The sequence below is a fragment of the Dyella sp. 01N448 genome, assembly GCF_056399225.1.
Genome location: NZ_JBFTQX010000006.1, coordinates 1 through 57,671, shown reverse-complemented (window position 1 = coordinate 57,671; position 57,671 = coordinate 1). Strand labels below are relative to the sequence as shown.

Annotated in this window: 46 protein-coding genes and 1 tRNA gene (1 of these 47 running past the window's edge); 17 read left to right on the top strand and 30 right to left on the bottom strand. The window is 63.5% G+C overall.

The annotated features are described in order from the left end of the window. The 3 genes from zwf to AC1DKY_RS12355 form a co-directional block, all read right to left on the bottom strand. Positions 1-38: the 5' portion of a glucose-6-phosphate dehydrogenase gene (gene zwf, locus AC1DKY_RS12365; RefSeq protein WP_441603624.1), read on the bottom strand. Its footprint begins 1,354 nt before the window's first position; the window shows 38 of its 1,392 coding nt (coding positions 1-38); its start codon is at positions 36-38; its stop codon lies beyond the left edge, outside the window. 140 nt (positions 39-178) lie between these two features. Then, the gene (locus AC1DKY_RS12360) at positions 179-664 is read right to left on the bottom strand and encodes a RidA family protein (RefSeq protein ID WP_441603623.1); all 486 of its coding nucleotides are present in this window, start codon (positions 662-664) and stop codon (positions 179-181) included. A 66-nt stretch (positions 665-730) separates the two neighbouring features. Further along, positions 731-1,369 (bottom strand): TetR/AcrR family transcriptional regulator, encoded by a 639-nt coding sequence (locus tag AC1DKY_RS12355; RefSeq protein ID WP_441603622.1) that lies wholly within the window; start codon positions 1,367-1,369, stop codon positions 731-733. Between the two features lie 112 nt (positions 1,370-1,481). Between AC1DKY_RS12355 and AC1DKY_RS12350 the strand changes: the two genes are divergently transcribed. The 9 genes from AC1DKY_RS12350 (at position 1,482) to AC1DKY_RS12310 (ending at position 16,514) form a co-directional block, all read left to right on the top strand. Continuing rightward, entirely contained in the window at positions 1,482-2,924 is a 1,443-nt protein-coding gene (locus AC1DKY_RS12350) for an MFS transporter (protein ID WP_441603621.1), read from the top strand. Further along, positions 2,921-3,370, top strand: a complete 450-nt coding sequence (locus AC1DKY_RS12345; RefSeq protein WP_441603620.1) for a MarR family winged helix-turn-helix transcriptional regulator — start codon at positions 2,921-2,923, stop codon at positions 3,368-3,370. Before AC1DKY_RS12350 ends, AC1DKY_RS12345 begins: the two co-directional genes overlap by 4 nt. Before the next feature lie 199 nt (positions 3,371-3,569). After that, positions 3,570-4,625 carry a glucokinase gene (locus AC1DKY_RS12340; RefSeq protein WP_441603619.1) on the top strand — a complete coding sequence of 352 codons (1,056 nt, stop codon included), beginning with the start codon at positions 3,570-3,572 and terminating at the stop codon, positions 4,623-4,625. Beyond that, positions 4,622-6,958 (top strand): beta-N-acetylhexosaminidase, encoded by a 2,337-nt coding sequence (locus AC1DKY_RS12335; RefSeq protein ID WP_441603618.1) that lies wholly within the window; start codon positions 4,622-4,624, stop codon positions 6,956-6,958. Before AC1DKY_RS12340 ends, AC1DKY_RS12335 begins: the two co-directional genes overlap by 4 nt. A gap of 190 nt (positions 6,959-7,148) precedes the next feature. Continuing rightward, positions 7,149-10,352: a TonB-dependent receptor gene (locus tag AC1DKY_RS12330; RefSeq protein ID WP_441603617.1), complete on the top strand. Its 3,204-nt coding sequence runs from the start codon at positions 7,149-7,151 to the stop codon at positions 10,350-10,352. Between the two features lie 140 nt (positions 10,353-10,492). Next, the gene (locus AC1DKY_RS12325) at positions 10,493-11,881 is read left to right on the top strand and encodes an APC family permease (RefSeq protein ID WP_441603616.1); all 1,389 of its coding nucleotides are present in this window, start codon (positions 10,493-10,495) and stop codon (positions 11,879-11,881) included. A gap of 4 nt (positions 11,882-11,885) precedes the next feature. Beyond that, complete coding sequence (locus AC1DKY_RS12320; protein WP_441603615.1) at positions 11,886-14,594, top strand: glycosyl hydrolase 2 galactose-binding domain-containing protein; 2,709 nt, start codon at positions 11,886-11,888, stop codon at positions 14,592-14,594. Positions 14,595-14,610: 16 nt separating this feature from the next. Next, positions 14,611-15,618, top strand: a complete 1,008-nt coding sequence (locus AC1DKY_RS12315; RefSeq protein WP_441603614.1) for a LacI family DNA-binding transcriptional regulator — start codon at positions 14,611-14,613, stop codon at positions 15,616-15,618. A 50-nt stretch (positions 15,619-15,668) separates the two neighbouring features. Then, on the top strand, positions 15,669-16,514 hold the full coding sequence (locus AC1DKY_RS12310; RefSeq protein WP_441603613.1) for a sulfotransferase family protein: 846 nt from the start codon (positions 15,669-15,671) through the stop codon (positions 16,512-16,514). 71 nt (positions 16,515-16,585) lie between these two features. On the opposite strand, the gene AC1DKY_RS12305 is transcribed toward AC1DKY_RS12310, so the two are convergent. Beyond that, positions 16,586-17,179, bottom strand: coding sequence for a TMEM175 family protein (locus tag AC1DKY_RS12305; RefSeq protein ID WP_441603612.1), 594 nt, complete (start codon positions 17,177-17,179; stop codon positions 16,586-16,588). Between the two features lie 335 nt (positions 17,180-17,514). Between AC1DKY_RS12305 and AC1DKY_RS12300 the strand changes: the two genes are divergently transcribed. Continuing rightward, positions 17,515-18,381 carry a PP2C family protein-serine/threonine phosphatase gene (locus tag AC1DKY_RS12300; protein WP_441603611.1) on the top strand — a complete coding sequence of 289 codons (867 nt, stop codon included), beginning with the start codon at positions 17,515-17,517 and terminating at the stop codon, positions 18,379-18,381. A gap of 65 nt (positions 18,382-18,446) precedes the next feature. Beyond that, on the top strand, positions 18,447-19,331 hold the full coding sequence (locus AC1DKY_RS12295; RefSeq protein ID WP_441603610.1) for a LysM peptidoglycan-binding domain-containing protein: 885 nt from the start codon (positions 18,447-18,449) through the stop codon (positions 19,329-19,331). 24 nt (positions 19,332-19,355) lie between these two features. On the opposite strand, the gene AC1DKY_RS12290 is transcribed toward AC1DKY_RS12295, so the two are convergent. The 10 genes from AC1DKY_RS12290 to AC1DKY_RS12245 all read right to left on the bottom strand — a co-directional run bounded on the left by AC1DKY_RS12290 (position 19,356) and on the right by AC1DKY_RS12245 (position 27,754). After that, a complete protein-coding gene (locus AC1DKY_RS12290) occupies positions 19,356-21,041 on the bottom strand; it encodes a protein kinase domain-containing protein (protein ID WP_441603609.1) in 1,686 nt (561 codons plus the stop codon). A 14-nt stretch (positions 21,042-21,055) separates the two neighbouring features. After that, positions 21,056-21,610, bottom strand: a complete 555-nt coding sequence (locus tag AC1DKY_RS12285) for an FHA domain-containing protein (RefSeq protein WP_441603608.1) — start codon at positions 21,608-21,610, stop codon at positions 21,056-21,058. Positions 21,611-22,095: 485 nt separating this feature from the next. Then, positions 22,096-22,419 carry a hypothetical protein gene (locus tag AC1DKY_RS12280; RefSeq protein ID WP_441603607.1) on the bottom strand — a complete coding sequence of 108 codons (324 nt, stop codon included), beginning with the start codon at positions 22,417-22,419 and terminating at the stop codon, positions 22,096-22,098. A gap of 445 nt (positions 22,420-22,864) precedes the next feature. Beyond that, positions 22,865-23,161, bottom strand: a complete 297-nt coding sequence (locus AC1DKY_RS12275; protein ID WP_441603606.1) for a hypothetical protein — start codon at positions 23,159-23,161, stop codon at positions 22,865-22,867. Positions 23,162-23,267: 106 nt separating this feature from the next. Next, complete coding sequence (locus AC1DKY_RS12270; RefSeq protein ID WP_441603605.1) at positions 23,268-23,783, bottom strand: hypothetical protein; 516 nt, start codon at positions 23,781-23,783, stop codon at positions 23,268-23,270. Between the two features lie 293 nt (positions 23,784-24,076). Further along, a complete protein-coding gene (locus tag AC1DKY_RS12265) occupies positions 24,077-24,478 on the bottom strand; it encodes a hypothetical protein (RefSeq protein ID WP_441603604.1) in 402 nt (133 codons plus the stop codon). Between the two features lie 361 nt (positions 24,479-24,839). Further along, positions 24,840-25,154 (bottom strand): HigA family addiction module antitoxin, encoded by a 315-nt coding sequence (locus AC1DKY_RS12260; protein ID WP_441603547.1) that lies wholly within the window; start codon positions 25,152-25,154, stop codon positions 24,840-24,842. Between the two features lie 858 nt (positions 25,155-26,012). Then, entirely contained in the window at positions 26,013-26,948 is a 936-nt protein-coding gene (locus AC1DKY_RS12255; protein ID WP_441603603.1) for a PLP-dependent cysteine synthase family protein, read from the bottom strand. A 45-nt stretch (positions 26,949-26,993) separates the two neighbouring features. Beyond that, positions 26,994-27,425 carry a hypothetical protein gene (locus AC1DKY_RS12250; RefSeq protein ID WP_441603602.1) on the bottom strand — a complete coding sequence of 144 codons (432 nt, stop codon included), beginning with the start codon at positions 27,423-27,425 and terminating at the stop codon, positions 26,994-26,996. Then, positions 27,422-27,754 (bottom strand): autorepressor SdpR family transcription factor, encoded by a 333-nt coding sequence (locus AC1DKY_RS12245; protein ID WP_441603601.1) that lies wholly within the window; start codon positions 27,752-27,754, stop codon positions 27,422-27,424. The genes AC1DKY_RS12250 and AC1DKY_RS12245 overlap by 4 nt, the downstream gene beginning before the upstream one ends. 146 nt (positions 27,755-27,900) lie before the next feature. On the opposite strand from AC1DKY_RS12245, the gene AC1DKY_RS12240 reads away from it, so the two are divergent. Then, positions 27,901-28,359, top strand: coding sequence for a DUF1330 domain-containing protein (locus AC1DKY_RS12240; protein ID WP_441603600.1), 459 nt, complete (start codon positions 27,901-27,903; stop codon positions 28,357-28,359). 70 nt (positions 28,360-28,429) lie between these two features. On the opposite strand, the gene AC1DKY_RS12235 is transcribed toward AC1DKY_RS12240, so the two are convergent. The 3 genes from AC1DKY_RS12235 to AC1DKY_RS12225 form a co-directional block, all read right to left on the bottom strand. Then, on the bottom strand, positions 28,430-29,356 hold the full coding sequence (locus AC1DKY_RS12235) for a M14 family metallopeptidase (RefSeq protein ID WP_441603599.1): 927 nt from the start codon (positions 29,354-29,356) through the stop codon (positions 28,430-28,432). A 37-nt stretch (positions 29,357-29,393) separates the two neighbouring features. Then, the gene (locus AC1DKY_RS12230) at positions 29,394-29,981 is read right to left on the bottom strand and encodes a hypothetical protein (RefSeq protein ID WP_441603598.1); all 588 of its coding nucleotides are present in this window, start codon (positions 29,979-29,981) and stop codon (positions 29,394-29,396) included. Between the two features lie 102 nt (positions 29,982-30,083). Then, positions 30,084-30,464 carry a VOC family protein gene (locus AC1DKY_RS12225; protein WP_441603597.1) on the bottom strand — a complete coding sequence of 127 codons (381 nt, stop codon included), beginning with the start codon at positions 30,462-30,464 and terminating at the stop codon, positions 30,084-30,086. 370 nt (positions 30,465-30,834) lie between these two features. Between AC1DKY_RS12225 and AC1DKY_RS12220 the strand changes: the two genes are divergently transcribed. Continuing rightward, positions 30,835-31,284, top strand: coding sequence for a hypothetical protein (locus tag AC1DKY_RS12220; protein WP_441603596.1), 450 nt, complete (start codon positions 30,835-30,837; stop codon positions 31,282-31,284). A 34-nt stretch (positions 31,285-31,318) separates the two neighbouring features. On the opposite strand, the gene AC1DKY_RS12215 is transcribed toward AC1DKY_RS12220, so the two are convergent. Beyond that, positions 31,319-32,137, bottom strand: a complete 819-nt coding sequence (locus AC1DKY_RS12215; RefSeq protein WP_441603595.1) for a hypothetical protein — start codon at positions 32,135-32,137, stop codon at positions 31,319-31,321. A gap of 424 nt (positions 32,138-32,561) precedes the next feature. Between AC1DKY_RS12215 and recC the strand changes: the two genes are divergently transcribed. From recC to recD, 3 genes are read left to right on the top strand one after another with little or no spacing between them, the layout of a single operon-like run. Continuing rightward, a complete protein-coding gene (gene recC / locus AC1DKY_RS12210; protein ID WP_441603594.1) occupies positions 32,562-36,041 on the top strand; it encodes an exodeoxyribonuclease V subunit gamma in 3,480 nt (1,159 codons plus the stop codon). Then, the gene (recB, locus tag AC1DKY_RS12205) at positions 36,038-39,703 is read left to right on the top strand and encodes an exodeoxyribonuclease V subunit beta (protein ID WP_441603593.1); all 3,666 of its coding nucleotides are present in this window, start codon (positions 36,038-36,040) and stop codon (positions 39,701-39,703) included. The genes recC and recB overlap by 4 nt, the downstream gene beginning before the upstream one ends. Beyond that, positions 39,693-41,684 carry an exodeoxyribonuclease V subunit alpha gene (gene recD / locus AC1DKY_RS12200; RefSeq protein ID WP_441603592.1) on the top strand — a complete coding sequence of 664 codons (1,992 nt, stop codon included), beginning with the start codon at positions 39,693-39,695 and terminating at the stop codon, positions 41,682-41,684. The genes recB and recD overlap by 11 nt, the downstream gene beginning before the upstream one ends. A gap of 42 nt (positions 41,685-41,726) precedes the next feature. Here the strand turns inward: recD and AC1DKY_RS12195 are convergent, their stop codons facing one another. The 12 genes from AC1DKY_RS12195 to murJ form a co-directional block, all read right to left on the bottom strand. After that, positions 41,727-42,170: a type IV pilin protein gene (locus AC1DKY_RS12195; protein WP_441603591.1), complete on the bottom strand. Its 444-nt coding sequence runs from the start codon at positions 42,168-42,170 to the stop codon at positions 41,727-41,729. Between the two features lie 34 nt (positions 42,171-42,204). Then, positions 42,205-45,942, bottom strand: coding sequence for a pilus assembly protein (locus AC1DKY_RS12190; protein ID WP_441603590.1), 3,738 nt, complete (start codon positions 45,940-45,942; stop codon positions 42,205-42,207). 57 nt (positions 45,943-45,999) lie between these two features. Next, on the bottom strand, positions 46,000-46,629 hold the full coding sequence (locus AC1DKY_RS12185) for a pilus assembly PilX family protein (RefSeq protein ID WP_441611369.1): 630 nt from the start codon (positions 46,627-46,629) through the stop codon (positions 46,000-46,002). A 1-nt stretch (position 46,630) separates the two neighbouring features. Continuing rightward, positions 46,631-47,638, bottom strand: coding sequence for a PilW family protein (locus AC1DKY_RS12180; RefSeq protein ID WP_441603588.1), 1,008 nt, complete (start codon positions 47,636-47,638; stop codon positions 46,631-46,633). Next, the gene (gene pilV, locus AC1DKY_RS12175; RefSeq protein WP_441603587.1) at positions 47,635-48,144 is read right to left on the bottom strand and encodes a type IV pilus modification protein PilV; all 510 of its coding nucleotides are present in this window, start codon (positions 48,142-48,144) and stop codon (positions 47,635-47,637) included. The genes AC1DKY_RS12180 and pilV overlap by 4 nt, the downstream gene beginning before the upstream one ends. Further along, positions 48,141-48,713, bottom strand: a complete 573-nt coding sequence (locus AC1DKY_RS12170; protein ID WP_441603586.1) for a GspH/FimT family pseudopilin — start codon at positions 48,711-48,713, stop codon at positions 48,141-48,143. Before AC1DKY_RS12170 ends, pilV begins: the two co-directional genes overlap by 4 nt. A gap of 322 nt (positions 48,714-49,035) precedes the next feature. Continuing rightward, positions 49,036-49,111 (bottom strand) — tRNA-Thr (locus AC1DKY_RS12165). A gap of 52 nt (positions 49,112-49,163) precedes the next feature. Then, positions 49,164-50,123, bottom strand: a complete 960-nt coding sequence (gene ispH, locus AC1DKY_RS12160; protein ID WP_441603585.1) for a 4-hydroxy-3-methylbut-2-enyl diphosphate reductase — start codon at positions 50,121-50,123, stop codon at positions 49,164-49,166. 73 nt (positions 50,124-50,196) lie between these two features. Then, entirely contained in the window at positions 50,197-50,688 is a 492-nt protein-coding gene (gene lspA, locus AC1DKY_RS12155; protein ID WP_441603584.1) for a signal peptidase II, read from the bottom strand. A gap of 168 nt (positions 50,689-50,856) precedes the next feature. After that, the gene (gene ileS / locus AC1DKY_RS12150) at positions 50,857-53,721 is read right to left on the bottom strand and encodes an isoleucine--tRNA ligase (RefSeq protein ID WP_441603583.1); all 2,865 of its coding nucleotides are present in this window, start codon (positions 53,719-53,721) and stop codon (positions 50,857-50,859) included. A gap of 117 nt (positions 53,722-53,838) precedes the next feature. Further along, entirely contained in the window at positions 53,839-54,792 is a 954-nt protein-coding gene (locus AC1DKY_RS12145) for a bifunctional riboflavin kinase/FAD synthetase (RefSeq protein WP_441603582.1), read from the bottom strand. Positions 54,793-54,838: 46 nt separating this feature from the next. Continuing rightward, a complete protein-coding gene (murJ, locus tag AC1DKY_RS12140; RefSeq protein WP_441603581.1) occupies positions 54,839-56,446 on the bottom strand; it encodes a murein biosynthesis integral membrane protein MurJ in 1,608 nt (535 codons plus the stop codon). Between the two features lie 272 nt (positions 56,447-56,718). Between murJ and rpsT the strand changes: the two genes are divergently transcribed. After that, entirely contained in the window at positions 56,719-56,982 is a 264-nt protein-coding gene (gene rpsT / locus AC1DKY_RS12135) for a 30S ribosomal protein S20 (protein WP_008213299.1), read from the top strand. The last annotated feature ends 689 nt before the right edge of the window (positions 56,983-57,671 follow it).

Genomic DNA, 57,671 nt, shown 5'->3' with positions numbered 1-57,671 from the left:
CCAAAAAATACGAACGCATCCGAACGCGAACCACTCATGTGACTTGCCGACTCCCAAAGCCTCAGGAGCCCACGGCGGTCGGCGCCCTGGGCAGGATCCCCACCCTGACGCACGGCGCGTTAAATTCAGGCATGGACGACATGCGATTGATGTGATGTCGCCCGCGGGTTCTTGCGCCTCAAGGATGCAGCGATAGCTCACCCTCGATTTCCACCGGGATATTGAACGGAAGCTCGGCCATGCCGACGGCGCTGCGCGTATGCGCGCCACCCTCCGCTCCATACAAGGCGAGGATCAGGTCGGAGAAGCCATTGATGACCTGCGGCTGCTGGATGAATCCGGGCGCGGAGTTGACCATGCCAAGCACCCGATGCCACTGCTGGACGCGGTCCAGATCGCCGATGCTGCGTTTGAGACTGGCCAGGATGGAGAGCGCCACCAGTCGCGCCGCCTGATAGCCCTCACTCACCGAAAGCTCGCTGCCCAGCTTGCCGAATGGGCCCGTCATCTGACCATCCGCGCCTTGCGGACCGTGGCCGGAAATCAGCACGCGCGTGCCGTGCACCTGCACGAATTGGAACGGCAGGCTCAGGCCGCTCGGCACTTCAAACGGCGGCGGCAGGCTCAGGCCCAAGCTGGCCAGACGATCTTCGATCTCGCTCATGGCGTTCTCTGTGACGGTGCCGTATCAGCTGAAGCATCCGATCCTATAACGAATGCACGATCCGCCTCAGGACAACCCTCGCTGCAGCAACGACAGCACATGCTGGGTGCGCCGCGCCGTGGAAGCCGCAGGCGCGCCGGAGGTCGCCTGCCACAATGGCGCGCCTGCTGCCGGAACCAGGGTCAGGCCCAGCAGCGTCATCACCATCTCGGTGGGATCGAGCGCGGGATTGAGCTCGCCATCGCGCTGCGCGTCGACAAAACGCGTGGTGACCAGTGGTGCTGCCGCCGACAATCGGGCCACCGCCAACTCGCGCAGCGCACCGCCCTCGCAGAGGACTTCCCGCACCCAGAGCGCGGGATACCAGGGATGGGCCTCGACCAGTTCGCCGATGCCGGTCACGAAGGCGGCCGCGAATTGCTGGATATCGCCCTCTACCCCAAACAGATGCAGGAAAAACTGCGACAACACCGGGGCGATGCGCTCATCGAATACGGCCTCGACCACCTCGGCCTTGTTGCCGAAGTAGTAGCTGAGCAAGGCCGCGTTGACGCCGGCATCGGCGGCGATGGAACGCACGGACGTCGCCGTCACGCCGGAGGCGGCAAAGCTTTTCAACGCGACATCCAGCAGGTGTTCGCGCAATTCCGGGTTGTCCACCCTGGGGCGTCCCGCACCGCGCGCTGAGGCCTTCGGCTTGGCCATAAGGCACCTAATTCATCTATTGATGAATATCTTGATCACCTGATGAAGCAAACGCAAGCACCGGCAAAAACCCTGGATTGACCGTCAACCATTGTTAACTCACAATAGTTGCATGAATACAACCATCAACGACGCACGGCGTGCGCAGACCCACCCCAACCTGATCCTCGCCATCTGTTGCCTCAGCCTGCTGATGGTGGCGATGGACGCCACCATCGTAAACGTCGCCCTGCCCGCGATCCGGCGCGACTTGGGCGCGTCGGTCTCGGGTCTGCAATGGGTGATCGATGCCTACACCATGGTGGTGGCCAGTCTGCTGATGCTGGCGGGCTCGATGGCCGATCGCTTCGGTCGTCGACGCGTATTCCAGTCGGGCATGGCGCTGTTCGTGCTCGGCTCGCTGCTGTGCAGTGTTGCGCCGGATATCCACGGCCTGGTCGCGTTTCGCATCGTGCAGGCCCTGGGCGCCACGATGCTCAATCCGGTCGCCATGTCGATCATCGCCAATACCTTCCACGAACCCAAGGCGCGCGCACGCGCCATCGGCATCTGGGGTGCGGTTGCCGGCATCTCGATGGCACTGGGTCCGGTGATCGGCGGCGCGCTGACGGAAACCATTGGCTGGCGCTCGATCTTCTGGGTGAACCTGCCGGTGGGCGCCGCGGCGATGGTGCTGGCGTCGCGCTATATCCCGGAATCCAGGGCGCCTCGTCCGCGTCGCGTCGATCCGGTGGGACAGCTGCTGGTGTTCACCATCCTGGCCACGGTGACTTATGCCGTGATCGAAGGCCCGCATGAGGGTTGGGGCTCAACCACCATCGTTGGCCTGTTCGCCGCGGCCGCGTTGTCGCTGATCGCCTTGCTGGTCTACGAACCGCGACGCCACGAACCGCTGATCGACGTGCGCTTCTTTCGCAGTGCTCCTTTCAGCAGCGCCACCTTGATCGCCGTATGCAGTTTTTCCGCGTTCTCCGGCTTCCTGTTTCTCAATGCGCTGTACCTGCAGGAAGTGCGTGGACTATCGGCCTTCCATACCGGTTTGTGCACGCTGCCGCTCGCGCTGGCGACAGTACTGTGCTCTCCGCTGTCCGGCCGGCTGGTGGGCACGTATGGCACGCGTCCCTCACTGCTCGTTTCCGGCGCGGCCACCGTGATCAGTGCGCTGATGATGACCCAGCTCACCGCCACCACGCCGATAGCGGTGTTGTTGTTGACCTATGTGATCTTTGGCATCGGTTTCGGCATGGTCAATGCGCCCATCACCAACACGGCTGTGTCCGGCATGCCCAAGGCGCAATCCGGTCTCGCTGCGGCCGTGGCTTCCACCAGCAGGCAAGTGGGTGCATCGCTGGGCGTGGCACTCGCGGGTACGATCCTGGGGATGCATGTGCACCAGGGCTTCGCCGAGGCCACGCATCCCTTCTGGTGGCTGATCACGGGCGCGGGTTTCACCGTGCTGCTTCTGGCCTGGCTGTCGAACACGCGCTGGGCGCACGACACGACGCGCCACGCGGCCCACTTGCTGGAAGAAGCCCCTGCCGGAGCCGCTGCATGATCCGACCCACCAACAGCCCTACCGAAGCCGACGCCGTCTGGCAGCTGATGGTTGGCATGGTGTGGGAAACGCGCGGCGTGCGTGGCGAGTGGCGCCGCAAGGTGAGCGAGATCAGCGGACTCCCTTTCAGCCGCATCCGCATCCTGTGGCGGCTGGTGGATGCTCCGATGACCTTGCGCCAGATCGCGGATGACACCGGCATGGATGCGCCGGCCGCCACCGTGGCGGTGAACGATCTGGAAGATCGCGGCCTCGTCGAACGCCACCCTCACCCCGAGAATCGCCGGGCAAAACTGGTGTCGATCACGCGCGCCGGAAAACAGGTTGTGGAGCTGGTCAACCGCACCGTGCAGGACGATGCTCCCGCGGGATTCCAGCAACTTTCCAAGACTGACCTGGCTCATTTGCGGCGCATTCTGGAACGGCTCAATCGCAGCGAAAGCTAGCGTTTTTCAGCTAGTCCGGCTGAGCTCATCAACCCTCCGCCGCGTCCTGCCAACTCCCTGCGTGCCGCGCCAGCAACGCCGTTTCCCACCCCTCCAGCATGCCTCCAGGCATTTTTCCCACCATGCTGCGCCACCGCTTGACACCGGTGTCAATTACGTTACAGGCTGATAACAGTTCCACTGCGAGGGGCGGCTGGACGTGGCAAACGAGCATACGGATCGACTGGCGGGGATACCGGCGGTGCCGTTTCTGGCGGCCGATATCGGCGGCACGCATGCGCGTGTCGCGCTGATGCGCGCCGGTCCGGGCGGCATTCGCGGGGTGGAGACGCTCGCCTACCGCGTCTATGCCTGCGCGGACTTCCCCGTGCTGTCAGACCTGCTGCAAGCCTTTGTCGACGCCGAGGTGCATGCCCCGGTCAAGCACTGCGTGCTCGCTTGCGCGGGCCAGATCATGGGCAACGAGGTGGTCAACGACAACCTGCCCTGGCCCATCCACCTGACCCAGCTGCATCAGGCCCTGGGCCTGGACGAGGTGGCCGTACTCAACGACTTCGAAGCCCTGGCCTATGCGCTCGATGGTTCGCTCGCCGAAGGCGGCCGCCATCTGTGCGGGCCCGACGCGCACGCCAGCGGAACGACCCTGGTGATCGGACCGGGCACCGGCCTTGGCGCGGCGGTGCATGTTCCCGGCCCGGTCGGCGGCCTGGTGCTGGCGACAGAAGCCGGCCAGATGGATTTCGCGCCGAACGCGGTGCGCGAGCGCGAGGTGCTCGCGACGCTGGCGCCAGAAGGCGGCTATGTGCCGTTTGAACACATCGTGTCTGGCCCGGGCCTGCTGTCGCTCTACGTCGCCTTGTGCACCTTGGATGGCGTGGCGCCGACGCTGGCTGCACCCGAGGCCATCACCACCGCGGCGCTTGCGCACAGCGACGCACAAGCGGTGGAGGCGGTGGAGATTTTCTGTGCCTCGCTGGGCAGTTTTGCCGGCAATCTGGCGATGGCCTTCATGGCCAGCGGCGGCGTGTATCTGGCCGGCGGCTTCCTGTCGTCCATCTTCGAGCTGCTCAAGCGCAGCGCGTTCGAGGAACGATTCCTGCACGGCCGCAGTGCGCGTGCGCTGCTGTCGCAAGTACCGGTGTGGGTCACCGAGCACGGCCACCATGGCGTGCATGGCGCGGCCCAGTGGTACCTCAGGCGTGGCATGTCGGACGCCGCAGCTCCGCGGCGGGCTGCGACAGGTGGTGGCGCATGAGCCGCGTCGCGACGGCGAACATCCTCTGCTGCCTGGCCATCGCATGGATGGCGGCAATGAGCGCGGCCGTCGCCGCGCCTGTCGTTTCCAGCTGGTCATTGTTGCCGCAGCCGGCGAAGGCCAGCCCTGCAGGCTCGGGCGCGGTGGACATCGCCGATGGTGCCGTGGTGCTGGTGCGCGGTGAAGAACGGCAACAAGTGCAGTCCATCGCCGATCGCTTCCTGCAACAGGTGGCCGCAACCAACGGATTGCACCTGCGCATGGCGACGTCGGACGCAGCGCATCCCGCGATCGCATTCGATGTGAATCCGCATGCCGATGTTGCCGACGAATCCGGTTACCGCATCACCGTGGACAACGGCGGCATCGTGGTCACGTCACGAACGGCGCGCGGCGCGTTTTACGGCAGTGTCACCCTGGGTCAATTGCTGACGCCATCGGGATGGGCGCGTGGCGCCCCGGTCAAAGTGGCCAGCGGCGTGATCGACGATCACCCGCGCTTCGCCTGGCGCGCCCTGCTGCTCGACTCGGGGCGGCACTACCAGAGCGTGGCCGAGATCAAGCAGCTGATCGACTGGATGTCGCTGCACAAGTTGAACGTGTTGCTGTGGCACTTCACCGAAGACCAGGGCTGGCGCCTGGAAATCACCAAGTATCCCGAGCTCACCAAAATCGGCGCCTGCCGCAAAGCCGTGGGCCTCGACAGCGAATTGACCGGCTCCGCCGAGCAGCCCTACTGCGGCTACTACACGCAGGACCAGGCGCGCGAGATCGTGCGCTACGCCGCCGAACGCTTTGTCGATGTGGTGCCGGAAATCGACCTGCCCGGCCATTCGCAGGCTGCCGTCGCGACGTATCCGTGGCTAGGCGTCACCGGCAAGCGACCGGACGTGTGGACCGACTGGGGCGTCAGCCCGTGGCTGCTCAAGCCCGATGCAAAGACCCTGCAGTTTGTCGATGACGTGCTCGACGAGGTCATGCAGCTGTTCCCTTCGCGCTACATCTCCATCGGTGGCGACGAAGCGGACAAGCAGCAGTGGAACGCATCGCCCGAAGTGCGCGCGCAGATGCACAAGCTGGGCCTGGCGAACATGGACCAGCTGCAGGGCTGGTTTATCCAGCAGGTCGCCGCGCATCTGGTCGAGCACGGGCGCACGCCGGTCGGCTGGGATGACCAGCTGGCCACCGGCGAGAAGCTGCCGGCCTCGGAAGTGGTGATGTCATGGCATGGCGATCACAACGAACGCGTGGCGCTTACGGCCATCCGGCAAGGTCACAACGTGATCATGACGCCGCAGGAATCGCTGTACCTCGATCATGTTCAGTCCGATCTGCCTGATGAATGGCCGGGTCCGCCTCCCGCAGCAACGTTGCGGCAGGCCTATGACACGATCGTGATTCCGAAGGGCGCGAGCGCGACTGAGGCGAAGCGCATCATCGGTGTGCAGGTGAGCCTGTGGGCTGAGCAGATGCCCACCTTCGCCCACGACCAACATGCCATCTTCCCACGCATCGCCGCGTTGGCGGAACTGGGCTGGTCGCCCGCAAGCACGCACGACTGGAACAGCTTTCTGCAGCGCCTGCCGGCAGAACTGGCGCGTTATCGCGCGCTCGGCATTGCGTATGCCGACAGCGCATTTGCACCTGCTTTCCAGGTGACCGCCGCGGCCAACGGCGCATTCCGCGTCGAGCTGTCCAATCAGGTGCAGTTCGGCACGATCCGTTACACGACGGACGGCTCCGACCCGACCGCTCAATCCGCAGCCTATGCGAAACCACTCACACTGCCGGCAAACACGAACCTGCGCGCCGCAACCTTCGCGGCGGACGGCTTCGAACTTGCCGCGCCGCGCGCGCAGGCGCTGGATGCATCCACCCTGCTGAGCCGCGACGGCAGCGCGCTCGCCACCTGTTCCAGGCAGCCGGCCTCGCGCCTCGACGGCAGCAAGCCGGCGCAGGGAACAAGGCCGGTCTATTCCGTCGATATCGGCAACGCGTGCTGGCTATGGCCACAAGCGCCGCTGGCTGGCGCCAAGCAGGTCTCGCTCATCGTCGAGCGCATCAGCTGGCGTTTCGGCGATGAGGCCAAAGACGCGGTGATGCGCCAGAAGATCAGCGCCGCGGGTGAAATCGAGATCCATGCCGACACGTGCACGGGTCCGCTGTTGGCTCGCCTGCCGCTGCAGAGCGCGGCGCAGGCAACCGGACAAGTTCGTCTTGATGAAAAGCTTGCCACGCCGGCGGGGGCCGGCGTTCGCAACGTATGCGTTTTCGCCACCGGCGATCCACGCGATGGACAGTGGGCGCTGGCGCGTATCGCGTTTTCGAAGTGAGCAGTAAGCGGGGCATCCGCCCCGTGCCGTAGCACTGAGCATTGGCTTTGGCTGGGGAGCCAAAGTCGGGGACAACGAAAGATGGCATCACGACGGCGTGCGTACCCGCAGGCACCGCCGGGCTACGCGCATTTTGAAATACCACGGAGCAACCGAGGTTCGACAGGCAACACCAACGAGGTCAACGCCCATGTCCACCGTACTTCGCAAACATCCATTGTCATTTGCCATCACCGTGTCGCTGTTCGCCGTCGTGTCGACGTCAGCTGCAGCCTCGACCTTCGTCGATCTCCAGCAGGACGGCCAGGCTGCGCAGACCACGACCACGCAGACGCCGCCGCCGTCGCCTGACGCCAAGAAAACCGACGCCAGGAAAGCCGACGGCACTGACGCGCAGAAGAACGCGGTCAACCTGTCGGCCGTAAATGTGTCAGGCGTACGTGCCTCGCAGATGCGCGCGATCGACCTGAAACGCGATGCCGCGAACATTCAGGACAGCATCACCGCGGAGAACATCGGCGCCCTGCCCGACACCACCATCACCGACTCGCTGCAGCGCGTCACCGGCGTGCAGATCAACCGCGATGCGGGCGTGGGTACCTCAGTGGACGTGCGCGGCCTGCCGCAGGTCGGCACCATGTTGAACGGCGAAGTATTCATTACAGCCGACCAGATCGACTCGCAGCAGCCTGACTTCACCATGCTGCCGTCGACCTTGTTCCACGGCGTGGACGTGATCAAATCCCCGACGGCCAGCACCACCGACGGCGGCATCAGCGGCGCCATCGATCTGCATACGTACCGGCCGTGGGATCTCCCCAGCGGCTTTACTTACAGCTATTCGGCCAATGGCGAACGCGGCAGCACCACCCAACACACGGGGCCTGAAGCCAACGGCCTCATTTCGTACAACGACGATGGTCACTGGGGCCTGCTGATCTCCGGCGACTTCTCCAACACGCGCCGCATGAATGCCACCGAAGGCCTGGACCAGTACGGCGTGGTGCTCAACGGCGAGAACGCGGCCAGTGCCGGCGGCTACAACGGCTTCCTGACGCCGTGGAACGGGGCACCGATTCCGTCCAAGATCGTGCAGAACGCCGACGGCAGCGTGGACGTCAACGGCGACGGGAAGTCCAACGGCGTATTCATGGGCAGCCAGGACATCGGCCTCAACGACATCATCACCCAGCGCAAGCGCAAGTCGGGCAACGCGTCGTTCCAGTTTGACTTCGGCAGCGGCTTCACCGGCACGGCCGACTACTTCTATTCGTCGCAGCGCGAGTACGACCGCAACGTCGGCATCCAGTTCAACTCCACCAACTGGCAAGGCGCCACGTACGTTCCGCTGCAGTCGCGCAATACCGGAGCGCCCGCGCTGGGCTCGTACGGCACGCCGGAGCCGGGCTGGGAAGGTTCGCAGTACTACACCACGCAGCAGTACGAAAAGTGGCCCGGTGACGTGGAGTCTTACTCGCAGATCATCCAGAAGAGTTCCGTTGCAAGAAACCTGAACCTGCAGCTGGATTACGACAACGGCGGCCCGTTTACGGCGAGCGTGCGCGGTATCCGCGACACGGCCTCGCAGTCGTTCCAGGAATCGGACGTCAATATCTCCGACTCTGACGGCGCGCTCTGGCCCAACGTGTTGATGGACGGCGTGGATCCCGACTCCGTGCCGCCGGGCACCATGGTCTATCCCGCGCAGTTGGGCGGCAACCGCGTGTTCAACGCCAACGGGATTCCGCAAAACACCATACCGATCATCGCCAACTTCAATGGCCGCTATATCAAGATCGATGTGCCGCCGTCGCTGGCCAGCAACTTTGCCAACCCTGCCGACTGGACGATGAAGACACTGGAATCGTCGGGCGATTACGACCGAAAGGTTGCGCTCAACGCCTTGCGCTTCGACGGCAAGTACGATTTCCAGGACGGCTTCAAACTGGAATTCGGCATCCGCAACAGCATCCGCAGCGCCGACAACGAAGGCTGGACGCTGGAGGCGCCGGTCTACGCCGGCATGGGCGCCAGCGATCCCGCGGGATGCCTGGTGCGCTACGTCGGCGCCGACGTGGTGTTGAACAGCGGCTCGTGTACCGCCGGCAATGACCAGGGCTATTTCCGCGCAGGTCCGCTGTCGGCGATATCGATGCCCAACACCGCCGCGCCGCTGGCCAACAACTTCAAGCAGTACAACAACCTGCTTGGCTCGGGCATCAACTTCTGGGCGATCGACCCCAATGCGATGGTCAACCCCATCGCCTATTGGAACTCGCTCTATCCGGGCACCCAGCAGGTGGCTGAGCCCGGCACCACCTGGGCGGTGCGCTTGAAGGAGCTGTCGGGCTACCTGCAGGGCGATTTCAACGGCACGATCTGGGACATGCCATACAGCGGCAACATCGGCGTGCGCCTGATCCACACCAACCTCGATGTGACCCAGCACCTCAGCGGCGATCCGGGCGCCTACGGCGACGAACCGGAAGATGTGGGAACGGCGACGACCAAGCGCAGCTACCAGGACGTGCTGCCCTCGGCCAACTTCGCGCTGGACGTGACCGACAGCTTCAAGGTTCGACTGGCCTACTCCAAGAACATGATGCCGCTGGACCTGAGCACCTGGGGCGGTGGCCTTCAGCTCAACTACTCGCTGGCAGAAACGCCGCAAGGGCCGATCTTCCGCGTAGCCAACGGCACGTCCACCGGCAATCCCAATCTCAACCCGTGGCGCTCCACCAACTTCGGCGCTTCGGCCGAGTACTACATCAACGAAACCAGCATGCTCAGCCTGGCGCTGTTCCGCATCAACGTGGACAGCTTCATCAAGAACGGCAGCGTGACCAACTGCACGCTGCCCGACGAAGACGGCGTGGTGCGCGATCACTGCATCGTGATCACCCAGCCAGTGCAGGGTACGGGCAACTCCATCCACGGCGCCGAGTTCGACTACCGCCAGGGCTTCACGTTCCTGCCGAGCTTCCTGTCGAAGACGGGTATGGAAATCAATGCCACGTATGCGCCCAGCAACTCGGGCGAAACGGATCTGGCCGGCAAGAAGATCCCGTTCCAGGACAACTCCACCAAGTCTGGCAACTTCATCCTGTGGTATCAGGACGATCATTTCCAGGCGCGCCTTGCCTACAACTACCGTTCGCGGCGCGCGGTGATGGACAGCGTGGGCGGCATCACCGGCCTGGAAATGTACGAGGCGCCACAGAAGTACCTGGATGCATCGATCTCGTACAAGTTCAGCAAGTACGCCGAAGTGTTCCTGGACGGTACCAACCTCACCAACGAGTATCAGAAGTACTACCTGGTGTGGCCCGACCAGCCCGGCCACTCGACGTTCTCCGAGCGCAGTTTCATGCTGGGCGTGCGAGGCCAGTGGTAAGGGAAGCGGCATGACGACGATCCCACTCCTGCCCTCGCGGGAGTGGGATCGCTGCAGGGCCTCATGTCATAGCTACAGGTTCGTTCTTCCGGGTGGCTTCACCGTCGCCCCGTTCGCCACTCCGTTTCCACAAGGCAAGCATGCAGGATTCCAGCGCGCCCAAGTCCGTTCGCGACAACGCCTTCCATCGCTCCATCGGCGTGTTCTCGGGAACGGCAATCAACATGACCCAGATGTGCGGCATCGGGCCGTTCATCACCATTCCCATCATGGTCGCCACCATGGGCGGCCCGCAGGCCATCATTGGCTGGATCGTCGGCGCCATCCTGGCGATGGCCGATGGGCTGGTGTGGGCCGAACTCGGCGCCGCCATGCCCGGTTCCGGCGGCACCTATGTCTACCTGCGCGAGGCGTTCCAGTACCGCACCGGCAAACTGATGCCGTTCCTGTTTATCTGGACCATGCTGCTGGCCATTCCCTTGTTGATGTCCACCGGCATCATCGGCATGGCGGAATATCTGGGCTTCTTCTTTCCAAACCTGGGCTGGTGGCCGGTGCATCTGATCGGCGTGGCAGCCACCGCGCTGGTCACGTGGATGCTCTATCGCCGCATCGAGTCGGTGCGTGCGATCACCATCGCGCTGTGGGTGATCATGCTGGTGTCGGTGGTCGGCGTGACCGCGGCGGGCTTCTCGCACTTCCATGCGAGTTACGCGTTCGACTTCCCTGCCGATGCGTTCGGCGGCCACTTCTTCGTGGGCCTGGGCGCGGGACTGATCATCGGCATCTACGATTATCTGGGCTACAACACCACCGCCTATATCGGCGATGAGTTGCGCGATCCGGGCCGCACCATGCCCCGCTCCATCATCATCTCGGTGATCGCGATGATGGTGGTCTACCTGCTGCTCAATATCAGCGTGCTTGGCGTGGCGCCGTGGCAGGAGATCGCGCAGTCCAAGTCGGTGGCCTCGCTGGTGGTGGAACGCAGCTGGGGCCATCTGGCCGCCGCCGTGATGACCGTACTGATCATCGTGACTGCGTTTGCCTCGGTATTCACCGGCCTGCTCGGCGGCTCACGCGTGCCGTTCGAGGCGGCGCGGGACAAGGTGTTCCTGTCCGTGTTCGCACGACTGCATGCAAAACACGGCTTCCCGCACGTCGCGCTCCTGACGATGGGCGTGGTCACGGCGATCGGCACGTTCTTCGACCTCACCGAGGTCATCAATATGCTGCTGACTGCGATCATCATTGTGCAGTCCTTCGCGCAGATCGCCGCGCTGATCGTGCTGCGCAAGCGCCAGCCAAATCTCGAACGCCCGTACAAGCAATGGCTCTATCCCGTGCCCTGCATCATCGCGCTGTTCGGGTGGATCTATGTGTACCTCTCTGCCTCCACTCTTTCGCTGATCCTCTCCGGCGTGTGGATCGTCGCCGGCCTGGTGGTGTTTGCGATCTGGGCGCGACTCAATCAATCCTGGCCATTTGCGCCGGTGGAAATACGCGAAACCTATCTTGGGAAACCTTGACGCCATGCAAACTCCAGCCAGGCACACGCTGTGGATGATGGTCGCGATGGCGGCATCGGCCGCCTCGGTGGTACACGCCCAGGCGACCTACGTCCCCACCACGGTCGCCGCCGATGCGGGGTCCGTCACTTCAATCGCTCACTGGCAAATCCAGGACAGCGCGAAGGCGCAGCAAGCGGGCGCCGAGATCTCCTTGGCGGGTTACTCCACCAAGGAGTGGTACCCGGTGAGCGGCCGCGCGACCGTCATGGCCGGCTTGCTCGAGAACCACACGTTCAAGAACGATGTCTTCTACAGCGACAACATGCGCGCGGTGCAGGTGCCCGATTCCAGTGGCAACCTGTTCGTGACGCCGTGGTGGTATCGCACGCAGTTCACGCTGTCCAAGGACCTGGGTCAAAAGCACACGATGCTGCATACCAACGGCATCATCGCGAGCGCCGACCTGTGGGTGAACGGGCATCAGGTGGTCGACCACGCCGAGCTCGCCGGTGCCTATCCCGTGCACGACTTCGACGTGACGCGCTGGGTACACGCGGGCGCCAATGTGCTCGCCATGCGCGTGCATCCGGCCGATCCACGAACCAGCCTGTCGATCGGCTGGGTGGACTGGAACCCCACCCCGCCGGACAACAACATGGGCCCCTGGCGAGGCGTGGATATCGCGCTGACCGGGCCGGTCGCGTTGAGCTATCCGCACGTGCAATCGACGCTGTCGCCCGATCTCTCGCACGCCACGCTGGCCGTGAAAGTCACCGCGAAGAACCTCGACACGGCAGCGCATGACGCCACGATCAGCGGCACCGTGGCAGGCGTCCCCATCCAGCAGACCGTGCATCTCGCGCCGGGACAGACGCAGGACGTGTCCTTCTCGTCCAGCACCACGCCGGGCATGGCCTTGGATCATCCCAAGATCTGGTGGCCGGTCGGCATGGGCGACCATCCGCTTTACCAACTGGAGATGAGCGCCGCCGTCGATGGCGCAACCTCCGACCGCGCGACGGCAAGTTTCGGCATGCGCAGCGTCAGTTCCAACCTGACCAAGCAGGGTTACCGCCAGTTCTTCATCAATGGCAAACCCTTGCTGATCCGCGGCGGCGGCTGGGCCCCGGACATGTTTCTGCGCGACGACCCCGCGCGCATGGAGGCCGAGTTCAACTATGTGCTCAATCTTGGCCTCAACACCATCCGCAGCGAAGGCAAGCTGGAGAACCAGCGTTTCTACGAACTCGCCGACCAGCACGGCATCTTGATACTCGCTGGCTGGGAATGCTGCGACAAATGGGAATCGGCCGCCAAGACCGGCGGCTCGCCCTGGACGGCCGCTGATATGAAAGTGGCGGAGGACTCCATGGCCAGCGAGGCGCGCCTGCTGCGCAACCATCCCTCGGTGATCGGCTTCCTGATCGGCAGCGACAATGCGCCGCCGCCGCCCATCGCCAAGATGTACGTCGATACGCTGCGCGCGGCGGATTGGTCCTTGCCCATCATCTCGGCGGCCGTCCCGCAGGGCACCGCCGATGCTGGTCCGTCCGGCCTGAAGATGGCCGGCCCGTACGACTGGATACCGCCGTCGTATTGGTACGCCGACAAATTGGGCGGCGCGTTTGGCTTCGATTCGGAAGTCAGCGCGGGTGCCGATATCCCGCGACTGGAAGACGTGCAGCGCATGCTGTCGCCACAGGAGCAGGAGGCGCTGTGGAAATATTCGGAGCAGAGGCAATACCACGCCTCCGCGGACTGGTCGACGTTCGCCGTGCTCACGCCGTTCGACAACGCGCTGGCCAAGCGCTATGGCGCGCCCACGAGTCTCGCCGACTATGTTACCAAGGCCCAACTCGACAACTACGACAACGTGCGTGCCCAGTTCGAAGCGTTCAATGCGCACATGGATGCCGCCAATCCATCGACCGGCGTCATCTACTGGATGCTCAACAACGCGTGGCCCTCGCTGCACTGGCATCTGTACGGCTACTACATGAATCCCGCCGGCGCGTATTTCGGCGCCAAGAAGGCCAACGAGCTGGTGCATATCCAGTATTCGTACGACTCCAAGGCCATCGTGCTGGTGAATCAGACGCTGGATGATGTCCACGGACTGCAGGCGAACATCCGCTTACGCAACCTGGATGGCAGCATGCGCTTCGAGAAGCACCTGCAAGACATCGACCTGGCGGGGAATCACACGCGCCAGCTGGCGACACTGCCGGCGATCGCCAACCTGTCTCCCACCTACTTCATCGAGCTCGAACTTGCCGCTGCCGACGGCAAGCCGGTCAGCCGCAATGTCTACTGGCTGTCCACCCGGGCGGACGTACTCGACTGGGCGAAATCGAACTGGTATCTCACCCCGCTGACGCAGTATGGGGATCTGACCGCACTGCAGTCCTTGCCGGCCGCGACCAGCGAGATCCACGCCAGCACCACGCGCGACGGCAAGGACGAGGTCACCACGATCACACTGTCGGTGCCTGCATCGTCCAAGGCCGTGGCGCTGTTCCAGCACGTGTCGATCCGGCGTGGCGCGCATGGCGATCTTGCGCTGCCGATACGCTGGAATGACAATGACGTCACGCTCTGGCCCGGCGAGTCGATCGTGCTGACCGCGCGCTATGCATCGCAGGAAACTGTCGTACCGGTGGTCGAAGTGAGTGGATGGAACGTTCCCGCTCAAAGCGTTCCGGCTGCCATCACGCAGGGAGCAGTTCATTGAAGACGCAAAGGCTTTCATGTCGCGTGTGACCATCAACGACGTCGCCCGTGCCTCGGACACGTCGAAGAAGACCGTATCGCGCGTGCTGAACAACGAGCCGAATGTGCGCGACTCGGTGCGCGACCGCGTACTCGCGGCCGTGGCCGAACTCAACTACCGGCCGCTCACCTCGGCACGCAGCCTGGCGACGAATCGCTCATTCATGATCGGCCTGCTCTACGACAACTTGTCGCCGAGCTACATCATGGAAGTCCAGGCCGGCGTGCTGGAGGCCTGCGAGGCCCGGCAATACAGCATGATGGTGCAGCCGCTGGTGTCGACGGCGCCCGATTTCGTCGAGCGCGTCGAGAGCATTCTTTCGCGGCACCAACCCGATGGGCTGATCCTGACGCCGCCCATCACCGATCATGCAAAGCTGCTCGACCATCTGCGCAAGCACGACCTTCCGTTTGCCTCGATCGCGCCGCGGCAACCCAAGGGCTGCATCGGCGTGATGCTGCGCGAGCGTGAAGCGGCGGCGGCGATGGTGGATCACCTGGTGGCCCTGGGCCATCGTCGCATCGCACACATCATCGGCGATCCGAAGCACGGCGCAGGCATCTGGCGCCTCGCCGGCTTCCGCGATGGCATGAAGCGCGCAGGCCTGGAGGAGAACCCGGCGTATATGGTGCAGGGCCAGTTTTCCTTCGAGTCCGGCGTGGCTGCAGCTCGCCGACTGCTCAAGCTCAAGCATCGGCCCACCGCCATTTTCGCGGCCGACGATGACATGGCCGTCGGTGCAATCTGGGCCGCGGCGGAGGCCGGGGTGTCGGTGCCCGGCGATATCTCCATCTGCGGCTTCGACGACACCACGATCGCGACACAGGTGTGGCCGCTGCTGACCACGGTCCACCAACCCGTACGCGACATGGGCAAGCGCGCCACTGAGGAGCTGCTGCTGCGTGTACTGGGCAAGGGAGAAGCCCGCATGGTCGAAGTCGGCTACGAGATGCGCATGCGCGCGTCGACGGCGCGCGCGCCCTGAATCGGGCACTATCCAGCAGAACCAGGCCAACGATCGAGAGGATCACCCGCATGCCAGCCACGCCAGACGCCAGCAACCCGCCGCGGAAGTTCCACTTCATTTCCGGGTTGCCGCGCGCCGGCACCACCCTGCTGGCCGCCATCCTCAATCAGAACCCGCGTTTTCGCGCCGGCATGACCAGCCCGCTGGCCGACATCATGGGCGTGGTGATCGCCGAGGCCAGCAGCAAGAACGATTTCTCCTTCGATGTCTCCGACGAGCAGCGCGTTGCGGTATTGCGCGGGCTGGTCGAGAACTTCTACTCGGTTGAAGGCGGCGCCGAGGTGGTGTTCGACACCAGCCGGCTGTGGTGCAGCCGCATGCAGCTGCTCAACACGCTGTTCCCAGGCGTGAAGGTCGTCGCCTGCGTGCGCCAGCTGGCCTGGGTGCTGGACAGCATGGAGCGGCTGGTGCGCCGCCAACCGGTCAGTGTCAGCAAGGTGTTCCGGTTCGACACCAACACCACCGTGTACTCGCGCGTCGAAGCCTTGACTGATCCGCGCGGCATGGTCGGCTTCGCCTACCAGGCCACCAAGGAGGCCTTCTACGGCGAATACGCGCACGACCACCTGATGCTGCTGACCTACGAAAGCCTGGTGCGCGACCCCGCCGCCGCCGTGCGCGCGGTCTATCAATTCCTCGGCGAACCCTGGTTCGAACACGACTTCGACCACATCCAGTACAACGCCGACGAATTCGACGCCCGCGTCGGCATGCCCGGCCTGCATTCCGTCCGTCCGAAAGTGGAATCGGTGGAACGCCAGCCCATCCTGCCGCGCGAGATCTTCGGACGCTTCGCCAACGAGGCCTTCTGGATGGATCCGAAAAACAACGTCAACCAGGTGGCCATCGTGTAACTGGGCGACAGCGACCCCACGAACAAAGGCCGCTTGCGCGGCCTTTGTCGTTGCTGCGAGAGGTCAATCACTCAGGGCGCGGCGGCGTCGGCGCGCTGGAACGCATCAGGACGGCAGTACAGGATGAGGAAGGACGCCAACAAGCCGAGCCGCAACAGCGGCGGAATGATGGTTACCAGGGCGGCTATCAAAAACACGGCCAACATGATCCACGCCCTGTACCACTGCCATCGTCGCGATCGCGGATCGATGCCGTCCGGCAGGTGAGAAAAACTTTCCCGCATCAACACCATGTACGTGCCCTGCACCAGAAAGAACACCAGGGCGTAGAGCGTCAGCGGGAATGACGCCATCTCGCTTTCGGCCAGCCAGGCGGTGGTAAAGGGAATGAAGGAAATCGCAAACAGATTGGCGAAGTTCGCCAGGGCCAGGGTACCCGTCAGATACTGCGCGTAACGAAGCGTCGCATGATGATTCAACCAGACGACGGCAATGAAGGCATAGCTCACCGCGTAACTGACCAGATCGGGCCACAGGCTGATCAACGCGGGAAGATCGTGACCGGCGGGCGCCTTGAACGCCAGAACCATCACCGTGATGATGACGGCAAAAATGCCGTCGGAAAGCGCATAAAAACGCGCCAGCCGTTCTTTGCTCTTGGTCATGATGTCACCCAGCGACGGGTTGGTGTGGCCACTGCCGTTTCAGCTGCCGACCCCGCTTCGGGTTACCGGCGGGCCTTATAAGGGTGCACGCAGCGCCCACTGCTCAGCAAGCTCGCGTGGCAGGTCTGCCCGAGGTCGACGAAGCGCCCGAAACGCTCCCTGGCATGACCCAATCCCCCTTATGTCCGATTGGCCAGGCAGCCCAAGGCAGCTTAAGGTTTAGCCAAGGTCACGATCGGGCTTATGGCAACGGGACCAAACGCAAATTTTCAGCGGCAAAAGTCCCGTAAGGTTTCAGCTCGCAGGACTGCGCTCAGAGGTCGGGGGGATGGGCGATGAACACGACGGTCGACTTTCACGCGATTCCGCGGGCCGCAGGTGGCCGCGCTCAAGGCGGAAGGGCAACCCAGGAAGATGACCTTATCTGCCTCCACGATTCGGCTTCGTCCACCTGGCTGTTGGTGCTGGCCGACGGCATGGGTGGCGATGGCGCGGGCGAACTGGCCTCCCATGGCGTGATCCAGGCGACTCTTCGCCTGTGGGAGCAAGGTGCCTGGCGCTCCCTGCCGGGATCGCTCTTTCTCGAGACGCTTTGCCAGGAAGCGCATACCCAACTGCAGCAGCACGGCGAACATCTCGCAGGCGCGCAACCGCATTCCACCATCGTCGCGGCGCTCATTCGCGCCAGCCGGGTCTCGTGGGCACACGTCGGCGACAGTCGCCTTTATCGCTTTCGGGGAACGCGTCTGATCGGTCGCACCGAAGACCACAGCCTCGGGCAACTGAAATTGCAACGCGGGGAACTGACCGAAGGCGAGCTGGCCAACGATCCCGACCAGCATAAACTCCTGCGTGGACTGGGAGGGCCGCAACCTCCGGTCGTCGAACACGGCTTCGCTGAGCTGGACGGCGATCAGACTTTTGTCCTTTGCAGCGATGGGGTATGGGAGCAACTCACGACCGAGGAGCTGGCATCCCTCTCGCAGCGGCGTGACCAGCATGAGGCCTTGAAGGAAGCCTTGGCCACGGCGGTTGAGCGTGGCGGCCGCGACGGCGACAACGTCGCCCTGATTTTCGCCCACGCAAGCGGTGAAGGCCGCTTGCGGCGGTACCGGAACAAACTTTGGTCTGCGATGCAGCGCACCGTCGCCTTTGGGCAGCGAGCCGCTGAGCAGACCGCAACCAGAGATAGCGAAACATGAGCCTGGCTCGATCGACTGAAACCATGCACCCGATGCTTTGGCGTACGCTGCAGGTAGCGCTTTGCATGGCCCTCCTTGCCATGACCGGTTGCGCCCAGATCGGCAACCTCCGGTCCAAAGCGAGCAGCTCCGCCAACAGCAGCAGCGGCGCCGCGTCGCCGACGGGCAATCGCGAGGCTGCAACCGGCGACAACGAGTCGCTTTCGTTGAATGCCATAACCAATACTTACTTTCTGCGCGGTCGCTACGCGGAAGGCGAGCAGAGCTTGCGGCAGTATCTGGCGAAATACCCGACCGACCGCACGGCACAAATCCTGTTGCGGCAGCTCACGGTCGATCCGAACACGGCCCTTGGTAAACAGTCGCGCCCGTACGTCGTGCAAGCCGGGGACTCTTACGGCACATTGGCCGCTCGCAGCCTGGGGGATTCCAATCTATTCCTGTTGCTGGCCCGCTATAACGGGTCGACCAATCCCTCGTCGTTGCACGCGGGTGAGACCATCCGCCTGCCCCAATCGCCGTTGCGGGCCTCGTGGTCTTCGGATACGGCGCCGGCCAAAACCAATACGCCCAGTCGCAGCGCGGCGCCCACCGCGCCGGTCGCCACCACCGAAGCTGCACCCGCAGGCGAGTCGCCTGCCTCCAAGGCGCAACGCCTGCAACTGGAAAGTGTGGCCTTGTCGCAGCAGGGAAAGAACGCTCAGGCATTGACGCGACTGGACCAGGCGCTGACCATCGACCCGCATTTGAAGCCCGCAGGAAACCAGGCGCTGAGAGAGCAATTGGTCGGCTCCTATCACGAGCGCGCGGTAGTGCTGTATCGCGACCAGAAGCTCGACCAGGCGATTGCCTTGTGGGACCGCGTCCTCGCGATTGACCCCAACTACGAGCGCGCCGTGATCTACCGGGCGAGAGCCGTTGAACTGCAGCATCGCCTCAAGCAGCTGTAACGCGCGCCTCCCCGCCCCGTGGGTCTATCGATCCTCTTTGGCCGCTGACGGCGACATGACCACCGTTGGCTGCCTCGCCGGACTTGCCGCGACGGCAGGGGATGCCGAAGCATCGTTGCGATGCCGCGCCTCCAGGGCACTGCTCATCTGATTGAAGGCGACGAACAATCGACCCAGTTCATCGTGGCGAACCAGGCGGATGCGCTGGCTGAAGTCGCCGCGGCCAACCTGCACCAGGGAATCCCCCAGCATGCCAAGCAAGGCCAGCGGCTGTCGGAACAGCCAATAAGCCGCGCCAACCAGCGCCATCAAGGTGATGACGAGCACCCCCACGATGACCCAGAACGTCGTGCGCTCGGCCTCGAGCAGGGGCGCCTTGCTGACGCCCAGGCGCAACTCGCCGACGGCCTTGGCCTGATAACGAATAGGCACGTCGAACAACAGCAAGTCATCGCCATGGGAGTCTGCATCGACGCGGCCAACGTAACGTTCCACCTCGCCGGCCAAGGTCTGCTTTTCGGCATCGAGCTTGGGCAGTGTCTTGCCGACATCCCCCGGTTGCGTGCTCGCCACCACCGCGCCCTCTCGATTGGCAATGGCGAGGTATTGGATCTGCTGGTTGTTCGCGATGTCCTGCACCAGGGCCCGGGTGGCGGGGTCATCGCCCAACAACAGGTTCTCGGCTGCCTCACTTGCGACCATGCGACCCAGCGAACCGCCAAAGTCGGTGGCGAGCCCCGTCACCGCGCCATGCTGCTTGGCATAGATCACCGCCAGGCCCAGCAGCAGCACCAGGCATAGCGTGGCGCCCAGGGCGCCAATCCAACGCAGGCGCAGCGAGATGATGCGCGTGGCCAGCGGCGACTCATGCGATCGCTCGTGCTCCCGGCGCGCCAACCGCAGATCGTTGATGACTTCGGCGCCGCTCTGGTAACGCGCCTCGGGTGCCGGCGCGAGCAGAGTCCGCACGATGCCCGCGAGCATCGACGGTATCGTCGGATCGACGGGCACCATCGCAGGTAATGGCTGACGCTGCCGCTCCCTGATCAGGCGCTTGAGATCGTCGGTTTCCGGCCATGGCAATTTGCCGGTGAGCAGCCAGTACAGCACGACGCCAAGCGAAAAAAGGTCGCTGCGTGCATCGGCACGCTCGCCACGCAAGCGCTCCGGCGCCATATAGGCGGGCGTGCCGCCGATCTGCCTGGCCTGGCCTTGCCTGATGCTGTTGACGGGTCTGCGCTCGGCGATGCCAAAGTCACTGAGCTTGGCGCAATGCCAATTCTCCGAGAGCATGATGTTCTCAGGCTTGACGTCGTGATGGATGACGCCCTGCCCGTGCGCATAGTCCAGCGCCGATGCCACTTGTGACGCCAGCTCGATGATCACCGCCAGCGGCGGCAATCCTTCTTGCGAGACGCGGCTTGCCAGCGTCTCGCCCGAAAGCCTTTCCATCGCAATGTATTTGCGGCCGTCGTCCGTTTCGCCGGTATCAAAGATCGTGACGATATTGGGATGCACCAGGTGGCCGGACGCGCGCGCCTCCAGCAAGAACCTCACCATCAATCTCGGGTCAGTCGCCACGTTGCGATGCAGGCATTTGATCGCCACCGGCCGGTCGATGCCGGGATCAAAGCCGGCGTACACCACCGCCATCGCGCCCTCGCCGAGCACACCGTCGATCCGGTAGCGCCCGATGGAGCGCGGTCGCATGCGCTCAACCGTACTCATGCGCTCAACAACCACCAGGCCGCACCGCCCAGCGCCGCCAGCACCACCACGGCCAGCGCGAACCATCCGACGCGACCGAGCCTGGACGCGCCAGGCTCCCGCGTCAGAAACACAAACTCGGACTGTCCAAAACGAATGCGATCGCCATGCCGGATGGTGGCTTCGTGCACACGCTTGTTGTTGACGAACGTGCCATTGGTGGAGAGCGTGTTCATCACCACGTAATGGCCTTGCTGGTTCATCACCCACGCATGGGTCGAAGAAACGCTCGGGTCGCAGATGACGATATCGTTCTCGCCGCCCCGCCCGATGGTTTGCCGACCAGCTCGCAACGTAAAGCGACGCCCCTTGAGCGCCGCACTGGTGCCTTCGAGCACGGGCTCGTGGACGCTGACGCCGCCATCGGACGCAAAGCCTGCCTCGACGGCGAGCCGGCTCAGCTCGTCAGCCGAAAAAAGCCGCGTCCCCTGGGGGCCCGATGAGCGTTTCCCGGTGGCCGGCAATGAACTGTAGCTACGGTTTTCCATCAAGCGCCCAGGGGTGAAGTCCATCGGTCCATCATAGCCAAGCCATCGGTCGTTCCTGCGCAAACTTGACTGCTCATTCGCGCCGAAGCGGCCCTTTCGCGAGGCTGACACAGAAAAGAGACCAACCCGCCAACAACCATCGACACTCTCGTACCACCAAGTATTCGGGTAACGAGAAGCTCATCACAATGCATGAAAGGGGCCAATCGGCACCGCCTATTTTGATGAACCGGTTGCCGATTGCCTCGCGATTCCCGCCGCCTTGCCTGCGCCACCCGTGATCGGGAACGCCCGCAATGGGCGACACGTCGGTTGCGCCGGGATAGTTCTCCGCCCTCGCCCGACCGCCTACTGGCCAGTCGTTCTACGTAGGCCTGAATAGTCCATCCGTGGGGTTGTTCGAAATCCGGTATGGCGTACGCAGAGTCACGTGACCCAGGAATCAAGCACTGCGCTCGTCCATCCTCGTCGTTGCGTCAGATCGATTTGAGGATGGAAGCGGACGTCCGCTAGCCGCCCCTGGCTAGATACAAGAACGTAGCGGGCGCATAAACAAGAGTCGCCAGACCAAGTGCACTGGCAGTCAGCACCGCCCACCTCAGTCGCTTTACCGTCGCCTCAATGTCCCCGGGGACGGGACTACGAAATAAGGGCTTCCAGTTGAGCGGACCGATGCCGTACAAGACCACATCCATGCGCGAGGCATAGAGCGCAGCAGCAAATTCCGGATGGGCCTTGGAGATGCTGCCCCGAGCCCTCCCTGCAACCAGCATCAAGTACCACCGGCTGACGATCGCCGCGAAGCACAACGTCATGGCAGCAGTCAAGTTCATCAGCTCCCCTTTTTACCCGACGTGCCGACCTTCAGCAGATCGCTGATGCCTGCTTCTGGTTGCGACCTCAACGGGTCGAAACGGACATTTGAGTCGAACATATCAGAGCAGTCGTTCGGACAGCACACGAAACGGGACGCTTGGAACGAGGAAGCAAAGAGGTTTTCCCGTAGCTCCCTTCCGAGGCAGGTTTCTCCCCTGCGTCCAGAAGCCGGACCGCTTCGCGCTTGAACTCTGCGGTGAATCGTTGGCGCTTGACCATCTGACACCTCCCAGGGGATTGTCCCCTTTCAAAGGTGTCCGTCAAACTCGGGCCATCTCAGAGTGGACTTTCATCTTGTGACGACGCCGGCGCATAAAAAAAGTGCACTCTGACCCCGGTTTCGGCGCAAGGTCCGCTGTGGGTCGGAAGCGGACGTCCGACTGTACTGAAAAAGGGGCATGGCTATTTCAACGGAATGAACACCACCGAGGCTAGCCCGCCCAGCTCCTCTTGAAGTTTCACCGAGAGCGCCTGCCCTATCAAATTGTGATTCTCGCGATCGGATATAGCCTGGAACCCACCGTCAGGAGGATACGCGTCACAAAACGTGCGTTGAAAAGCCCTGTTCCAATCGTCTATCTCGGCAAGGAGTGCTGCCGATATCCCAAGGTCTGAGGGCTCGAAATAGCCCATCTCGTTGATATCCGGATTGAACAATGGGGGTGCGCCATAGACTGCACCCAAGCGGAAGGACTTCAACGCAATCTCCCCTTTCCCAGCCGAACGATATGGAGTTTTCCGGACAATTCAAAATGTCTGCTCCGGATCGAAAGCGGACGTAAGCTGCACTCCGATCGCGGTTTTCCTATCTCCTAACTGGGATGTCATAAACACCAAGTGCAGTTATGCACCCGATGCCACCCTCCTCACACGGGGCGCTAAAGACGACCTCTCTGCCATTTATGACAAAGTTCTCAGTAGCCTCTTCTCTCACAGGTTCGGGGGCATGAGGGGACGGAGGAAGCACGGTTCCTACGCCGTAAGCGCCCTCAATATCATTCAAGCGAAGGCAGACGCCAGCCTTAATGCTGATAATGATCGCCCCGCTGTACGTCGATCCATCCCTATCGGTGGGATCGTCCAAGGCGGAGGGAGTGCGAAAGACGACTTCTTTCACCCAAGCATCCTTGTCGCCGCCCTTTCCAACCCACTCGATCCAGGACGATTGCCGGGCCGGCGAGGGACCGGTCAGCTCGACGCCTACTTCCCTGCCTACCGACTGCGCCGTTTTGGGTTGGCTATTTGTCAGATAGCTCACAAGCCTTTTGACTCCCTGAAGCTCTCCTGCCTGCACTGATGTGGCGATACTCAATGACAGCATGACGCCTGCGCACAGAGCGATGAAACGCGAGTTCGCTAGGCAATTTTTCACGGTTCCAGGCGAATGAACCAAGCCTGCCATCATCCACTCCTCTTAGGTGCCGCGCGTCTGGTCACTGGGCAAAGTCCAAGTCCGCTTCGGGTCGGAAGCGGACCTTAGCCATCCGTCGCCGGATGACTGTTAATGGACAGATCAGAACGAGGGTTAGAGTGCACTTTTCTCATTCTCTTGCCTTCGGAAATCAAAAGTGCACTCTGACGCGGATTTCGATGGTGCGTTACGACGCTCCAGGCCTAAGCACCCGGCTTCAGAATGCCGGACCACTGGGCGCCTGCATTTGTCAGCGAGATTGCCATGCCGGACTGTGATGGCTTGTTGACGGTCATCTTGCCTGGATAGAGCTTGTCGCAAAAAGCGCCGCCCGTGGTCGATTGCTTGAACGTGAAGAAGCTTCCATTACTTGTGCTCTGGACAAAACCAGCCTGGGCGAGACAGCTAAGCGGGGCATAGAAATGAAGTTGAGCACCATTCGGCTGGAAGTTCACTTGAACACGGACCTGCACTGCTTTTCCGCCGCTCAGTATGCCGCTCCAGGTTCCCGTTGGCAGCGTCGATTTCTGCGCGACCGCATCGACGGTGGTCCCAAGCAATACGACCATCAAGATGAGTGTGCACATGTGGCTAGTACGAAACATGATTAACCTCCGCGGTTCGTTGGACTATCAAGTTTCATTCGATGAGCGAGCACCGAGTCGGCGAAATTTTGGGGATAGCAGCGGTTCGCCATCCTGCGAATTTCTATAAGCAAGCCAGACCGCATCCATTCGAATAACCGTATATGGCCCCTCCCCTTTGCCAAGCATCTCTTAGCTAAGGCGTCCGTGTCGACTGCACATGTATATCCGGCCGCCAAACGCTGCACCGTCAGGCGGTGACGCGCCACGATGAGCTAGTCGCGCGTCGGCTCCCAATCAGAGGAAACGGCACGGATGTAGTTGCTTCGAACAATGGCGACGGGACGTAACTACCTTCGTCCCGTTTGTCACGCGTTTGTCCTCAATCAACGAGCGGACGATAAGCGCGGACCACAGGCTTCGCCCTTTCCAGATCGTACCGCGCCTGAAGTGCCAGCCAGTAAAAGGCGGTGGTGTCGAAGGCGAGGGAAAGGCGGATGGCGATCTTGGCGGTGATGGGGTGGGTGTCGGCGATGAAGGCCTTGATCTGATTGGAGGGTATGCCGGTACGACGGGCGAGTTGGGCGGGGTTGAGGGCGTTCGGAATCAGGTAGGCGTGCAGCAGGATGTCGCCGGGGGCTCGCAGGGGTTGCGAGGGGTCGATTTCCGAATGCGGGGTGAGCTGGATCAGTTCCATGGTGGTTCCTCCCTGTCGGACACGGCCGCACAGCGGCTCAGGCGCTTACAGCGCTCGGTGTCAGTGAATGCTTGGCAGCTTTGTCGGTGATCGCCCGAATGCGGCGCATCGCCATGCCGGCCGATGCGCTTCAACGGCGCTCATCGGAGGCGTGTGGTGTTCACTCGAGGCTCGTCACTGAGCAGGCGGGCGTATTGCTGCAAGCAGTAGACGGCTGTGCCCAGGCTGGCGGTGACGGCCGCGGGAAGCGGCCATGGCAGCGCTCTGCCGGGGAATCCCCGCGCTTGCGCGTTTCGACACTGCTCGCTGTCGACACGCAGGCGCGTGAGGGCGAGCACCGCCAGAGCGATGTCGCCGCGAGTGCCATGACGCAGGGTTTCGGGCGATGCCGCCGCCGTGGACGACGGGGCATGAGGCGGAGGAGTGAGGGTGTCGTCAGGGGGAACGGACGAGCGGATGCGTCCCGTATGATCGCGGATAGCCATGATCAACTTCCGTATGAGTTGGTGATGGTTAGCGGGTCGTGGGTGTTTCGAGCACTCACGGCCCGCGCCTCATGACCTGGTGGTCATGGTCACCCGCGAGGCCTTGCAATACGACAGCGCGAATGACTGACCCTAACAAGCAGGGTTGGCATCGTCTGTCAGGGATCAGCGAGATGGGTGTCCACCCGCGCGAGGTGGTGCGTGACGGCGCAATGCCGAGCGAATGTCGGCAGCATTCCCTTAGATGACTTGAAAGCGAACAGCAGAACGAGGGTCAGAGTGCACTTTCCTCATTCCCTTACGTTCGGAAGTCGCAAGTGCACTCAATCAATAATGCACTCGGACCCAGCTTTCGGTCCTGCGCGCTAGACAATCAATCTTGCATCCACGGTTTGGATCGGTACCGGTCCCAGCCGTCCGGAAGGATGGTGACGATCGGGCCGTCCACTTGGCCGCGGGCGGCAACGCGCATGGCCGCTGCCACGTTGGTGCCAGACGATCCACCGACTAGAAGCCCCTCTTCACGCATCAAGCGTCGAGCCACGCTAAAACTCTCGTCATCGGAAATGCGTTCGACGCTATCGATGACATCGCGATGCAAGTTGGCGGGTGGCTCCGCTGCGCCGATTCCTTCGACGGCATACGATCCATCGGGACCGGGCGTTCCCGTTTCGACCCAATCTGCCAGAGCCGACCCGACAGGATCTGCCAGTATCACCGCGATGCCTTTGTGGTGGGCCTTGAGTCGCCTGCCGACACCGGAAATCGTGCCGCCTGTGCCCGCGCCTGCCACGAAGGCACCGATTCGCCCGCCCGTCTGGTCGATAATTTCTTTCGCCGTCGTCTCTTCGTGAATACGAACATTCGCGGGATTACTGAACTGGTCTGCGAGAAACCAGCCGTTTTCGCGCGCCAGGCGTTGGGCGACATTGCGGAAATTATCGCTGCTCGATGGCGGCGCGTTGGGCGTGATGATTACGTTTGCGCCCAGAGTGGTCAGGGCACCGCGTTTGTCGTGGGACATCTTTTCAGGCATGACGCAAACAAGCCTGTAATCACGGGCCGCAGCCACCAGGGCGAGGCCAACACCGGTGTTGCCGGCCGTGGCTTCGATCAGCGTCATGCCCGGCCGCAATAGCCCGCGCGCTTCGGCGTCATCGACAATGGCCAGCGCAATACGATCCTTGATCGAACCGCCCGGGTTCAGATGCTCGCACTTCACCCAGATCTCGCAGGGCAAATGACTTCCGACCCGACCAAGACGTACCAATGGGGTGCGACCGATCTGCTTGAGGATATCTTGGCTCATCGTGTGATCCACTTGTCCAATGACAGACGAACGCCCGGCACTACCTCAACCACTCCTCGACACACGCCCACCGGCGCACTTCCAGACCGTATAGCCAATCATCACCGCAACGCCTGTGATGACGGCGACTACCGCGCCGATTCTGGCGAGCTCCAGGGGTGCGAATGCCCACAGTGAGGACCATACGACGAAGGCCAGCGTCATCGCCCAGCCGCCAACGCGCCCGATGGACTGCGCCAGGGTCGCGTGGTGGACGGTTCGCGGCGTGCCGGTCATCCGCTTTGGCATGAAGTTGCAGAAGGCTGCGAGGGCGAGGCCGATGATGACGTTGTTGCCGCGCACGACTTGCTCTGCGTCGATCCACCCTTGCTTGCGGGCCAGGGTGAGCAACAGGGCGCCACCGATCATCACGGCTGCGAGCTTGAGGCCGAACAGGATTTCTTTCTTCGCGCGCTGAAGTTGGGAGTTCTCGCTCATTCGTCGGCTCCTTCTCGAGTGGGTTTGTGCCCGGCCACGCCAGCGGCATTTGCCGGCGTGCGCTCGGCGGCACCGATGCCGAACAGCTGGGTGAAGCCCAGCAGCGCGTCCTCCAGTACCGACAACTTCAACTGGTAGGTGATGCTGGTGCCGATCTTGTTGGCCTCGACCAGGTCAGCCTCGCGCAGCACCGCAAAATGCGCCGACATGGTCGGTCGAGACACCGGGAAATGGTCCGATAGCTCCCCGGCGGTCATCGGACGCTGCCGGAGCAATTCCAGCACCTTGCGGCGGGTGGGATCGGCGAGGGCCTTGAAGACGCTGTTCATTCGTAGATATTTAGCCAAATATCGAAATAGCGCAAGTGCTGGCATTCGGCCTATGTTTTACCCGGATACTATTGATCCGGACAAATATACCCGGGTATATTTGCTCGCCGACGCGCACCGTCGCGTTCCCATCAGGAGACAGCGACATGACGTCGCCCGAACAGCTCACGCGCTATCTGGAACCCACGCAAGATGCCGGCCGCGCCTTCGTCATGCGGCAACTGGAAGGCCAGATCGTTATGCTCAATCTTCTGCGTTTCCGCGAAGTCGCCGACTACGCCGCTACGCCGGAACTGACGCCGCCATCGCCGATTACCGGCGAGGCCGCCTTTCAGCGTTACATCGAGCACACCCTGCCCTATTTGATCCAATCCGGAGGAAACATCGAGTTCCTCGGCAAGGGCGGTGACTTTCTCATTGGACCGCCGGACGAGCGCTGGGACATGGCCATGCTTATTCGGCAACGCAGCGTCGAATCCTTTCTGGCCTTTGCGACGCACGAGGCCTATTTGTCCGGCTTGGGACATCGCACGGCGGCTATCGAAGACTCGCGTTTGCTTCCGCTGTCCGACATGACGCCTCGGCCTTTGCAGGCCGAGGGATGAGCAGCGCCTCGGCGCTCACCACGAAATAATTGCACTGCGATGGGCCACGCCTCGTCAGCGTGGCAGCAGCTCAGTCGACGCGATGGCTCAACGCATAGTCGATCGCCGCGCGCACGGCCGCCACCTGCGCATCATTGCATTGCTGCGGCGTGGCGCGCGGGCTGTCGGGATAGACCTCGGTGGTGGTCGCATAGCGCGCATTCGTGATGCCGGCGCACAGGCTCCACTGCTTCACCGGAAATTTGATCACGCCCGGCATCAGCAACGGTGAACCGATGATCTCGCCACGCGCATCGGCATCGGCGATATGCGTCACCTTGGCGACCGCTTCGATCACGGCCTGCTGGAATTCAGGCTGAGGACGATCGGTGTCGTCGACCAGATAGAAACCGTCCGGCACTTCGCCAGGTTCGAACGGCTTGCCATCGCGCGATGCCAACGCCGGGCGAAATTCCGACTCGTCCGTATCGGTGGTTTCGTGCAAATCGATATGCATCAGCGCGCGATCGCGCAGTGGCTCCAGCAGATCAACCAGGGCCGCCGATTCGCCGGCGGGGCTGTGCTTGCGGAAATTGCGATTGGGATCGAGCGCCTCGGGATTCCAGCGATGAATGCGCTCGTACGCCCACGGACTCACACAAGGCACCACCAACAAATTCGCCCGCCCGGCATAGTCGCGACCATGCTGCTGCAAGAACTGCAGCGCGCCATGCACGCCGCTCGTCTCGTAGCCATGCACACCGCCCGTGACCAGCAACACCGGCAGATCCTCACGCCAATCACGGCTGCGCACGGCGAGCAGCGGATAGTGTTCGGACCCGTAATCCAGCGCCCCGTACTCCACCACGTCGAACGTCTCGCGCAGGCGCTCGAGAACGCTCACCACATCATCCGCGTAACTGCGCTGCTTGCTCTGGCGTGCCAGCCACGCTGCACGTTCTGCCGCGCCCCAGGCCTGTCCGGGTGTACCGATGGGATAGAAATGCTGGGTGCTCATGCTGATGCCGTCGTGGTGGATGCGCCGCACTTTAGCATCACGGCACCCGCGTGAAATCCATGATCCAGTTGACCTCCCAGGTCTTGCCGTCGTCGGCCGAATAAGCCTGTTCCCAGTGCGCCGTGGTCGGGGTGATCCCGGACCACACGAAGCGTACGCGTATGGGTTTGCCGCGCAGCGTGTCGGTCGCGTAGAACGTGCCGACGCCATGCTCGAAATGTCCCTTCACCGGCGGATCGAGTTGTCCGAACGGATCGCGTCCGTCCAGCCACCAGATGGCCCACTGCGCGGTCTTGGGATCATAGGAACGAAGGCCGACGCCGCGGTAGGTGCCCTTGGGCGTGTTGAACACGTTGTCGTCGACATTGGCATAGCCATCCATCAGGGGGCGCATGCTGAGCGTGCCGTCGAACTCGTCCCAGTCATGACTGTTGGCGAGCTTTTCCTTGAGCTTGCGATGATGGCCGCGCCAATTGCCCACCAGAAAATCAAAATCGTGCAGGCCGGCGAGATTGGGTTTGGCCTGGCTGGCATTGGGCGTGTCCTGCTTGGCCTGCACGGGTAGGGCCGCAGCAGCAATGCAGGCCGCAAGCGCAGCGATCAACACAACGCGGAAACCATTCATAAGAGAGTCCTTCTGCCATGGTGGCCCGGAGCCCGTTCGATCTCCGCCTGGGCCGAATGCGGAGGGTTGTCAACGACACTCAATCGAAGCGCTCAGCGCACGTCACTCCCATTGGTTCGCGTTCTTGGGAAATCCTGGACGTTGCACGCGCACCACGCAGAAGCGCTGCCCCGTCGGCGCCTGCATCACCACCCAGCGTTCGAGGCGATCCACCACGTGAGCGCCCAGCTTTTCCAGACGTGCCACTTCGGCGGGAATGTCATCGGTTTCGATGTCGAGGTGGACGCGGCTCTGGTGCGCCACGCGCTGGATCTGCACGATGGCTTCGTCAGGCGGCGTCTCCAGCATGCGGTAGTTGCCACGGCTGCCGGGATGACCAAGGTCGATCGGGCGCCCCAAGGCTTGCGCCCAGAACTGGGCCGCCTCGTCGACATCCTGCGTGTGGCAATCGATGAGCAAGGCACAAAGACGGGAGTAGTGCATAAGCGTCCTCCTCCATACGGTTCCAACGACGTGCGTGGGTTCTGCCAGGTGGACGTGCATTGCTGAGGATAAGTCCCCGGCGGAACGCGATGACATAGCCAAAGGGCTTGGACAACCGGCAAAAATTGGACATGGACAGCGACTAGGCCTTTTGTCGGATGCCAGCGCGTACTAACTCTCCCACTAAACCCGGAGGCCCAGTATTTTCAGTGGCATAGCGTAACCGGAGCATGCGCTGCCAGGCAGACGTGGGGGCAAATCGCCACGCCGACTGTGTCAGGGGTCACAAATTCCTACCCTGATGATGTACACAAATGTCACGACACCGTGGACAATGTCTGGATCACCACTCCGGAGGGGAACCGGAACCATGACTCATAGCGATGCTGCGGGCCGTCCCGTGGCCCAACTGCTTGTTGTCACTCGTAGCCTCGTGGAGCTGACTGATCGCGCCGTTTCCGACAGTGAGCTGTCGCATGCGGCAGCCGACGTGCTGGTGTTTGCCGCGCGCCAGGCGGCTCGACTGGTGGAAGACGTGGTGAGCCTGCGCTCGCGCGATCCCGATGGCGCGACGGCCTTCGTACAGTGCTCCAGCAGCAGCGACCTGGACCGTGCCTATAGCGACCTGGAATGCCTGGCCGAAGCGGCCGGCATGATCCGCGCGCACGGCATCGGCTCGCAATACCGCGCACACCTGGCTTACCTGATGCGCTATGCCGCCGAGTCGGCCTGCAGCGCGCTGGAACGTGCGGAGCACTCGATGAATCTGGCCGACATCACCAGCCTCGCCAACACCTGGGCGATGGACGCGCACAACTGAGGCACGCGCCCTCGCCTCCCGCAGCAAGCGCGATTTAGTTCTTGCCGGCGGCTGCCGGCGGCGCGGCCTGCTCCAGCGGACCCACCGTGACATGACCGGACCAGCCATCGAAAACATTGATGGCCGCGGTGTCCACCATCTTCATCACCATCTGCACCGGCGGGCAGGCGCTCGCATCGGCGTTGGGCCTGGACGGATCGTTCATGCCTGCCATGCAGTACTTCGCCCCCTGATTGGTCAAGCGATTAAGCATGGCCATGCCATCGGCATAGCGGCGCTCGGCGCGCGGCCCGGCGGTGGCGTCGCCATACACCGGGCGCAGCTTGGCAAGCTCCTGCTCGGCCGCCTTGCGCTCCACCTCTGTCGCACTCTTCCAGGCCGTGTCATGCGCCTGCTGGAAGCTGGAGTTCCGTCGCTCCGAGGCCAGCGCCAGCCAGGCCAGTCCCAAGGGCCGATTCACCGGCTGGTGATCGCCATTGAGCGCCATGATGCCCAGCACGTATTGCGCCGGCTTGCTGGCCCAGCTGGCCGCCGTCTTGAAGAAGCGCTGCGAAATCTCGTAGTGCCCCAGGCCAAAGTTCTGCGAGCCCAGGCAGTAGTAGTAGTCGCCGGGCAGGAATTTCTCTTCGCCGGATACGCAGCGCGTATTGGCCAGATCGGCGTCGGTGGGCGGCGTGTCCGTATCGGCGGTGCTCGCAGCACTGGTCTGCGCGCCGACCGGCGACGCCATGGATGCCATCAGCGCGACCAGCGCCATCGCCCAGATCTTGTTTTGCCATCCCTGCATGGTGCTGCCCTCGGTAGTGATGTGTCGTTCGACGAACGGCACATCGTAACGTTGCAGGGCATCCACGGGATGACGAAAAAGCGAAGTATTTTCTTGCGCTTACGCGGTGCCTCGGCGCATGAAGGCGCGGACGGCGGTGCCTCGTCGCGTGATGTCAGACATATGTTCCTAGGCACACATCCGCGCACCATCACGACGAGGCGCGCGCATTGTGGCGATCGCCGTCCTGCGCTTTCTTGCGTCCAATCGCATTTCAGATGTCATGTCGTCTGGCATCTGCCCCGCGTGACGAAGCACGCACTGGGAGTGCCACCAGCACCACAGCTGGTGCGGCCGCCAAGCTTGATCGTCACCCCGCGCGCCGACGCAAGCAGGCCTGCGCGGGCCCCACCACCTCTCGCCATCTGCGACAGCCCGGCCCGATCATGCGGGACATCCGTCGCCGCCTCGGCGAGAATGCATCCATGAGCGAGTCGCCCCATTGCCTGATGTGAGCCACACCCTCGAGCTGCCCCTGGAGAGCCCGATCCAGCCGGGCCTGATGGTCATCCATGGCAACCGCATGGAGGATCTGCGCGACCTGCTGACCGCGTGGCTGGCGCGCGCGCCGCTGCGCCCACTGGAAGACGAGCTGATGCTGGTGCAGAGCAACGGCATCGCGCAGTGGCTCAAGTGGGCGCTGGCGCGGCCGGCCGATGCTGGCGGGCTGGGCATCAGCGCCGCCATCGACGTGCAACTGCCCGGCCGCTTCCTGTGGGCCGCCTATCGCAGCGTGCTGGGGCGCGACGCGGTCGCCACCACCTCGCCGTTCGACAAATCACGGCTGAGCTGGCGCCTGCTGCGCCTGCTGCCCGCGCACCTGCACGAAGCCGACTTCGCGCCGCTGCGCGATTTTCTCCGCGACGACCCGGACGAACGCAAGCGCTACCAGCTGGCCGAGCGCGTGGCCGACCTGTTCGATCAGTACCAGGTGTATCGCGCGGACTGGCTCACCGACTGGGAGCACGGCCGCTACGAACTGCGCGACGAGCTGCGCGGCAAGCACACGCCGCTGCCCGCCGATCAGCGCTGGCAGGCGCGGCTGTGGCAGCTGCTGCTCGATGACGTCGGCGATGAGCGCCACAACCATCGCGCCGCCGTGCATCAGGCCTTTATCGAACGCATCGCCGGCATGACGACCCGCCCCGCCACGCTGCCGCGACGCATCGTGGTGTTCGGCATCTCCTCGCTGCCGCAGCAGACGCTGGAAGCGCTCACCGCGCTGTCGCGCCACTGCCAGGTCATGCTGCTGGTGGCCAATCCCTGCCGGCACTACTGGGCCGACATCATCGAGGATCGCGAGCTGCTCAAGGCCAGCCAGCGTCGCCACGGCCTCAAGCCCGGCCTGCCGGATGAACCGCGCTTCGAAGATCTTCACCTGCACGCCAACCCGTTGCTGGCGGCGTGGGGCCGGCAAGGGCGCGATTACATCCGCCTGCTGGACGCGTTCGATCGCCCCGAGGGCTATCGCAACCAGTTCGCCGCGTGGAACCGCAGCATCGACCTGTTCGCCGATACCGACGGCAGCACGCTGTTGCGCCAGATGCAGCAAGCGATTCTGGATCTCGAGCCGCTGCCGGCCGATGCAGCGCAACGCAAGCCATGGCGGCACGACGACATGTCGCTGCGCTTCCACATCGCGCATAACCCGCAGCGCGAAGTGGAGATCCTGCACGACCAGCTGCTGGCGATGTTCGAAGACGCAGCGCGACGCGGCGAGCCACTGTCACCGCGCGACGTGATCGTGATGGTGCCGGATATCCAGACCTATGCGCCGCATGTGCAGGCCGTGTTCGGCCGCCTGCCGGCCGACGATGCGCGCTATCTGCCGTTCTCCGTTGCCGACCAGCCGTCGCGTGGCGCCGTGCCGTTGATGGTGGCGCTGGAACATTTGCTGTCGCTACCCGAATCGCGTTTTGCCGTCAGCGATTTGCTCGACCTGCTCGACGTCCCCGCACTGCGCGCACGCTTCGACATCGACGACAACGGACTCCCCACGTTGCGCCGCTGGATCGAAGGCGCAGGCATACGCTGGGGACTGGACCGCGAACAAAAGCAGAGTCTCGAACTGCCCGGCGTGGAGCAGAACACCTGGCGCTTCGGCCTGCGCCGCATGCTGCTCGGTTACGCCGTCGGCGAAGGCGATACATGGCACGGCATTGCGCCGTATGGCGAAGTGGGCGGCCTCGATGCCGCGCTGATCGGCCCGCTCACGCTCCTGCTCGATCAGCTCGAACGCTGCTGGGCACGCATGCGCGAACCGGCGACGCCGGGCCAGTGGCACCAGCGCCTGCAGCAGTTGCTGATCGATTTTTTCGATGCGGACGATCCGTCCGACAGCGACCGGCTCACGCGCTTGAACGATGCGCTGGACGAATGGCGACAGGCCTGCGAGGACGCACAATTCAGCCTTCCGCTGCCACTGAACATCGTGCGCGAGCATTGGCTGGCATCGATGGACGAAAGCCGCCTCTCGCAACGTTTCATGGGCGGCGCGGTGAGCTTCTGCACGCTGATGCCGATGCGCGCGATCCCGTTCCGCGTGGTGTGCCTGCTCGGCATGAACGATGGCGACTATCCCCGACGCCAGGCGCCCGCCGATTTCGATCTGATGGCCCAACCCGGCCATGCGCGTCCGGGCGATCGTTCGCGGCGCGAAGACGATCGCTATCTGTTCCTCGAGGCGCTGGCCTCCGCGCGCGACGCGCTTTACGTCAGCTGGGTGGGGCGCAACGTGCGCGACAACAGCGTGCTGCCGCCATCCGTCCTGGTCGGCCAGCTGCGCGACTACGTGGCCGCCGGTTGGTGTGGCGACGGCGATGACGCCAGCGATGATCACGCTAGCGAGCGCCTGCTCGAAGCCATGACCACGGTTCATCCGCTGCAGCCCTTCAGCCGTCGTTATTTCAGTGCCGACGCGGATGCGCGCCTGTTCACCTATGCGCGCGAATGGCGTCAGGCCCATCGTGGCCACGACGACGCGATCAACGCGACGCTCGCGCCATGGCAGCCGGATGCCGCCATCAGCATCGGCTTGTTGCAGAGTTTCGTGGCGCGCCCCGTTCGCCACTTCTTCAATCACCGCCTGAAAGTGCACTTCGCCGTGCGCGACGAAGAAACGATGGACGATGAGCCGTTCGGCCTGGATGCGCTGGAACGCCATGTTGCGATGACCAGCGTACTGCGCAGTGCCATGGCGGCTTCCGACGTGCGCGCCGCCGTCGACGTCGCCACCAGGCAACTGGTGGATCAGGGCGACCTGCCGCCGGGCGGCTTCGGCGAGTTGGCGCGCGATGCGCTCACGCGCGAAAGCGGCGATCTCGCGTCGCGCTGGCTGGCTGCCTGCGAACAATGGCCGCTGGTGGACGAAAAGATCGAGGTACTGCACGAGGCGCATGGCGTGCGACTCGAAGACTGGCTGTCGGATCTGCGGCAAGGCGGGCATGGCGGCTACACGCGACTGGAGCTGGTGACCGGCAAATTGCTGCAGAAAGGCGACATCCGCTACGACAAGACCATTTCCGCCTGGGTGATCCATGTGGTGGCGCACGCGCTTGGCTTGCGCCTGAACACTCGCATCATCGGCGTGGACGCCACGCTGTTGATGCGGCCGCTCGCTGCCGACGATGCCGTGATGTGCCTCAACGCCCTGCTCTCGTGTCTGCGCGAAGGCATGCGCATGCCGTTGCCGGTGGCGCGCAAGACGGCGTTTGCCTGGCTGCAGAACGGCAGCGATCCCGAAAAGGCGCGCAAGTTGGCCCAGCTTGCCTATGAAGGCAGCGGATTTGGCGGCGTTGGCGAAGTGCAGGAAGACCCCTATCTCGCGCGCGCATGGCCACGCTACGACGCGCTGGAGGCCGGTGGCTTCCACCACTGGCTCGCTCTCTACCAGCCGATGATCGCGGCCATCACCAACGGCGCGGACGCATGACCACGACCGCGCCACTCCAACCATTGCAATTGCCCCTGCACGGCATCCAGCTGATCGAAGCCAGCGCCGGCACCGGCAAGACCTGGACCATCGCCGCGCTCTATCTGCGGCTGGTGTTGGGCCATGGCACGCCCGAAGGCAAGACGTTGCTGCCGGCGCAGATCCTCGTGCTGACCTTCACCAAGGCGGCCACCGCCGAGCTGCGCGAGCGTATACGCGAACGCCTGGGCGAAGCGGCCGAGGCGTTTCGCGGGCGCCGCGAACCCGACGACTTCCTGCGCGACCTGATGGCCGTTTATGCCGATGGCGATGAGCGCGCCCGCGCCGCCCGCCAGCTCGACCTGGCGGCGCAATGGATGGACGAATCGGCCATCCATACCATCCACGCGTGGTGCCAGCGCATGCTGGGACAGCATGCCTTCGATAGCGGCCATGCCTTCGAGCAGGACACGGACACCGACGAAAGCGCCTTGCTCGCCGACATCGTGCGCGACTACTGGCGCTGCCATTTCTTTCCACTGGATCGTGCCGGCGCCGCGCTGGTGTCGCGCTGGTGGAAAGCGCCTGCCGATCTGCAGACCGACCTGCGTCCGCTGCTGCGCCAGCCGCCTGATAGCTTGCGCCTCGATGGCAAACCCTTGCCCGATCCCGCGCATGTGCTCGACGCGTTCCGCAAGCATGCAGGCGACGTGGTCGTCGCCGAGTCGCGTGCACGCGAATGCTGGCTGGCTGCCGCGGATGACATCGAAGCGATGTTCGTGCGCGCACTCGATGCCGGCGCACTGAATGGCAACAAGATGCGCCGCGACAAGGTGATCGACGAGCTTGCCCTGCTGCGGTCCTGGGCGAGCGGCGGCGCGGATGCCTCGGCCACTCTGCCACGCTACACGCAGTCCGCGCTTGTCGCGGCGAAGAACAAGAACGCCGACGCGCTGCGCCACGCCGCCTTCGATGCCATCGAAGCGTGCGTGGAAACGCTGGGATTGGTGGCGCCATGGCGCGCCCCGGTGCTGGCGCACGCCACGCGCTGGGTCGCGGCCAAGCTGGAGGAAACCAAACAGCGCCGCGCGCAGCTGGGCTTCGACGACATGCTCAAGCGACTCGACAGCGCACTGCACGGCCATACCGGCAAACGCCTGGCGGACACCATCGCCACGCAGTATCCGATGGCCTTGATCGACGAGTTCCAGGACACCGATCCACTGCAGTGGCGCATCTTCCATCGCGTGTATGCACGCCGCGAGACCACCGGGCTGCTGCTAATTGGTGATCCCAAACAGGCCATCTACGGTTTCCGTGGCGCGGACATCCACACCTACCTGCGTGCGCGCGGCAGCGCCCGGCAGCCGATGTGGACGCTGGGCACCAATTACCGCTCTACCGAACCGCTGGTGCATGCGGTGAACCGAGTGTTCGCGTTCGCCGACGGTCACGAAGACGGCGCGTTCGCCTTCGGCCGCGGCCGCGATGCGTTGCCGTTTCTTGCGGTGGGTGCGCGCGGGCGCAGCGATAGCCTGACGCTCGACAACCAACCCTTGCCGCCCATGCAGCTGGCGCTGCAGCCAGGCGACGACACCCTCAGCGGATCGGCCTATACCGATGTGATGGCCCGCCACGCCGCGAGTTATCTGGTGGATTTGCTCGCCGCTGCACAGGAAGGCCGCTGCGGTTTTCGCAATGCCGATGGCGGCTTCCGTCCGCTGCAACCGGGCGACATCGCCATCCTGGTGCGCCGCGGCTCCGAAGCGGCCAAGGTGCGCCAAGAGATGCAGCGGCGTGGGCTCAAGAGCGTGTATTTATCCGACCGCGACTCGGTCTATGCCTCACCCGAGGCCGCCGATCTGCTGCGCTGGCTGCGTGCCTGCGCGGAACCAGGCTCCGATCGCGCCATGCGCGCCGCGCTGGCCACGCCGACGCTGGGCCAGAGCGACGAAGAGCTCGATCGCCTCAACCTGGACGAGCAGCACTGGGAAGCCTGCGGCGATCGTTTCCGCCAATTGCACGCAACCTGGCAACGCCACGGCGTACTGGCGATGCTGCATGACCTGCTGCATGCCTTCGACTTGCCAGCGCGCCTCCTCGCGCGTCCCGACGGCGAACGCGCGCTGACCAACCTGCTGCACTTGGCCGAACTGCTGCAGCATGCCGCAGCGACGCTGGATGGCGAGCATGCGCTGATTCGCTATCTCGCGGCACAGATGGCGACTGCGAGCGATCCGCAGTCGGAGACCGCCGACGAACAAATCGTGCGCCTCGAAAGCGAGGCTGCGCTGATCAAGGTGGTGACCATCCACAAATCCAAGGGCCTGGAATATCCCCTGGTCTTGCTGCCTTTCATTTGTTCCGCGCGCGAGCTGAAGGCCGACGACAGTTTCACCTGGCACGACGACGCCGGCGAACGGCGCATGGACCTGCGCGCCAGCGACGATGCACTCAAGCTGGCCGATCGCGAGCGTCTGCAGGAAGACCTGCGGTTGCTCTATGTCGCCCTCACCCGCGCGCAGTACGCCTGCTGGATGGGCGTGGCCTGTACGCGTCCGGGCAACAGCAAGGCCTCGACCTTGCACCAAGCCGCGTTCGGCTATGTGCTGGCTGGTGGCGCAAAGATCGAACCCGCCGATCTGATGGCGCGCCTGCAGGCATTGCAGGGCACGGAAGGCGACGTGGAGATACGCGTGCTCGGCACCGCTGGCACGCACCCGCTGCCCGCCACGCAGGACGACGTCCTGCCGCTGTGGGAAGCGCGCATCTATGAGGGCGCCCCGGTCGAGCGCTGGCGCGTGGCCAGTTATAGCGGCTTGAAGTACGCCGAAAGCGAAGAGACGCGCGTGCCCGTACCCGAGACCGCATCGCAGGACACGCTGATCGAAGCCAGCGCCGAACTGCTCGAGCTCCCGGCAACGCCTTCCCTCGCGGCGCAAGGCATCCATGCATTCCATGCCGGCGCCGAAGCCGGCACGTTCCTGCACGACCTGCTGGAATGGGCGGCTGATGAAGGCTTTGCCGAAGCAGCCGACGATCTCCCGGCCCTGGAAAAGGAAATCGCACGACGCTGCCAACGTCGCGGCTGGCAGGCGCATATCCCCATGCTCACGACATGGATGGCCGGGCTGCTGCGCACGCCCCTGGCGCTGCCCGACGGCAGCCACGCTTCGCTATCGCAGATGACCAGCCACTATGCCGAACTGGAATTCTGGTTCGAGGCGACGCACGTCGACACGCTCGCGCTGGATCGTCTGGTCACGGCCCACACGCTGGACGCCCGCCCTCGCCTGAGCCTGCTGGCCGATCGCATCAACGGCCTGCTCAAGGGGTTTATCGACCTGGTGGTGGAGCAGCAGGGTCGTTACTACGTGATCGACTACAAGTCCAACAAGCTCGGTAGCGACGCCAGCGCGTACACCGCTGAAGCCATGCGCGATTCGATCCTGCGCGAGCGCTACGACCTGCAGTACGCCTTGTACACATTGGCCCTGCATCGACAACTGCGCGCGCGGCTGCCTGGCTACGACTACGAGCGCCATATGGGCGGCGTGGCCTATCTCTATCTTCGCGGCGTGGATGGCGCCGGGCACGGCGTCCACGTAGAGCGATTGCCGAAGGCCTTGATCGATGCACTGGATCGCTTGTTCGCCAGCGGGGAGCACGCCCATGCCGCATGACGCGTCCCTGCCCGCCATGGAGCTGGCCATCGAGCGAGGATGGCTGCGCCCACTGGATGTAGCCTTCGCGAGTTTTCTCGCTGCGCAAGATCCGCAGGCGCCCGCGGCCCTGCCACTGCTCGGCGCTCTGGTGAGCCGGCAACAGGCCGATGGCCATCTGTGTCTGGATCTGTCGGCGTGGGCGTCGCTCGCCGATGACGGCGGCTGGCCTGATGCATGGCGTGCGGTGCTGGCTGAGCTTGCATCGGCATCGCCCCCGCTGGGGATCTCCGCCCTGATCGCTTCATCGGACGATGCCGCACCGTCTGCCTCACCCCTGGTGCTCGATGGCAGCCGCGTCTACCTGCGTCGCTACTGGAATCACGAACAGCGCGTCGCCGAGGCGATCGGCCAGCGGCTCGCCCGCGTGCATGACACGCCACCCTTGCTGGCCAGCCAGCTCGCGCGCCTGTTCCCCACCGCCGCCACCGACACGCCGGACTGGCAACGCGTCGCCTGTGCACTCGCCGCGCGTGGCGCCTTTACCGTGATCACCGGTGGCCCTGGCACGGGCAAGACCACTACCGTCGTGCGTCTGCTGGGCCTGCTGCAGACGCTGCATCGCAAGGACACTGGCCGCTCGCTGCGCATCCGTCTGGCCGCTCCCACCGGCAAGGCCGCCGCGCGATTGCAGTCATCCATCAGCACGCAGATCGCTCAGCTGGATGTCGACAGCGACGTTCGCGCCAGCATTCCCAGCCAGGTGGATACGCTCCATCGACTGCTTGGCGCGCGCCCGGATACGCGACGCTTCCGTCACGACCGCAGTCATCCGCTCCACCTGGACGTGTTGGTGATCGACGAAGCGTCGATGATCGACCTGGAGATGATGTCCGCTGTACTCGCCGCCCTGCCCGACGAGGCGCGCCTCGTGCTGCTAGGCGACAAGGACCAGCTTTCATCGGTGGAGGCCGGCGCAGTCCTTGGCGATCTGTGCCGACGCGCGGACCTTGGCCACTACAGCGCAGCCACGGCGCAATGGCTGCGTGAGACCACCGGCGACGGCATCGAAGCCTGGGTGCGCGACGACGCACGCGCGCTCGACCAGCATGTCGCCATGCTTCGCCATAGCCATCGCTTCGGTGCTGACAGTGGTATCGGCAGCCTCTCCCAACAAGTCAACGAAGGCCATGCCGCGCGCGTGCATACGCTGCTTGCCGGACAGCACACGGATATCGCATGGATCGATGCGGCAGCCGATGCACGCTCGCTCGCCGAGCTGGTGCTCAATGGTGGTGAGGCGCAGTTCCTGGCGCAGCGGAATGATCGACAACCACAAGGCTATCGCCACTACCTCCAGTGGATGCATCGCGAACGGCCGTCGCCTATTGCCGACCCAGCCGCTTACGATGCATGGGCCCGTGGCGTGCTGCGCGCCTTCGGCAGCTTTCAGCTGTTGTGCGCGCTACGCCATGGACCGTTTGGCACCGAGGGGCTCAATCGCCAGATTGTCCAGTTGCTGCATCAGCAGCAGCTGATCGACAGCAGCCACGAGTGGTACGAGGGCCGACCCGTACTGGTGACACGCAACGACTACAGCCTTGGCCTGATGAATGGCGACGTGGGCATTGCCCTGCGTGTTCCCGATGAACATGGCGTACTGCATCTGCGCGTTGCCTTCGAAGTGGCAGGCGCGGCGGACGACGGCAGTACCCGCTTTCGCTTTGTACTGCCGTCGCGTCTGGGCGAACGGGAAACCGTCTATGCCATGACGGTGCACAAGTCGCAGGGGTCGGAGTTCGAGCATGCGGCCTTGGTACTGCCGGCCGAAGCCAGCGCCGTGCTGACGCGCGAACTGCTCTATACCGGCATCACGCGTGCACGCCGCCGGTTCAGCCTGCTCGCACCCGCTGCCATCGTTCGCCAGGCGGTGGAGCAACCGGTGCACCGCCATTCCGGCTTGCACCTGCGCTGGTCGGGCGCCGAACCGTCCGCCACATGAAGCAAGGCCGCCCTGCGGCGGCCTTGTTCAATCCCAATCCGTTTACCAGCAGCCTGCCACGCCAGGCGTGCGAGCGCCGCGATGGTTGAGCGTCAGCGTGCCGCATACCGCATCGCGATTGAGCTGCACCGTGGTAGGCGTCGCCGTGATGGTGAACGACGTCGATGTGCTGGCCGGCGCGAGGGTGTAATTGCGGGCGATCTGCGATTGGCAGTCCAGATGCGGGTCGGCGTTGGCGACACCGGCGGGCGTCTGGTCGTAACGCAGATTGCTGGTGTAGTAGCGCTCCATGTAATTGGCGTACTCGGACAAGCAGCCTTGCGCGGCGACGCGGTTGGTCTTGGCCATGTGCTTCAGATACGACGGCCAGGCGATGGCGGAGAGTATGGCGATGATCGCCACCACCACCATCATTTCGATCAGGGTGAAGCCCCGTTCAAAATGATGGTGACGAACGCTGGCGCTGGAATGCTGTTGATCAAACATGGGGCGTGCTCTCCTCATTCGCATGGAATGTCGCTCAGGGGTTGACCAGTTCGCGCCATGACACGCGACTGAAATCTCCCTGCGAACCGGCGGTATAGACGCTGCCGTTCGAGCCGTTGTCGAAGCTGACCAGCATCACGCCGCCCACGAAGATCGGGTTGTTCGGCAGCGAGTTGAAACCGATGCCGCTGTTGGTGAGCGTGTTGTTGCCCGACCTGACCCCGTCGGCGTCGTTGATCGCACCGTTGCCATTGAGATCGAAGAAACTGGTGCTGGCCGCGGCACCACTGAACGGGTCGAGCGCCATGATCCAGCCGCGACCCGAGGGGTTGCACGCGTCGGTCGCCTGCGGGATACGCGTCGTACCCAGCAACAGGCTGCCCTGGAACTGATTGGGCGTCACGATGCGCTCGCCCTCGGCGCCGTTGCTGGGCGAAGTCAGGTCCATGTACCAGCCGGACTTGTCGCCCATATCGCTGGTGCTCGGCTTGGCCGTGATGGCACGTCCCGGCGACACCGGCGGCGTGGCGGCAGGATCACCGGCCGACTCGGCCAGGATCTGGCGCTGCACGAGTGCCGTTCGACCTTGGGACACCAGGTTGGTTACGACGGTGTCGGTGCTGGCCTGCACGATCAGGCCGTACCACGTCTGGGTGGCCGTGCTGTTGAGATCCCCCGACGCGAGGTATTTGCCCGTGCCGAAGAACAGCCACAGATTGCTCGTGGCCGGATCACGCCCCATCAACATGCCCGCCGTGATGGGCTGCGCGGTGCCACCCGCGTCGGTGGCCGTGAATACCAACGTACCAATGCTGCTGGGCGTGGCCGCGGTGCCGTCGTTGAGGCCAAATTTCCACACCTGCCCCTTGGCATCGCCCGCATAAGCCACCGTGCTGATGCCGTTGGCGGCATTGCCGATCCATACGCCCGGCGCCGCCAGGCCGTTGCCGGTAGCCGGATCGCTGGTGGTGTGCACCGTCAGCGCACCATCGGTGATGCCGAACTGCAACAACGCCGCCGCGCCATTGCTGCTGTTGTAGCCATTGCCGATCAACACCGACCACGAGCCATTGGCGGTCTGCGCGACGACCGGCTTGCCGTTCATCTGGCCGATATAGCTGCTGTTTGTGAGGCCGTCGGACGCGGAGCGCTCCCACAGCAATTTGAAGACGTCCGGATCGGTCACATCGAGCGCATACACCGCCTTGGCCAGACCGCGACCGGTAGTTCCCACCGCCACGGTATGCCACGCACCGGGGCTGCCGTAGTAAACGTCGGCCACCGTCAACTCACCATCGTTGAAGTACTGGTGGGCGACGTCGGTGCCGCCGTAGCCGGGGTCCGCAATCTGCTTGAGGTTGCTGGTGATCACCGCCGACGGCAGATACGCATACACCTCGGCGCCGGTGCTGCCATTGAAGGCGTGCAGCATGCCGTCGTTGGCCGCTACAAGGATGCGACCGGCCTGGCTGGCCTTGCCCGCCGCATAACTGGCAAACGTGCTGGAGCCGGTAAAGCTCTTGCCAACAAACTGGTTGGCGTTGGGCGCACCCACGTACACCGGCTGGGAGTTGACGATGTCACCCAGGGGCGTGTCGCGGTTGCGCAACGTTCCACCATTGCGCTGCTCCTGCGAGGTATCGCCCAACAGGTAATTGATCAGGATTTGTTGCGCGGCGCTGGTCGCGCCCAACGCGGCCTGCTGGGTGCCGGACAACATGCCGACGTTGGCCGCATTGAACTGGAACACCGGCGTATTGGGCGATACAGCGGATGCGTTGTAGCTGTACACCTTGCGATCGGCATAGGCCGGCAACGCTGCCGCTGCCGTCCAATCGGGATTGGTCGCGATTGCGCCGGAGTTGGCATTGATCGACAGCGCCTTGAGATCGCCTTTCCACTTCGCCGTGTAGTAGTTGGCCTGGTAGGCAACCGTGCCCGTCTTCAACTGCGTGGAGTTGGCGGCCAGGCTGGCACCCGTACCGACACGCTCCGTTGCGCGCTTGAGCGCATCCTTCAGGCCGCTGGTGAATGCTTCGGGGCTGGTCGCGGAATAGAAGCCACCGTGACCATTCACCGCCGCGTGCGCCAGGTCGGCAATATTGTTGATGCTGTCGGAGCTGGTCGCCGGCCACGCAAAACCATTGATGGCGGTACCACCGCGCGCCCAGGTAAAGATCTGGTCCACGGTCGTTCCCGCCGGCGTGATGCCAGTGGGCGTAAAGCCAAGGCCCAGCGTGAAGGTGGTCATGTGCTGCCAGAAGGCCGGATCCTCGTTGTTCACCGGCACTTCGTTGGACGTATTCGTGCGCAGATCGTTGACCCAGTAGTACATCGCCACGTCGGCCAGCGTGTTGGACACGCCATCCTTGTACGGCTTGGCGGCAGTGAACGTGTACGACTGGCTGTTGCCGCCCGAGTTGGTCTTCGCGGTGCTGTCGGCATCACCGATGGTGGCGGATGCCGCGGCGCCGTTCCAGAAACCGTCGGTGGTGAGGATGGTGTAGGACTGGCGGCAGGCCAGTTCGGTGTTGCCACTGGCGGTGCCATAGTCCGGGTCGCTGCTCATCGAGCCCCAGGGCTGATCGGTCTTGTAGTACTGACCCACCGCATCAAGCGCCGAACGCAACGGCGTGCCGTTGTTGGCGGTCTCACCCTCAAGCCACGTCCAGAACGCAGTCTTCTGATCGACGAAGGGCTTCACGTTGGCGATATTGAAGTTGTTCTTGCTGGTCTGGCCCGTGGGCAACTTGGAGTCGTTGTTGCCGTCGATCGAGCCAAAGCCCACGCGGAAAGTGGTATCCAGCCCGGAGAACGAGTTCATCAGGCCGCTCTTGGCCATCAGGATGCGCGTGCGGAAATACGAGAACCAGTTGGCCACGTTCTGCTGCGCCGTCGTACTGTCGTCGCAGGTCGCCGAGGTAAGGCTCGCGGCCGTGCAGGCGCCGGTCTTGCCGATGTATTTGCGCGTATAGGTTCCGTTGCTTCCCGGCACGGTATAGGTAAACAGATTGGTATTGGTGGTGACCTGGGTGATTTTCTGGCACAGCAGGCTGGCCGGCAGATAGGTGTCGGGACTCGTGCAACCGGTGGTGGAGGGGTTTCGATAGGTCGTGTTGCCACCACTGGTTCGCTTGCACAGGCCGTTATTGGCGCTGCCGTCCTTCACCAGCGTATCGCTACCGCTGCACGTGGGGGTGGCCGCGTAAGTGCTGGTGTTGTTCGATGTCGTCGTGATGACCGAGTAGTACTTGAAGTAGTGGTAAGACGTGCTGTTTCCGCTCGTACAGTTGCGCGAACTGACGTTGTTGTAATCGCAGAAGCTATCGGACGCGTACTGCGTCACATCCGTGGTGGTGGCGCTGCGAAAGCCATCGACGAAGGCGCTATCGATGCCAGTGGGCGCGGTGTACTTCGTGCCATCGGCCTTCACCGGCGGCGTATAGGTCACGCCCGGGTTGTAGTAGGTGCCGTTGTTGCCCGAATAGCGCAGTGCATCGAGATCCACCAGCGTGACGCCGTTGTTGGTCGTTGCACCGGGCAGGAACTTCGCATCGGGCATGAAATCCCAGGCCATGGAGCCGGAATCGTCGAACATCAGCACGATGTTGGGCGGCAGCGATTTCTGGATGATCAACGGCTGCTGGTCCACCGTCACCGCCGCCATGCTCGGCGTGGAGAGCACACCAAGCGCCAGCACCGTGAGGCCGACCGACAGCAGCCTGCCCGTGAAGCGGCCTGCGCGGGCGCGCAAGCTGGAATGATTTTTCATATCGATCCGCCCTGAAGGTGAACGGCGCACGATCCACCGGCGCCGCGTCGATGAAACTCAGCGTTGCTTGACGATGGCCTGCAAAACCACGACCGCGCGATCGCCCACCGCCGCCGGATCGCCGCTGCGCGCCGTGATGCGGTAGTAGACGGCCGTGGTCGAACCGCCGGAGTTGCCGTAGTTGTAGGAATTGGCGCTCTGATCGAAACCGGTATCGGAAGTCGGATCAGCCCAGTTGCCCATGTTTTCGATCACGTACTGCGGCTGGCTGGCCGCCACGGATGCCTTGGTGAACTGGCCATCCGCCGTACCCTCGGCAACATCATGGATGCTGCCGGACGGCAAATTCGGATCGTTGAACGGATTGGACAGGCATGCGCTCGAACCGGTACGGCAGTTGCGCGCGATGTCGCCGGGATTGCCGGTGATTCGCAGTTTCGCGGCACGCAGCGCGGCCTCCGCGCTCTGGAACGCGATCTGCCGGTCGTAATGATTGGCGGCCATCTTCTGCTGCATGATGGTGCCGCGCACGGCGGCAAAGCCGACCAGGGTCACGACCACCAGCAGCAGCAAGGCCACCACCAGCACGACACCTCGCTCGTGCCTGGGCGATGCCCGCATCACGCGCATGCGCCGGTTCGAGTTGATGCTCTGGGGAAATACCGCTTGAGGAATCATGGCACTCATCTCACAGCACCCGGTTGCGCACAGTGGTGGTCACGGTGAAGCTGCGTACCAGCGAGGTATTGCTCGTACTCGCGCGATCGTCGGCGCTCTGCATGGTCAGCGTGGCGCGAACCGCATTCACGTTGCCCCAGTTGGTGACGTTATTGGCCTTGACGAACGGCGTACCCGCCAGATCGCTCTGGTGATAGCTGAGCTGCATATCGGACACGCCACGCACCATTTCCTGGCGTGTCGGCGTGCCGCCTGCGCGGCCCAATCGATACAGCGACCGGGTGCCGGCCGGGTTCTTGCCGACGTACCAGTCCGAGACATTCAGGCGCGTGACATAAGCGTTGGCGCCAAACGTGTAGAAGTTGGCCGAGCCACAAGACGTCGGAAAGCCCAGGCCGGTCGAGCAATTGCCGCCGGTGGTTGCGTGGCCGATGGTCTTGGCCGTGGCGCTATAGCTGTTGGACTGGAAGATGGCCGCATGGTCGTAGTCGCACACGATGAATACATCGCCTGCCGCCAGATCCGTGCTGGCTTCGTTCAATGCAAACGTCGCCGTGCTGGGATCGTGCGACGCGACGCTATAGCTCGCATCTTCGCCACCGAGCAATTGCAGCGAGGCCTGTCCTGCAATGCGATCGCCATCGCCGGTGCCTGCGGCGACATCGGTGTCGTTGCCTTCGAATCCACGCACGGCATTGGACCAGTTGCCCCACCAGGTCGTGCCGCCGTTGACCGGCCCGATATTGAGCACGTTGGCAACGCGACCACTATTGCTGCAAGCGGTCAGGCCTGCATTGCGGATGTCCCGCGCCAGCAGCTCGAACGCTGCACGCGAGTTGTCTTGCACATCGCTGAGCGCGCGATTGGTGCGATACACACGCTGGTTGGAAAGAAACACGCTACCGACACCAGCCATCACGACCAGGCCCAGCAGCATGGCCACCATCAGCTCGATGAGCGTGAAGCCGCGCACGGCGTGACGACGATACATCGCAGAACGGAGCAGTCGCGGCGTCATAGCATGCCCCTCGTCACGACGGTCTGGTTGCTAGCCCCACCCTTCCCGGCGCGGCTGTCGTCGAAGGTGATGGTGATCGTGCAGTCACCCCGCGTGCCGGTGCAGGCGATGCTGCCCGTCGTGGTGTCGCTCGCGCCGAGCGTCTGGCCCAGCTGCACGCACCAGTCGTTCAACTGCGTGTTCTTGACCGTCGTATCGGCAGCAGGGCAAGCACTGGCCTTCATCGGCGACGAGGTGTTGTAGCCGCCCGAACGAGCCAAGTCGTAGTCAGCCCGCATCGCATCCAGGATGGAATAGCTGGCCATCGTCGCCATGCTGCGCGCCATCGCGCTGTTGTTGGTGGACAGCGACTTGGCCTGCAATGCCGCGACGCCGAGGAACGCAATGGACAGCAGCAACACCGCCACCAGGACCTCGATGAGACCAACGCCACGCTGCGCGCTCGCGGCGCCAGGTTCATGGGCGCGACGGCAAGGCCGGCGAATGCGAAAACAATGCGTCGTCATGAGGAGCACTCTGTCGTTGTCGTGTCGGTCTGCACGACCGAGCCGGCCACCATTCGAATCACCCGATGATTCTCGGCACGCAGCGCCGGTGTACAGATATCGATGACCTGGCCTGCATAGGGGGCGGAACTGCTGGTGGCGTGCGCGATGCCCTGTGCGTTGAAGCGCAGCGCCGTCATGTTGCCCGCCACGATTACCGAGCCGGTCAGATCGAGCTGACTCTCACGCACCACCACGGGACCCGACGCCGTCGTGGCCACCACAGCGCCCAGCGCTGTTCCACAGGCCTGGCCCAAGGCGTCGGCAGCGTTGCTGGTGGTGGAGTTGCTGCACAGCTGTGTGCGCGCGTTGCGCTTGATCGCTTCCATCCGCGCTACCTGGATGGTGCCCACGATCTCGTTGGCCGAAGCGGTCAGGCGATTGGAAAGTGTGAGGCTGCGAAAGCTCGGCACGGCGATGGCGGTCAACACCACGATCACCGTGAGCGTCACCATCAACTCGACCAGCGTGAAGCCGGTTTGAGCACGCCCGGCACCGCTGCCGGCGCCCCCTATCGCTCTTACACACATGGTCAGCCCCTTCTGACTACTTGAGATTCAGCCTAGGGCCTACAAAACATTTCGTAAATTCTTTCGTGATGGACGGTAAGAACTTGCCGATGAGCGGTAGACGAAGGCTTGGGCCCTGTGATCGGAGCCGCATTTTTTCGTCCAAGCCTTATAGAATCATATAGATATAACTGTTCTAGCAGTTATGGTCGCATCAGCGAGGCAAGCCGCTGGCTCGCAATTTATTACGCAAGCGAGATGGCGCCCGAACCGGAGCGCTGCTGTTGGCGTTCGCGGGAAACAAAAAAAAGGGCCCGCTTGCGCAGGCCCTTTTTCTTGATGCTGGTGCCGGAAATAGGAATCGAACCTACGACCTACGCATTACGAATGCGCCGCTCTACCAACTGAGCTATTCCGGCGAGGAACCGCCAATTCTACGGAGCGCAGCCGAACCGCGCAAGATGTCGGCGCTCAAAGACTCGCGGAAACGCCGCCGACCAGACGCAGTTCCTTAGGGAGCGCGAAGGTGATCGTCTCCGGCTCGCCGTCGAGTTCGCGCACCGTGCCGGCGCCCCACGATTGCAGGCGCGCGATCACGTCGCGCACGAGCTTGTCCGGCGCCGATGCGCCGGCGGTGAGGCCGATGTGGGTGACGCCGTCGAGCCAGCTGCGCTCGATGTGCTCCGCCCCGTCGATAAGAAAGGAACGCACGCCCTCTTTCTCCGCCAGTTCGCGCAGGCGGTTGGAATTGGAGCTGTTGACCGAGCCCACCACCAGCATCAGATCCACCGAGGCGGCCAGGCGGCGCACGGCATCCTGACGATTCTGAGTGGCGTAGCAGATGTCGTCCTTGCGCGGGCCTTCGATGTCGCTGAATTTCGCGCGCAGCGCTTCGATGATCGCCTTGGTGTCGTCCACCGACAGCGTGGTCTGGGTCACGTACGACAACTCGTGCGGAAACTTCGGTTCCAGCGTGGCCACGCATTCCACGGATTCCACCAGCAGGATCTCGCCGGTGTTGGCAGGGTTCCACTGGCCCATGGTGCCTTCGACTTCGGGGTGACCACCGTGGCCGATCAGCACGACGCTGCGGCCGATACGACCCAGGCGCGCCACTTCCATATGCACCTTGGTGACCAGCGGACAGGTGGCGTCGAACACCTTGAGGCCACGCTGGTCGGCTTCTTCGCGCACAGCCTTGGACACGCCATGCGCGCTGAAGATCACCGTGGCGCCATCCGGCACTTCGTGCAGTTCTTCGACGAACACGGCGCCATCGGCGCGCAGCTTGTCGACCACGTAGCGGTTGTGCACCACTTCGTGGCGCACATAAATAGGGGCGCCATAGGATTCGAGCGCGCGTTCGACGATGGCAATGGCGCGATCCACACCAGCGCAAAAACCACGGGGATTGGCGAGCAGGATGTCCACGGAAGCTCCGGACCTGGCAGACTGACTGGTAGGCATTATCGCACGGCCGGTACCACCGTACGTGAGGGCGGGGTCAGGCCTTAGCCTTGCCCTGAAATAAGCCAAAAACCACTAGCATCACGGCGCCCACGGTGATCCCACAGTCGGCGAGATTGAACACCGGATAATTCCACTCGCGGAAATACACGTGGATGAAGTCCGTCACCTGCGAGGCGTGCAGGCGATCGATCAGGTTGCCCAAGGCGCCACCCACGATCAGGCCCAGCGGCATCGCCGTCTTCCAGTCGCCGCGCGGCGTGCGCGATAGCCAAACGACCAATACGCCGCTGATTACAACCGCAAGCAGCACGAAGAACCAGCGCTGCCAGCCGTCGTTGTTGGCGAGAAAGCTGAAAGCCGCGCCCCTGTTGAAGGCTAGCGTCCAGTTGAGGAAACCGGGAATTACCGGGTGGGGTGTGCCGGCCGGCTGCAACGCCGCAAGCGCCCACCACTTGCTCAGTTGATCGAGCACGATGACGACGAGGGAGAGCGCGAGCCAGGAAAGGGCGTTGGGTTTGGGTTTCATGAGTAGCCATATCTTGCGCAGATACTCCCTCTCCCCTGCGGGGAGAGGGTTGGGGTGAGGGGCCAATCTTGCGAGAGCGTTGAAGCGAGCGACACGGCATTTTTTAACCATCCCGCGAGCACCCRCCCCTCACCTCAATCCTCTCCCCGGAGGGGAGAGGAAGAAAAATCAGAACCAGCGACGATTCTCGCCCGGCCCTTCCACATTGCTGATGCAGCGATCGCACAGTTCCGGATGCGCCGCATGCGTGCCGACATCATCGCGACGCTGCCAGCAACGCACGCACTTGGCCGCGTCGCTCACCGTTGCCGACACCCATACGTCCGCACCTTCCAGCTCGGTCAGCACCGCGTCCGCCGGCTGACCACCGGCCAGATCCAGGCGCACATCCGAGCTGATAAAGAAGAAGCGCAGTTCCGACGCCGCCGGCTGATAGCGCGCAACCACGGCAGCATCGGCATGGATCGCCACCTTCGCTTCCAGCGATGCGCCAATCTGCTCGGCCTTGCGCATGCCTTCGAGCACGCGCGACGCGGTATCGCGGATCGCCAGCAGATCCGACCAGTAGCGACGCTGCTCCGGCGAACCCTGCGTGGCTGCCAGACCGTCATACCAGGTTTCGAACAGCACGCTCTCGCTGCGCTTGCCCGGCATGTGCTGCCAGATTTCTTCGGCCGTGAACGTCAGCACCGGCGCCAGCCAGCGCACCAGCGCTTCGGCGATGCGGTACATCGCGCTCTGCGCGCTGCGGCGGCCATGGCTTTCGGTCGGCATCGTGTACAGCCGATCCTTGGTGATATCCAGATACAGCGCACCCAGCTCGTTGGTGCAGAAGTTCTGCACGCGCTGGACGATCTCCGGGAAATCGTAGCGGTCGTATGCCGCCGTCACCGCCTGCTGCACGTCGTACGCCTGCTGCACCACCCACTGGTCGAGCAGCGTGCTTTCTTCCACCGGCACCAGATGCTTGGCCGGATCGAAACCGTCGAGGTTGCCGAGCAGGAAGCGCGCGGTGTTGCGGATGCGGCGATACGTATCCGATACGCGCTTCAAGATTTCGTCCGACAAGGACATCTCGTTGCGGTAATCGGTCGAGCAGATCCACAGGCGCAGGATGTCCGCGCCCAGGTTCTTCATGATGTCCTGCGGCTCGATGCCGTTGCCCATCGACTTGGACATCTTGCGACCCTGCGCATCCACGGTGAAACCATGGGTGAGCACGTCGTTGTACGGCGCCTTGGCGAACATCGCCGACGAGGTGAGCAAGGAGGACTGGAACCAGCCGCGATGCTGATCCGAACCTTCCAGGTACATCACCTTGTAGCTGCTCGCATTGCCCTGCTGCAGTTCGGGACGCTGTCCCACCACGGTGAAGTGGCTGGCGCCGGAATCGAACCACACGTCGAGCACGTCGAGGACTTTTTCATAGTCCTTCGCCTGATCGCCGAGCAGCTCGGCCGCATCGAGCGCGTACCACGCGTCGATACCGCCCTGCTCGATGCGCTTGGCCACTTGTTCCAGCAACGCGACGGAATCGGGATGCGGTTCCTGCGTGCTCTTGTTGATGAACAGCGCGATCGGCACGCCCCAGGTGCGCTGACGCGAGATGCACCAGTCGGGACGATCGCCCACCATGCCGGCGATGCGCTCTTCGCCCCAGCCCGGCACCCAGCGCACCTGCTTGATCGCATCGAGCGCGGTCTTGCGCAGGCCTTCCTTCTCCATGCTGATGAACCACTGTGGCGTGGTGCGGAAGATCACCGGCGACTTGTGGCGCCAGCAATGCGGATAGCTGTGTTCGATCTTGGCGAACGCCAGCAGCACGCCGCGACGACGCAGCAGCTCGACGATTTCGTCGTTGGCCTTCCACAGATGCTTGCCCGCGATGACGGTGCCATCGAGCGCGGCCGGCGTATCGGCACGATACGTACCGCGCGCCTCGGTGTAGTTCAGCGTTTCGATGCCGTACTTGCGCGAGACGACGAAGTCTTCCACGCCATGGTCGGGCGAGGTGTGCACGGCGCCGGTACCGTCTTCGGCGGACACGTGGTCGCCAATCAACACCGGCACTTCGCGTGCATAGAACGGATGCTTGAGCAGCACGCCTTCCAGCGTCTGCCCTGCCACATGGCCGAGCACCTTCGGCTCGTCGATGCCGTAACGATGCGCGGCCTTTTCGACCAGAGCGCTGGCGATCACCAGCAGCACGCGCTGGCCCTCGCGCGCCGGACCTTCGATCAGCGCGTACTCGAGTTCGCCACCCAGCGACACTGCCAGGCTTTCCGGCAGCGTCCATGGCGTGGTGGTCCAGATCGGAATGGCGACGATGGCGTCGCCCGCATCGACACCGAACTTCTGTGCCAGCGCTTTCGGGTCGACCGCGTCATAAGCGACGTCAACGGCCGGCGAGACTTTGTCGGCGTATTCGATTTCCGCTTCGGCGAGCGCCGAACCGCAATCGAAGCACCAGTACACCGGCTTGGCGCCGCGCACGACGTGACCGTTGCCCACGATCTTGGCCAGCGCACGCACCATGTCCGCTTCGTACTTGAAGTCCATCGTGCGATACGGGTGTTCCCAATCGCCCAGCACGCCCAGGCGCTTGAAGTCGGTGCGCTGCAGATCAATCTGCTGCTGCGCGTACTCGCGGCACTTCTGGCGGAACGCAGCGGCGTCGAGCTTGTCGCCCACGCGACCGAATTTCTTTTCGATCGCCACTTCGATCGGCAGACCATGGCAATCCCAGCCCGGCACGTAGGGCGCGCGGAAACCGGCCAGCAGGCGCGACTTCACCACCACGTCCTTGAGCACCTTGTTCACCGCGTGACCTAGGTGGATCGCACCGTTCGCGTACGGCGGGCCGTCATGCAGTACAAACACCTTGTCGCGGCCGGCGGCGCGCTCCTGAATCTGCTCGTAGCGGCCCACCTGCTGCCAATCGGCCAGCCACTTGGGCTCGCGCTTGGGGAGGTCGCCGCGCATCGGGAATTCCGTCTGCGGCAGGTTGATGGTGTTCTTGTAATCCTGGGTCATTGCCTGGGGATGCTCTGATCGTCGGGTTGTCGGGTGTCGCCTCGGCAGCGCCATGGCCCTGGGGCCGGCGCTTCAACCATCACGGCGAAAGCGCCAACGTTACCGGATTTGAGGCAGTTACGCCTCGCTGAGACGCGGATTCATGCCCAGCAACTCACGGGCCTGGCGCGCGTCTTTGGCCATCTGGACGGTCAACTCGTCCAGGTTGTCGAATTTCTGCTCATCGCGCAGCTTGGCGACGAATTCCACCGCCATGCGCTGGCCGTAGAGATCGCCCTCGAAGTCGAACAAGTGCACTTCCAGCAGCGGCTCCGGCACCTCGTTCACGGTGGGACGAACGCCGAGGCTGGCCACGCCGGGCCAGCTGCACTCGCTCTCGCCCAGGCCCACGCGTACCGCAAAAATGCCGTGTACCGGGCTGCTGCGGTCGCGCAGGTGGATATTGGCGGTGGGATAGCCCAACTGGCGACCCAACTGCTTGCCGTATTCCACCTTGCCTTCGATCACGAACGGCCGGCCCAGCAGCGGCGCCGCGCCGGAAAACTCGCCGGCCGCCAGCAGCATGCGGACCCGCGTGGCCGACACCCGCGCGCCATCCAGCAGCACCGAGGGCATGGTGCGGGCGGTGAAACCCAGTTCGGGACCCACGCTCTCCAGCATCGCCACGTCGCCGCTGCGCTTATGGCCAAAGCGGAAATCCGCCCCTACCCACACCTCGCGCGCGTTCAGCCGATCCACCAGTACGCGGCGAATGAAATCCTCCGCCGACATAGAGGTGAGGGCTCGATTGAAGCGCAACAAGAGCACCTGCCCCATGCCAGCTTCGTCAAAGCCGCGCAGCTTTTCGCGAACGCTGGACAGCCTGGCCACCGGCTCCGGTGAGAAAAAAGCGCGCGGCAACGGCTCGAAGCTCACCACGATAGCCGTGAGCCCAAGCTTGGCGGCGCGTTCATGCACCTGCGCAAGCAGGGCCTGGTGACCGCGGTGCAGGCCGTCGAACGCGCCGACGGCTACGACGCTGCCGCCGGGCGCCAGACTGGGGCCGGCGACATCCCTGGAAAGTCTCATCATCGGGCGAGTATAGCGGCTGGCAGGCTGCGTTTTGGCCTGTAAAAGGTCAGACGCCACGCAGTTCGCGCAGGCGGAAGCCCGCGGCAAATAGAGTCACCACATAGGCGCCGCCGCCCGCCGATACCAGCACGGCCAGGTGCCACACACGGGTCCATTTGCCGGCATCGGTCCAGTCTGGCCAGACCCACATGCCGGCCAGCAGCACAACGACCATGACCACGCAGGCCAGCACCAGACGCATCAGGTGGCGCGCCCAGCCGGGTTGACGCTGATACACACCAGCCTTGCGCAACCAGTGCCACAACAGGCCCAGGTTGATATAGCTCGCCAGGGCGCTCGCCATGCCTAGCGCCATGTGCAGCCCCGGCACGGCGGCAATGCCATCCAGCCACGGCAGCTGGCGTTGTGCCGGCGTTGCCCACAGCACATAGAGCATCGCCACGAAGATCACATTGAGCACCATGTTCGCCACCAGCGAGGCCACACCGGCGCGCACCGGCGTGCGGGTGTCCTGACGCGAATAGAAGGCCGGCAGGGCGACCTTCACCAACGCGAACGCAGGCAAGCCAAAGCTGAGCGCCGTGATCGACAACGTCGCCATGCGCGTATCGAACGGCGTGAACTGGCCATGCTGGAACAAGGTCGCCACCAGCGGCTTGGCCAGCAGCATCAGCGCAAACATCGCCGGCACGGCAATCAGCAGCGTGATGCGCAAGCCCCAGTCCAGCGCCTTGGAGAAACCGTCCTTGTCGGTGGTCACGTGGTGACGCGACAGCGACGGCAGGATCACCGTGCCCAGCGCCACGCCAAACAGGCCCAGCGGCAATTCAAGGAAACGGTCGGCCTGCGACAGCCAGCTTTGCGAACCCGTCATCAGATACGCCGCAATCACCGTATCGAGCAACAGATTGATCTGCGCAATCGACGAGCCGAACAGCGTCGGCACCATCAGCGTAAGAATGCGGCGCACATCCGGATGGCTCCAGCCCCAGCGCGGCAGCGTCAGCAGATCCAGCCCGCGCAACGACGGCAGCTGGAACAGCAGCTGCAGCAGGCCCGCGACCATGATCGCCCAACCCATCGCCATGATCGGCGGATGCACGAACTTCGACAGCCACAGCGCGCCGCCGATCATGCAGAGGTTGAGGATCACCGGGGTGAGCGCCGGCAAGGCGAACTTGTGGAAACTGTTGAGCGCCCCGCCGCACAGTGCCGTCAGCGAAACGAATAGCAGGAAAGGAAACGTCAGGCGCAGCAGTTGCGCCGTCAACGCGAATTTTTCCGGCGTATCGGCCGCGCCCTGCGAAAACAGCGCAGCGACCTGGGGCGCGAAGATCACCCCCAGCGCGGTAATGACCAGCAGCACCCCACCCAGCGTGCCGGACACGCGGGACATCAGCTGCTTCAAATCCTCATGGCTGCGCTTCTCCTTCACTTCCGTGAAGACGGGCACGAAGGCCGTCGAGAACGAGCCTTCGGCAAACAGGCGGCGCATGAAGTTGGGAATGCGGAACGCCACCCAGAACGCATCGGTGGCCGCATTGGCGCCGAAGGTGGCATTGATCGACATGTCCCGGACCAGCCCGAGTACGCGTGAAATCATGGTCATGCTGCTGAATGACAGCAGCCCGCGGAACATGCTGGGAGACTTCATGCCTTGAGGTCGTACCTATGCTGGTGAGACGCGCTGCGCACCGGAGCCCCTCTGCCCCGGTGGCGAAAGGCGCGTAGTTTGACAGCCCGGAATGGAAAGATGACAGCGCAGACGTGGCATAATCGAGGCCGACCGTTCCCCTTGGCCACCATGGCGGTGGCATGGCGCTCCGCGGAGCGCCTTGACAAACGGCTAAGCTGTTGACGCAGCGGCTCATTAGCCGCATACTTGCCGTCTTTTTCCAACCCAGCAATTCATTTCGGAGTTCTACCTTGGCCAACATCAAGTCCGCGAAGAAGCGCGCGCGCCAGTCCGAGCAGCGCCGCCTGCGCAATGTCAGCGCCCGTTCCATGGTGCGCACCGCCCTCAAGAAGGTCGTCAAGGCCATCGAGGCCAAGGACAAGGCTGCCGCCGTTGAAGCCTTTGCCGCTGCCCAGCCGGTCATGGACCGCTACGCTGCCCGCGGCCTGATCCACAAGAACAAGGCTGCTCGCCATAAGAGCCGCCTCAACGCAAAGATCCACGAGCTGGCGTAAGCCAGCTTCGTTACCTGAATCTTGGGTTGGCGAGAAAGCCGGCGGAAGCCGGCTTTTTTGTGTGCCTGGGGAAGTGGCCGGCACTAGCCGGTTTTCTTTTGCCTGGCGCCCTGGCACGGGCCGGAGGTTGCCCCTCAACAGCCGAATAGCTGGGCATCCTGAGCCTCAGTCCTTGCTCGTCATACCGGCGCAGGCAGGAAGCGCTCTTCAACAGCCGAACAGCTGGTCATCCAGAGCCTCGGTTTTGGTTGTCGTGTTCCCGCGATCTGGCTCGCCTGCCGCGGGCTTTCGTGCCGCTGCCGCGGCCCGAGTTACTTTTCTTTGCTTGCCCAAAGAAAAGTAACCAAAAGAAACGGCACCCCGGATGACGCGCCTTCCGGGCCTGCGGCCCTCCAGGTGCGCGGGCGGGTTACGGGGACCCCGAGGGCGAAGAGCCACATCAAGAGCCGAACAACGCCAGGCGCTACTGGGTCGGGCAGGTCTTTTGTACGAACGCACTTGTGCGCGACCAACCGACGGAGCGGTACATCCGAGCGCCGCGGTCGCGCACAAGTGCGCTCCTACAAGGGGGACGCAGGTTCGTGGGTGCGGATCAATCTTGCCGGTCGGCTCTTTGTGGGAGCGCACCCTGTGCGCGACAAACCTACGGAGCGGTACACCCCAGCGTGGCTGTCGCGCACAGGGTGCGC

Coding starts and splice junctions, on each gene's coding strand:
- murJ (WP_441603581.1), bottom strand. CDS start 56,446: ATGAAGTCTCCCAGCATGTTCCGCGGGCTGCTGTCATTCAGCAGCATG.
- AC1DKY_RS12320 (WP_441603615.1), top strand. CDS start 11,886: ATGCAAACTCCAGCCAGGCACACGCTGTGGATGATGGTCGCGATGGCG.
- lspA (WP_441603584.1), bottom strand. CDS start 50,688: ATGAAACCCAAACCCAACGCCCTTTCCTGGCTCGCGCTCTCCCTCGTC.
- AC1DKY_RS12310 (WP_441603613.1), top strand. CDS start 15,669: ATGCCAGCCACGCCAGACGCCAGCAACCCGCCGCGGAAGTTCCACTTC.
- AC1DKY_RS12290 (WP_441603609.1), bottom strand. CDS start 21,041: ATGCGACCGCGCTCCATCGGGCGCTACCGGATCGACGGTGTGCTCGGC.
- AC1DKY_RS12350 (WP_441603621.1), top strand. CDS start 1,482: ATGAATACAACCATCAACGACGCACGGCGTGCGCAGACCCACCCCAAC.
- AC1DKY_RS12240 (WP_441603600.1), top strand. CDS start 27,901: ATGACGTCGCCCGAACAGCTCACGCGCTATCTGGAACCCACGCAAGAT.
- AC1DKY_RS12315 (WP_441603614.1), top strand. CDS start 14,611: ATGTCGCGTGTGACCATCAACGACGTCGCCCGTGCCTCGGACACGTCG.
- AC1DKY_RS12180 (WP_441603588.1), bottom strand. CDS start 47,638: ATGACGCCGCGACTGCTCCGTTCTGCGATGTATCGTCGTCACGCCGTG.
- AC1DKY_RS12295 (WP_441603610.1), top strand. CDS start 18,447: ATGGCCCTCCTTGCCATGACCGGTTGCGCCCAGATCGGCAACCTCCGG.
- AC1DKY_RS12325 (WP_441603616.1), top strand. CDS start 10,493: ATGCAGGATTCCAGCGCGCCCAAGTCCGTTCGCGACAACGCCTTCCAT.
- AC1DKY_RS12145 (WP_441603582.1), bottom strand. CDS start 54,792: ATGATGAGACTTTCCAGGGATGTCGCCGGCCCCAGTCTGGCGCCCGGC.
- ileS (WP_441603583.1), bottom strand. CDS start 53,721: ATGACCCAGGATTACAAGAACACCATCAACCTGCCGCAGACGGAATTC.
- AC1DKY_RS12285 (WP_441603608.1), bottom strand. CDS start 21,610: ATGGACTTCACCCCTGGGCGCTTGATGGAAAACCGTAGCTACAGTTCA.
- AC1DKY_RS12335 (WP_441603618.1), top strand. CDS start 4,622: ATGAGCCGCGTCGCGACGGCGAACATCCTCTGCTGCCTGGCCATCGCA.
- AC1DKY_RS12345 (WP_441603620.1), top strand. CDS start 2,921: ATGATCCGACCCACCAACAGCCCTACCGAAGCCGACGCCGTCTGGCAG.
- AC1DKY_RS12270 (WP_441603605.1), bottom strand. CDS start 23,783: ATGCTGTCATTGAGTATCGCCACATCAGTGCAGGCAGGAGAGCTTCAG.
- AC1DKY_RS12255 (WP_441603603.1), bottom strand. CDS start 26,948: ATGAGCCAAGATATCCTCAAGCAGATCGGTCGCACCCCATTGGTACGT.
- AC1DKY_RS12355 (WP_441603622.1), bottom strand. CDS start 1,369: ATGGCCAAGCCGAAGGCCTCAGCGCGCGGTGCGGGACGCCCCAGGGTG.
- AC1DKY_RS12220 (WP_441603596.1), top strand. CDS start 30,835: ATGACTCATAGCGATGCTGCGGGCCGTCCCGTGGCCCAACTGCTTGTT.
- AC1DKY_RS12195 (WP_441603591.1), bottom strand. CDS start 42,170: ATGTTTGATCAACAGCATTCCAGCGCCAGCGTTCGTCACCATCATTTT.
- AC1DKY_RS12280 (WP_441603607.1), bottom strand. CDS start 22,419: ATGAACTTGACTGCTGCCATGACGTTGTGCTTCGCGGCGATCGTCAGC.
- AC1DKY_RS12245 (WP_441603601.1), bottom strand. CDS start 27,754: ATGAACAGCGTCTTCAAGGCCCTCGCCGATCCCACCCGCCGCAAGGTG.
- AC1DKY_RS12305 (WP_441603612.1), bottom strand. CDS start 17,179: ATGACCAAGAGCAAAGAACGGCTGGCGCGTTTTTATGCGCTTTCCGAC.
- AC1DKY_RS12250 (WP_441603602.1), bottom strand. CDS start 27,425: ATGAGCGAGAACTCCCAACTTCAGCGCGCGAAGAAAGAAATCCTGTTC.
- AC1DKY_RS12260 (WP_441603547.1), bottom strand. CDS start 25,154: ATGGAACTGATCCAGCTCACCCCGCATTCGGAAATCGACCCCTCGCAA.
- AC1DKY_RS12225 (WP_441603597.1), bottom strand. CDS start 30,464: ATGCACTACTCCCGTCTTTGTGCCTTGCTCATCGATTGCCACACGCAG.
- AC1DKY_RS12170 (WP_441603586.1), bottom strand. CDS start 48,713: ATGTGTGTAAGAGCGATAGGGGGCGCCGGCAGCGGTGCCGGGCGTGCT.
- AC1DKY_RS12360 (WP_441603623.1), bottom strand. CDS start 664: ATGAGCGAGATCGAAGATCGTCTGGCCAGCTTGGGCCTGAGCCTGCCG.
- AC1DKY_RS12330 (WP_441603617.1), top strand. CDS start 7,149: ATGTCCACCGTACTTCGCAAACATCCATTGTCATTTGCCATCACCGTG.
- recD (WP_441603592.1), top strand. CDS start 39,693: ATGCCGCATGACGCGTCCCTGCCCGCCATGGAGCTGGCCATCGAGCGA.
- AC1DKY_RS12185 (WP_441611369.1), bottom strand. CDS start 46,629: ATGAGTGCCATGATTCCTCAAGCGGTATTTCCCCAGAGCATCAACTCG.
- AC1DKY_RS12230 (WP_441603598.1), bottom strand. CDS start 29,981: ATGAATGGTTTCCGCGTTGTGTTGATCGCTGCGCTTGCGGCCTGCATT.
- recB (WP_441603593.1), top strand. CDS start 36,038: ATGACCACGACCGCGCCACTCCAACCATTGCAATTGCCCCTGCACGGC.
- AC1DKY_RS12300 (WP_441603611.1), top strand. CDS start 17,515: ATGAACACGACGGTCGACTTTCACGCGATTCCGCGGGCCGCAGGTGGC.
- pilV (WP_441603587.1), bottom strand. CDS start 48,144: ATGACGACGCATTGTTTTCGCATTCGCCGGCCTTGCCGTCGCGCCCAT.
- AC1DKY_RS12235 (WP_441603599.1), bottom strand. CDS start 29,356: ATGAGCACCCAGCATTTCTATCCCATCGGTACACCCGGACAGGCCTGG.
- AC1DKY_RS12190 (WP_441603590.1), bottom strand. CDS start 45,942: ATGAAAAATCATTCCAGCTTGCGCGCCCGCGCAGGCCGCTTCACGGGC.
- AC1DKY_RS12265 (WP_441603604.1), bottom strand. CDS start 24,478: ATGTTTCGTACTAGCCACATGTGCACACTCATCTTGATGGTCGTATTG.